The sequence below is a fragment of the Lacrimispora struthionigena genome (assembly GCF_048627165.1).
In the GTDB taxonomy this organism is placed as follows: Bacteria; Bacillota; Clostridia; order Lachnospirales; family Lachnospiraceae; genus Lacrimispora.
The window spans coordinates 1,037,439-1,095,109 of sequence record NZ_JBMBWP010000001.1 but is presented as its reverse complement, the minus strand read 5'-3'; the positions used below and the strand labels follow the sequence as shown (position 1 = coordinate 1,095,109).

39 protein-coding genes and 1 tRNA gene (2 of these 40 cut by a window edge) are annotated in these 57,671 nt (G+C 41.5%); 6 read left to right on the top strand and 34 right to left on the bottom strand.

The window, feature by feature from the left end:
• Positions 1 to 785 carry the 3' portion of an AraC family transcriptional regulator gene (locus ACOAOT_RS04980; RefSeq protein WP_420215964.1) on the top strand. 25 nt of this gene lie to the left of the window's left edge, so the window shows 785 of its 810 coding nt (coding positions 26-810); its start codon lies beyond the left edge, outside the window; it ends in the stop codon at positions 783 to 785.
• 61 nt (positions 786 to 846) lie between these two features.
• Here the strand turns inward: ACOAOT_RS04980 and ACOAOT_RS04975 are convergent, their stop codons facing one another.
• Together ACOAOT_RS04975 and ACOAOT_RS04970 are read right to left on the bottom strand one after the other, a co-directional pair.
• Positions 847 to 4,596 (bottom strand): phosphoribosylformylglycinamidine synthase, encoded by a 3,750-nt coding sequence (locus ACOAOT_RS04975; protein WP_420215963.1) that lies wholly within the window; start codon positions 4,594 to 4,596, stop codon positions 847 to 849.
• 176 nt (positions 4,597 to 4,772) lie between these two features.
• Positions 4,773 to 6,017, bottom strand: a complete 1,245-nt coding sequence (locus ACOAOT_RS04970) for a 6-phosphofructokinase (RefSeq protein ID WP_420215962.1) — start codon at positions 6,015 to 6,017, stop codon at positions 4,773 to 4,775.
• Between the two features lie 275 nt (positions 6,018 to 6,292).
• Here ACOAOT_RS04970 and ACOAOT_RS04965 point away from each other — a divergent pair, with 275 nt between their 5' ends.
• A complete protein-coding gene (locus tag ACOAOT_RS04965; protein WP_420215961.1) occupies positions 6,293 to 6,610 on the top strand; it encodes a hypothetical protein in 318 nt (105 codons plus the stop codon).
• Between the two features lie 48 nt (positions 6,611 to 6,658).
• On the opposite strand, the gene ACOAOT_RS04960 is transcribed toward ACOAOT_RS04965, so the two are convergent.
• Positions 6,659 to 7,276 carry a histidine phosphatase family protein gene (locus ACOAOT_RS04960; protein WP_420215960.1) on the bottom strand — a complete coding sequence of 206 codons (618 nt, stop codon included), beginning with the start codon at positions 7,274 to 7,276 and terminating at the stop codon, positions 6,659 to 6,661.
• A gap of 15 nt (positions 7,277 to 7,291) precedes the next feature.
• A complete protein-coding gene (locus ACOAOT_RS04955; protein ID WP_420215959.1) occupies positions 7,292 to 7,891 on the bottom strand; it encodes a sigma-70 domain-containing protein in 600 nt (199 codons plus the stop codon).
• 137 nt (positions 7,892 to 8,028) lie between these two features.
• Here ACOAOT_RS04955 and ACOAOT_RS04950 point away from each other — a divergent pair, with 137 nt between their 5' ends.
• Positions 8,029 to 8,904, top strand: coding sequence for a LysR family transcriptional regulator (locus ACOAOT_RS04950; protein ID WP_420216657.1), 876 nt, complete (start codon positions 8,029 to 8,031; stop codon positions 8,902 to 8,904).
• Positions 8,905 to 8,954: 50 nt separating this feature from the next.
• Here ACOAOT_RS04950 and ACOAOT_RS04945 read toward each other — a convergent pair whose 3' ends face one another.
• The 3 genes from ACOAOT_RS04945 to ACOAOT_RS04935 form a co-directional block, all read right to left on the bottom strand.
• Positions 8,955 to 9,464, bottom strand: a complete 510-nt coding sequence (locus tag ACOAOT_RS04945; RefSeq protein ID WP_420215958.1) for a GNAT family N-acetyltransferase — start codon at positions 9,462 to 9,464, stop codon at positions 8,955 to 8,957.
• Positions 9,448 to 11,844: an ATP-dependent DNA helicase gene (locus ACOAOT_RS04940; protein WP_420215957.1), complete on the bottom strand. Its 2,397-nt coding sequence runs from the start codon at positions 11,842 to 11,844 to the stop codon at positions 9,448 to 9,450. Before ACOAOT_RS04940 ends, ACOAOT_RS04945 begins: the two co-directional genes overlap by 17 nt.
• Before the next feature lie 102 nt (positions 11,845 to 11,946).
• Positions 11,947 to 12,189 (bottom strand): HPr family phosphocarrier protein, encoded by a 243-nt coding sequence (locus tag ACOAOT_RS04935; RefSeq protein ID WP_104436834.1) that lies wholly within the window; start codon positions 12,187 to 12,189, stop codon positions 11,947 to 11,949.
• Between the two features lie 416 nt (positions 12,190 to 12,605).
• On the opposite strand from ACOAOT_RS04935, the gene ACOAOT_RS04930 reads away from it, so the two are divergent.
• Positions 12,606 to 12,676: transfer RNA gene (locus tag ACOAOT_RS04930), tRNA-Trp, on the top strand.
• An 84-nt stretch (positions 12,677 to 12,760) separates the two neighbouring features.
• Here the strand turns inward: ACOAOT_RS04930 and aroF are convergent.
• The 9 genes from aroF to ACOAOT_RS04885 are packed head-to-tail and all read right to left on the bottom strand — an operon-like array spanning position 12,761 to position 31,684.
• On the bottom strand, positions 12,761 to 13,591 hold the full coding sequence (aroF, locus tag ACOAOT_RS04925) for a 3-deoxy-7-phosphoheptulonate synthase (RefSeq protein ID WP_420215956.1): 831 nt from the start codon (positions 13,589 to 13,591) through the stop codon (positions 12,761 to 12,763).
• A gap of 29 nt (positions 13,592 to 13,620) precedes the next feature.
• A complete protein-coding gene (locus ACOAOT_RS04920) occupies positions 13,621 to 15,108 on the bottom strand; it encodes an acyl-CoA carboxylase subunit beta (RefSeq protein WP_420215955.1) in 1,488 nt (495 codons plus the stop codon).
• 16 nt (positions 15,109 to 15,124) lie between these two features.
• A complete protein-coding gene (locus ACOAOT_RS04915) occupies positions 15,125 to 16,465 on the bottom strand; it encodes an MATE family efflux transporter (RefSeq protein ID WP_420215954.1) in 1,341 nt (446 codons plus the stop codon).
• A gap of 45 nt (positions 16,466 to 16,510) precedes the next feature.
• Positions 16,511 to 17,539, bottom strand: coding sequence for a methyltransferase (locus ACOAOT_RS04910; RefSeq protein ID WP_420215953.1), 1,029 nt, complete (start codon positions 17,537 to 17,539; stop codon positions 16,511 to 16,513).
• Positions 17,540 to 17,541: 2 nt separating this feature from the next.
• A complete protein-coding gene (locus tag ACOAOT_RS04905; protein WP_420215952.1) occupies positions 17,542 to 19,290 on the bottom strand; it encodes a B12-binding domain-containing radical SAM protein in 1,749 nt (582 codons plus the stop codon).
• Positions 19,291 to 20,388, bottom strand: a complete 1,098-nt coding sequence (locus tag ACOAOT_RS04900; protein WP_420215951.1) for a U32 family peptidase — start codon at positions 20,386 to 20,388, stop codon at positions 19,291 to 19,293.
• 5 nt (positions 20,389 to 20,393) lie between these two features.
• On the bottom strand, positions 20,394 to 22,538 hold the full coding sequence (locus ACOAOT_RS04895; RefSeq protein WP_420215950.1) for a hypothetical protein: 2,145 nt from the start codon (positions 22,536 to 22,538) through the stop codon (positions 20,394 to 20,396).
• Between the two features lie 21 nt (positions 22,539 to 22,559).
• Positions 22,560 to 24,332: a carbamoyltransferase family protein gene (locus ACOAOT_RS04890; protein ID WP_420215949.1), complete on the bottom strand. Its 1,773-nt coding sequence runs from the start codon at positions 24,330 to 24,332 to the stop codon at positions 22,560 to 22,562.
• Positions 24,333 to 24,370: 38 nt separating this feature from the next.
• Positions 24,371 to 31,684, bottom strand: a complete 7,314-nt coding sequence (locus tag ACOAOT_RS04885; protein ID WP_420215948.1) for an amino acid adenylation domain-containing protein — start codon at positions 31,682 to 31,684, stop codon at positions 24,371 to 24,373.
• 333 nt (positions 31,685 to 32,017) lie between these two features.
• On the opposite strand from ACOAOT_RS04885, the gene ACOAOT_RS04880 reads away from it, so the two are divergent.
• Together ACOAOT_RS04880 and ACOAOT_RS04875 are read left to right on the top strand one after the other, a co-directional pair.
• On the top strand, positions 32,018 to 33,826 hold the full coding sequence (locus ACOAOT_RS04880; protein WP_420215947.1) for a sensor histidine kinase: 1,809 nt from the start codon (positions 32,018 to 32,020) through the stop codon (positions 33,824 to 33,826).
• Between the two features lie 3 nt (positions 33,827 to 33,829).
• Complete coding sequence (locus ACOAOT_RS04875) at positions 33,830 to 35,392, top strand: response regulator (RefSeq protein WP_420215946.1); 1,563 nt, start codon at positions 33,830 to 33,832, stop codon at positions 35,390 to 35,392.
• A 24-nt stretch (positions 35,393 to 35,416) separates the two neighbouring features.
• On the opposite strand, the gene ACOAOT_RS04870 is transcribed toward ACOAOT_RS04875, so the two are convergent.
• From ACOAOT_RS04870 to ACOAOT_RS04785, 18 genes are all read right to left on the bottom strand, one after another.
• Positions 35,417 to 37,174 (bottom strand): extracellular solute-binding protein, encoded by a 1,758-nt coding sequence (locus ACOAOT_RS04870; protein WP_420215945.1) that lies wholly within the window; start codon positions 37,172 to 37,174, stop codon positions 35,417 to 35,419.
• 14 nt (positions 37,175 to 37,188) lie between these two features.
• Positions 37,189 to 38,037, bottom strand: coding sequence for a carbohydrate ABC transporter permease (locus ACOAOT_RS04865; protein WP_420216656.1), 849 nt, complete (start codon positions 38,035 to 38,037; stop codon positions 37,189 to 37,191).
• A 54-nt stretch (positions 38,038 to 38,091) separates the two neighbouring features.
• Complete coding sequence (locus tag ACOAOT_RS04860; RefSeq protein ID WP_420215944.1) at positions 38,092 to 39,024, bottom strand: ABC transporter permease subunit; 933 nt, start codon at positions 39,022 to 39,024, stop codon at positions 38,092 to 38,094.
• A 178-nt stretch (positions 39,025 to 39,202) separates the two neighbouring features.
• On the bottom strand, positions 39,203 to 39,403 hold the full coding sequence (locus ACOAOT_RS04855; protein WP_420215943.1) for a UDP-N-acetylmuramoyl-tripeptide--D-alanyl-D-alanine ligase: 201 nt from the start codon (positions 39,401 to 39,403) through the stop codon (positions 39,203 to 39,205).
• 292 nt (positions 39,404 to 39,695) lie between these two features.
• Positions 39,696 to 40,811, bottom strand: a complete 1,116-nt coding sequence (locus tag ACOAOT_RS04850) for a glucuronyl esterase domain-containing protein (RefSeq protein WP_420215942.1) — start codon at positions 40,809 to 40,811, stop codon at positions 39,696 to 39,698.
• Between the two features lie 23 nt (positions 40,812 to 40,834).
• Positions 40,835 to 41,608: a response regulator transcription factor gene (locus ACOAOT_RS04845; protein ID WP_420215941.1), complete on the bottom strand. Its 774-nt coding sequence runs from the start codon at positions 41,606 to 41,608 to the stop codon at positions 40,835 to 40,837.
• Positions 41,609 to 41,627: 19 nt separating this feature from the next.
• On the bottom strand, positions 41,628 to 43,364 hold the full coding sequence (locus ACOAOT_RS04840; protein ID WP_420215940.1) for a sensor histidine kinase: 1,737 nt from the start codon (positions 43,362 to 43,364) through the stop codon (positions 41,628 to 41,630).
• Between the two features lie 81 nt (positions 43,365 to 43,445).
• Positions 43,446 to 44,270, bottom strand: a complete 825-nt coding sequence (locus ACOAOT_RS04835) for a carbohydrate ABC transporter permease (RefSeq protein ID WP_420215939.1) — start codon at positions 44,268 to 44,270, stop codon at positions 43,446 to 43,448.
• Complete coding sequence (locus tag ACOAOT_RS04830; protein WP_420215938.1) at positions 44,270 to 45,124, bottom strand: carbohydrate ABC transporter permease; 855 nt, start codon at positions 45,122 to 45,124, stop codon at positions 44,270 to 44,272. Before ACOAOT_RS04830 ends, ACOAOT_RS04835 begins: the two co-directional genes overlap by 1 nt.
• Before the next feature lie 96 nt (positions 45,125 to 45,220).
• Positions 45,221 to 46,579 (bottom strand): ABC transporter substrate-binding protein, encoded by a 1,359-nt coding sequence (locus tag ACOAOT_RS04825; protein WP_420215937.1) that lies wholly within the window; start codon positions 46,577 to 46,579, stop codon positions 45,221 to 45,223.
• A 199-nt stretch (positions 46,580 to 46,778) separates the two neighbouring features.
• Complete coding sequence (gene radA / locus ACOAOT_RS04820; protein WP_420215936.1) at positions 46,779 to 48,170, bottom strand: DNA repair protein RadA; 1,392 nt, start codon at positions 48,168 to 48,170, stop codon at positions 46,779 to 46,781.
• Positions 48,171 to 48,247: 77 nt separating this feature from the next.
• Positions 48,248 to 48,661, bottom strand: a complete 414-nt coding sequence (locus ACOAOT_RS04815) for an endosialidase (protein WP_170822959.1) — start codon at positions 48,659 to 48,661, stop codon at positions 48,248 to 48,250.
• A gap of 96 nt (positions 48,662 to 48,757) precedes the next feature.
• Positions 48,758 to 51,211, bottom strand: coding sequence for an ATP-dependent Clp protease ATP-binding subunit (locus ACOAOT_RS04810; protein WP_420215935.1), 2,454 nt, complete (start codon positions 51,209 to 51,211; stop codon positions 48,758 to 48,760).
• Positions 51,212 to 51,227: 16 nt separating this feature from the next.
• On the bottom strand, positions 51,228 to 52,262 hold the full coding sequence (locus ACOAOT_RS04805; protein WP_420216655.1) for an ATP--guanido phosphotransferase: 1,035 nt from the start codon (positions 52,260 to 52,262) through the stop codon (positions 51,228 to 51,230).
• On the bottom strand, positions 52,255 to 52,815 hold the full coding sequence (locus tag ACOAOT_RS04800; RefSeq protein WP_420215934.1) for a UvrB/UvrC motif-containing protein: 561 nt from the start codon (positions 52,813 to 52,815) through the stop codon (positions 52,255 to 52,257). Before ACOAOT_RS04800 ends, ACOAOT_RS04805 begins: the two co-directional genes overlap by 8 nt.
• Positions 52,816 to 52,843: 28 nt before the next feature.
• Positions 52,844 to 53,224: a GntR family transcriptional regulator gene (locus ACOAOT_RS04795; protein WP_104437099.1), complete on the bottom strand. Its 381-nt coding sequence runs from the start codon at positions 53,222 to 53,224 to the stop codon at positions 52,844 to 52,846.
• 291 nt (positions 53,225 to 53,515) lie between these two features.
• Positions 53,516 to 55,324: a cadherin-like beta sandwich domain-containing protein gene (locus tag ACOAOT_RS04790; protein ID WP_420215932.1), complete on the bottom strand. Its 1,809-nt coding sequence runs from the start codon at positions 55,322 to 55,324 to the stop codon at positions 53,516 to 53,518.
• 21 nt (positions 55,325 to 55,345) lie between these two features.
• Positions 55,346 to 57,671, bottom strand: partial view of a dockerin type I domain-containing protein gene (locus tag ACOAOT_RS04785; RefSeq protein WP_420215931.1) — the 3' portion only. Its footprint extends 32 nt past the window's final position; 2,326 of the gene's 2,358 nt are visible here — the last part of the coding sequence; the start codon falls outside the window, past its right edge; its stop codon occupies positions 55,346 to 55,348.

Sequence of the window (57,671 nt, the reverse complement as noted above, 5' to 3'; positions counted from 1 at the left end):
ATCTGATACCGGAACTTCATTACTACATTCACAGAAAACCTACTCCCGGCTGGAAGATTGAGCCCTGTATTACATCCTTTATTGATATCACCTATGTAATGGATGGGAAAGCCGAATATACGATTAATGATCAGACCTATATTGTGAATAAAGGCGATTTAATCTGCATTCCTCAAAACAGCTACCGGGCAGCCACCAGTATCCCCGATGATCTGATTGAGTGCTATGCCACAAACTTTCGTCTCCGCAACCAGACAGGAGAGTATGTTTCGCTGCCTCTGCCATTTATCAGCCACATCGGAAGCAATCCACAGCTGATCGCTCTTTATAATGAGATGCACAGTGAATGGCTGCAGCAGAATTTCGGTTATATGCTAAAGGTAAGAGCCATTCTGTGCATGATCCTTCACCTGATATTAGACCAGCTGCTAAACAAAAATAGCGCCAGTCAGGATGACCCGCGCATTAAAAGCAGTATCCACTATATGAGTGCTCATTACTGGGAGAACTTAACCACAGAAGAGATGGCAAAAAGATATCATCTTCACCCGGCATACTACGGGAATCTCTTTCAAAAAGTTACTGGAATGACCTTTAAACAGTATCTTATTTCAATACGATTGAACTATGCGGAAAACTTATTAAAAAGCGGGGAATACAGTGTGGGGGAAGTGGCTCTGCAATGCGGATTTTCTGATATTTTTTATTTCAGTAAGCTGTTTAAGGCGAAAAAGGGAATTCCACCCTCTGCCTGTTTCCTGGAAGAAAAGAAGCCATTAAAATAAACAAAAAATCAGCCTGAACTGCGGGTTCAATTCGCAGACCAGGCTGATTTTTCTGTCTCATTTATTTAAAATATTTTACTCCGGATTCAAAAACTAACATATCCTGTTCCCCGTAGATATTCATGGCAACGCCGTCACCGCGACGCTCGGAATGAGCCATTTTGCCAAGGATTCTTCCATCAGGACTTGTAATACCTTCAATCGCCATATAAGAGCCGTTTGGATTCCAGTCCTCAACCATGGTTGGGCAGCCAGATGCATCTACATACTGAGTTGCCACCTGCCCGTTTTGAATCAGCTTCTCCAGCCATTCCTCATTGGCAACAAACCGTCCCTCACCATGAGAAGCGGGATTGCAGTAAACGCCGCCTAATTGTGCGCCGGAAAGCCATGGAGATTTGTTGGAAACCACTTTTGTATAAACCATCTTGGAAATATGGCGTCCGATGGTATTCATGGCAAGAGTGGGGGAATCCTCTCTCTGTTTTGTAACAGCGCCTTCCGGTACCAGCCCCAGCTTAATCAGTGCCTGGAAACCATTACAGATACCTAACATCAGTCCGTCTCTTTCTTCCATAAGCTTGGTAATTTCCTCTTTGATTGCCTCATTTCTAAACACGGCTGCGAAGAATTTGGCAGAACCGTCGGGCTCATCACCTGCGGAAAATCCACCTGGAAACATCACGATCTGGGATTTACTGATCTGTGATTTGTAACACTCAATCGATTCCCGGATGTCACTGGCAGTTAAGTTTCTAAATACACGGGTAACCACATTGGCACCGGCTTTTTCAAAGGCTTTTGTGCTGTCGTATTCGCAGTTGGTTCCCGGAAATACCGGAATAAATACAGTCGGCTTAGCAACTTTGTTCTTGCAGACATAGACATTTGATGTCTCATATAATTTCTCAGCTGCCGTTTCCTCTTTTGCACCGGAATTGGTAGGGAATACATCCTCAAGAGTCTTTGTCCATGCGTGAATTGCCTCCTCTACGGAGATTGCAACTGTTCCATATTCAAACACTCCCTGATCCGTTACAGTACCGATTACAGTGTGAGGAATTAAAAGCTCTGCCAACTTATCAGCCGGAATTTCACAGACCAGATTTCCCCAGCCTGCCTCAAAAAGCTGTTCTGGCTTCACAGTCTCTTCCAGCTTAACACCAAGCTTGTTTCCAAATGCCATCTTGCTCACTGCTTCGCAGATACCATTGCTTTCCACTGCATAGGCTGAAATTACCCGTTTAGCCTTAATATCTTCAAATAATTTTCCGTAAAGGTCCATCACCTGCTCATATACCGGAAGATCATATTCATCCTTTTGAATTTCAATCAGGACAAGACTGCTTCCCGGCTGTTTCAGTTCAGGCGTAATAATGTGCTTATGACTGGCAATATCCACTGCAAAGGAAACAAGAGTTGGAGGAACATCCACATCCTGGAATGTACCTGACATACTGTCCTTTCCACCAATAGACGGCAAACCAAAGCCCATCTGAGCATGGTAAGCGCCTAAAAGAGCTGCAAATGGCTGACTCCAGCGTGCAGGATCTTCTGACATGCGGCGGAAATATTCCTGGAAGGTGAAACGGATCTTTTTGTAATCACCGCCTGCTGCCGCAATTTTTGCTACTGATGACAAAACTGCATAGATTGCACCGTGATAAGGACTCCAGCTGGATAAATAGGGGTCAAAGCCATAGCTCATCATGGTAACCGTATCGGTGGTTCCCTGTTCCACAGGAAGTTTGGCTACCATGGACTGTGTCTCAGTCAGCTGGTATCTTCCTCCATAAGGCATAAAGACACTTCCTGCACCAATGGAACCGTCAAACATCTCCACCAGTCCCTTCTGGGAACATACATTTAAACCGGAAAGCAGGTTAAGCCAGGTACTCTTTACATCTTCCACTTCCTTCTTACCAAATGCACTGCCTTCCTTTGACGGAACTTCCACGACAACCGACGCTTCCTGATGAGCTCCGTTGGTATCTAGAAATCCACGGCTGATATCAACAATAGTTTTCCCTCTCCAGCTCATTACCAGCCTTGGTTCCTCGGTTACAACCGCAACTGCTACCGCCTCTAAGTTCTCCTCAGCTGCATAGGAAAGGAACTGATCCACTTCTTTTGGATCAATCACCACTGCCATACGCTCCTGGGACTCAGAAATAGCGATTTCTGTGCCGTCAAGTCCGGCATACTTTTTAGGAACCTTGTCCAGATCGATTTTAAGTCCCTCTGCCAGCTCTCCGATTGCAACTGAAACACCACCTGCACCAAAATCGTTGCACTTTTTAATGATGCGGCTGACTTCTGCCCTGCGGAATAATCTCTGGATCTTTCTTTCTGTGGGAGCATTTCCCTTCTGAACTTCTGCACCGCAGGTTTCAATGGAATCCTCTGTATGAACCTTGGAGGAACCGGTCGCACCTCCGCAGCCGTCACGTCCTGTTCTTCCGCCAAGCAGGATAATAATATCTCCCGGATCGGAAGTTTCCCGGATCACATTTTTTCTGGGAGCTGCGCCCATAACCGCTCCGATTTCCATTCTCTTTGCCACATAATTGGGGTGATAAATTTCCTTTACATAACCGGTTGCAAGACCGATCTGATTTCCATAAGAGCTGTATCCTCTGGCTGCTCCTGTCACGATCTTTCTCTGGGGCAGCTTTCCCTTTAATGTTTCCTTTAAGGATCTTGTGGGATCAGCAGCGCCGGTTACGCGCATGGCCTGATATACGTAGGTACGTCCGGAAAGGGGATCCCTGATGGCACCGCCAAGACAGGTTGCCGCTCCTCCGAAAGGCTCGATTTCGGTGGGATGGTTGTGAGTCTCATTTTTGAAGTTTACCAGCCACTCTTCTTCTTTACCGTCAATCTCCACCGGAACTACAATGCTGCATGCATTGATTTCATCCGATACTTCCAGATCCTCAAGCTTTCCTTCCAGACGCAGCTTTTTCATAGCCATCAAAGCCAGATCCATGAGACAGACAAACTTTCCGCTCTTTCCCTTTAAAACTTCCTCCCGGTCAGAAAGATAGCGCTGGTAGGTCTCTTCCATGGGCTTTCTATAGTCCCCGTCCGTAAATTCCACGTCCTTTAACTCGGTCTGGAACGTGGTATGGCGGCAATGATCGGACCAGTAAGTATCAAGTACCCGGATTTCCGTCATGGTTGGATCTCTGTGCTCTTCATCCCTGTAATAATTCTGAATGTGGAGGAAATCCTGAAATGTCATGGCAAGGTTCAACGATTGATATAATTCCTTCAGCTTTGACTCTTCCAGACTTTTAAATCCGTCAAAAACAATGACATCCTCTGGTATGTCAAATACAGTAACCAGCGTCTTTGGTTTTGTCTCTTCTGCCTGCCTGGAATCCACTGGATTAATACAAAAGGATTTCACTTCCTCAGTCTGAGCGTTAGTAAGAGCGCCGGAAATGACATAAGTAACAGCCGATTTAATTACCGGCTCCTCATCTTCTTTGAGAATTTTTACACACTGCTCTGCAGAATCCGCTCTCTGGTCAAACTGTCCGGGAAGATATTCTACCGTAAAAACGGTATCTCCTTCTTTAACCGGAACTTCCTCTTCAAAAACCAGGTCAAGCGCAGGTTCTGAAAAAACGGTAGTGAGAGCCAGTTTATAGGTCTCCTCCGAAATATTTTCCACATCATACCGAATCAGAACCCGCACATCCGTTACTGTGCCGATTCCCAGATAATTTGCGATTTCCTCTTTCAGTTCTCCTGCTTTTACGGCATAAGCTGCTTTTTTCTCAACGTATACTCTTCTTACACTCATAATTTCCTCCTTGTAAAGAATCCTTATGATCTATCAGGTCAGACTTCCCTGTTATTATCGTACAAATATCATACCATAAAACATATCAATTAGAGAAATTAATATATCTTATGTCATTGATCACTTTTATTAATAAAACGGTGCCCTAACCATCTGGTTTCGGCACCGTTTCATTATCACTTCTTATTATTTTTGCAATACAGATGCCTTGGCAGGCCATCAGTCATAATAGGAGTCAGTTCTGCCTGAATCAAAGGCCGGAGATAGTTTAAAAATTCTTCTGTCACATAATCACCTGCTTCATTGATCCACTCTCTTGGAACCTTTTTCTCAATGTTTGCAACCTTATGGACATCGTAAATATCAGTCACACAGATATAAGGATCATCTGAGATCCGTTTTAAAATTACCATTTTACCTGTCTCACCTTCAAACGCCGCTTTCACAGCTGCTCCGCCTACCTGATAGGCCTCTGTAATATCCACTCTGGATACCATATGGGAAGCACATCGCTGCAGGGAACTGAATTCAATGGCTCTGGTCTTACAGCCGGTATCCCTTGCAATACGGCTTGCAAGATATCTGGCTGTTCCGGTAAGCTGCCGGTGTCCAAACGCATCTACATAATCCACGTTATCTGTCAGTTCACAGACATATCTGCCGGATTCCACCCGGATTCCTTCGGAAATGGCAACTACCACTGATTTTTTCTGTTTGTGAAGTTCTGCTATCTTCTTCATAAAATCTTCGATATCAAAAGGTATCTCTGGAAGGAAAATCATATCCGGTCCCTCACAGTCCTCGCACTTAGCCAGTGCCGCTGCACCGGTAAGCCATCCTGCATTCCGCCCCATTATTTCAATCAGGGTCACATTCTGCTGGTCATATACCAGGCCATCCCGGATTACTTCCTTTGTAATGGAACCGATATACTTCGCGGCGCTTCCATATCCAGGCGTATGATCGGTGGCTGCCAGATCATTGTCAATGGTTTTTGGAACTCCCATAAAACGGATCCGGCTGCCATTTAAAATAGCGTAATCGGACAGCTTCTTAATGGTATCCATGGAATCATTCCCACCTATGTAGAAGAAATATTCAATCTCCATGTCATCAAGATTGCGAAATATCTTTTTGTAAATCTCCTGGTCTTCATGGATCTCCGGCAGTTTAAATCTACAGGAACCAAGATAAGAGGATGGCGTCCGCTTTAACAATTCAATATCAAGATCACTTTTTATATGTTCAGACAAGTCCACTACCCGGTCTTCAAGCAATCCCTGGATTCCATGAAGCATTCCATATACAATCTTCGCCCCTCTGTCCCTGGCCGTTTTGTAGACTCCCACAAGGCTGGAATTAATCACTGCGGTGGGTCCTCCCGACTGACCGACAATTACATTACCCCTGATTTCCTTCATTATTAACAGATTCCTCCCTGATGCTCTTTTTTGTAAGTACTTACATTTTTCTCATAATCATATCATAATATAGAGGCATGATTAAATCAACCTAAGATAAATGATTCACAATTTTTCATTGTCTTACAACAGGAACAAAATCTTCCATATCTTTTCGCAGAATTACAAAACGACATATTTCGACAATTATTGTCATTTTTCATAATACCGCTTGAAAAAAAACAGTTTTTACAATATAGTAGTAAAGGATTTTTTTACGAAGGAGCGTTAATTGAATGGAACTTGATCAGCAGTTAAAAGATTTATCTCAGAAATACTTATTTGAAAGCACTCAGTATCAGACCGATGGACAGAGTCCTAATCTGGAAGTTTGCTTACAGCTTAGGGAAAGCCACATTGATACCTTTATCCAGAAGGCTGGACAGCTTAATTCTATTGTAGAATCCTGCGCCAATATGGTTGGTATCTTTGATACCGCCGCAGCGAAAGAGGAAATGCTTAAGACATCGATCCGTTGCAGCGGACATGACAAGCTTTTTATCCGCACTACCCCTTCCATGATGAAAATTCTGGTTGAAACATTGTTTGATTAAAGATCAGGGAAAGCTTTAAAAGGCTTCCCCTTTTTTTATAGGCAGATTCTATGATGACATTAAATGAGAAATATCATTCTTTTCCAGCACAGTAAAAATTTCAGTGAGAGGACTGTAATGAACGGTGGTGATGCTGGCATTTTCCACTATAATGCTCTCATCCTCTTCATCCGGCCCCAGCATGACAGAAACCAGACAGGCAAGAGTGGCCCCATGGGAAACCACTGCAATATCCTCTCTTCCACCGGTTTGTCTGATGATCTCGCTGATTGCTGACTTACATCGCCCGTAGATTTCTTTCTGGCTTTCTCCTCCGGGGGGTGCCGCGTGAGAAGGATCCATGACCCAGTGTCTGTATTCGTCTGGATAGCTTTCCTCAATCTCTTTCCATGTCAGGCCTTCCCATACACCAAACTCCACTTCCACAAGCCGGGGCATGGGGATGATTTCTGCTTCCTGTTTGCCAGCAAGAGCCTCTGCCGTTGCCATGGCACGTTTCAGCGTACTGGAAAATATTTTTTTAACCGGTCTGGATTCCATACCCACTGCCAGTAACTCTGCCTGCATCAGTCCTGTTTCATTGAGAGGGATGTCATGGCTTCCCTGAATCTTCCCCTGTATATTCCAATCTGTCTGCCCATGGCGTATCAGATATATCCTCATCATTATTCTCCTGGTATATTAAACTTCGTAGTCGTAGTCTTCTGAGTCGGTAATTTCCATCTCACTCATCTCTGCCAATGCCTCTAAATCTGCATTTTCCGCATTCAGACTCACTGCATCCATTGCCATCTTCATAATTCCCCGAATCTCATCCACGCTCATCTTCATCTTGTCCGCCAGCTCCTCTACCGTTGCTTCACGTCCAAGCTCTGCTGCAAGAGTCTGGGCGATTTGCTGAAGTACATTGACTCTGGCCGCCAGTTCCTCTCCAGTCTGATCTGCAGACACTTCTTCTTCTACAGCCAGTTCCAGAGCCTTCTTTATCTTTTCGGCCACATAGCTGTCAAATCCGTTCTCTCCGCCTGCCTTTGCATATTCTTCCACTGCCATTAAAAGTGCCATATTGGCTTCCTGAACAAGATCTGATAACAGCACGCCTTTTCCGTCATATTCCTTGGCATACTCCAGAGCGGTTCTTAAATTTCCTTCTATCAGTCTCTTTTTCGCTTCCTGATTTCCTTCTCTTAAATCTGAAATCAGCTTTAACTGTTCTTCTCCGGTACAGGGAGTGATCTCTCCCATCTCGTCTAAATACATCTGGTAAAAATTATCATGCATTTTTTTCACTCCTTTATTTATCATCACTTGAATCCTGTGCCCGTTACTATACCGCAGTCCAATTAATTTGTCAATTTCCTTTACAAATCATTCAATATTGTGATAGAATATCCTTATATTTATAAGGAGGGCTAATGATGGATATTAATTATGAACTGTACAAGGTTTTTTATCATGTTGCCGCTACACTTAGCTTTTCTGAAGCCTCCAAACAGCTCTTTATTTCCCAGTCTGCAGTCAGCCAGTCAGTCAAGGTACTGGAGAAGAAATTAAACCAGACACTCTTTATCAGAAGCACCAAGAAGGTTCAGCTCACTCCCGAAGGAGAGATTCTTTTAAAGCACATCGAACCTGCCATTAATCTGATCCAAAAGGGAGAAAATCAGCTATTGGAAGCCAATACCTTAAACGGAGGCCAGCTGCGCATCGGAGCCAGTGATACCATCTGCCGTTACTTTCTGGTTCCCTATTTAAACAGATTCCACAAAGCTTACCCCAATGTGCACATTAAGGTTACCAACCAGACATCCATTGAATGCGCTCATCTGCTGGCCAATGGTCAGGTAGATTTCATCATCACCAATTATCCCAACTCCGGACTTCTCAGTTCCCAGAAATTCCGGGTGATCAATGAATTTTCAGATGTATTTGTGGCAAATCAGGAATACTTTCCATTAAAAGGGGAGACGGTCAATCTTCAGAAACTTCAGACCTTTCCCATTCTTATGCTGGACCGGAAAAGCACCACAAGTGAATTTCTCCACCATATGTTCCAGAAGGAACAGCTGGATTTAGTTCCTGAAATTGAATTAAGCAGCAACGATCTTTTAATTGATCTGGCTCGGATCGGACTTGGAATCGCTTTTGTTCCTGATTTCTGCATTCCTAATAATGACAGGGACTTATTTCAGGTAAGGCTGACAGAAAAACTGCCTACACGCCAGATGGTTGTTGCCTATAATGAAAATATACCCGTTTCTCAGGCTTCCAGACAATTTATGGACATGCTCTGATACAAAACACAGCTGCCGGCTGATCCTTACGGCAGCTTTTTATTTTCATTTTATTTATCATAAACCATCAGGTAGATTCCCCATTTTTCCTCTTCAAAGGCAAAATCTTCTTTTTTAAACTGCTCTTCGTAAAATCCTACATTCTCATAGCATCGTTTTGCTCCCGGATTGCAGTCAAATACATTTAGGGTGATTCGCTCCATTCCCAGAAATTCTTTGGCATAACCCTTTGCAAGAGAAACCATCTGTCCTCCCAGTCCCTGCCCACGCAGACTCTGGTCAATGACGATGAAACCAAGGTGAACACTCTTCTTTTCATAATCCACTCTGGACATGCGGAAACTCCCCACCGGAATTCCCTTTTCATTTAACGCGGTAAAAGCAAAGGAACGGGAATCCTTTTCCAGTTCCTTGTAATACCGCTCCAGCTGATCAGCTGACAGTGGAAATGAAAAATGATCTCTGCACCACATTCCAAGCATACGGCGGTCTGTGAGCCAGTTTATCAGATACGTTCCATCCTCTTTTTTATACGGTCTTAATCTAAGTGTGTTTTTCATCCTCTTTCTCCTCCACTAACCGGCTGTCCCAGAACTGACTGGCAACCTCTTTTGCATTCTTTAATTTCACTTCATAAAAGCTGTCCCATTCCCGGGGAAACAACGCCTGATATTCAGGCCGGGTAAAACGTTCGTCTAAAAGAGCAATGATCCCCTCATCCCTGGCTGTACGGATTACTCTTCCGGCAGCCTGCATGACCTTGTTCATGCCAGGATACTGATAAGCATAATCAAAACCTTTCGACGACTTTTCTTCAAAATAATTTTTCAAAATCTCCTGTTCCGTACAGACCATAGGTAGTCCGGTCCCCACGATGATCACACCAATCAGTCTCTCCTCCTTTAAATCAATTCCTTCAGAGAAGACACCTCCCATCACACACAGGCCGACAAAGGAATCATCCCGCTCTCTGGAAAATTCCATTAAGAATGACTCTCTTTCCTGCTCGTTCATATGAGATGCCTGTGCATAACAGGTAACAGAGTCCCCATCACAGATCCGTTCCGGCAAAATAGTTTCTATTTCTTTTAAATACTGATAAGATGGAAGAAAAACCATATAATTTCCTTTTCTCGCAGATACGATCTTACTGATGTAATCTGCCACCTTTCGGTATTCGCTCTTGTTTCTTCTTGTGTAACGGCTGCTCACATCTGTTCCTACCATCAAAAGACGCTTATCCTGATCAAAGGGTGAATGGGCATAAACAGCATATTCCTCCTGATCTCCGCTTAGCAGTTCCTTATAATAGGAAACCGGAAGAAGGGTTGCTGAAAAAAATACGGTACTGTTTCCTTTTTTCAGACACTCCTGGAGATTCTTAGACGGGTTTACGCAGAAAAACCTTAGCATAAAACGCCCGTCGGACATGAGTTCTGTATAAATCCTGTAATTCTCATCAAGCCGGTCATAAATATTAAGAAGCTTCCTCAAATCAAAGAAGAAATCAAGTACCAGATCCCTGTCTCCAAATTCGGAATTTTTCTCCATAAACAGTTCCATTTCCCCAAATAAACTCATGACACTGGTAATAAAGAAACGGACGTCTTCCAAAATGCGATAACCCTCACACTGGCGTTTCATTTCCAGGAGTTCTTTGTTGCACCGGTCTAGCAAACGGCCTATTTTTTCGTTCATGGGCTTTATTATCTTTTTAATAAGAAGAAAGTCCTCTTTCCAGACGGCTGCACTGTACATTTCCCTGGCTCTTGGGACCAGGTTATGGGCCTCATCCACCAAAAATATATACTCTCCTGTAATCCCTTCTGAGAAATATCGTTTCAACCGCACATCAGGGTCAAAAACATAATTATAATCACAGATTACCCCATCCACCCAGTTACTGATATCCAGACACAATTCAAAAGGGCAGACACGAAATTCTGTAGCATACCGCAATATTACATCTCTGGTAATTCCAAACTCGTTGTGAATGATATCATAGACACAATCACCTACCCGGTCAAAATGTCCCTTGGCATAGGGGCAGGCATCGGGATTGCAGTCCGGCTTATCCAGAAAACAGAGTTTTTCCTTGGCTGTAATGGTGACTGTACTGAAATAAAGGCCTTTTTTCCTAAGAATATCAAAGGATTCTTCCGCAACTCCCCTTGTAATGGTTTTTGCTGTTAAATAAAAGAGCTTATCCCCCAGCCCCTCTCCAATGGACTTTACAGCCGGAAAAACCGTGGAAAGAGTCTTCCCGATTCCGGTGGGAGCCTGAATGAATAAATTCCGTTTTCTTTGAATACTGCGAAATACCGATACCGCCAATTCCCGCTGCCCCTGGCGGTAGGGATATGGAAACTCCAGTTCCCGGATTGACTCATCTCTTCTGATTCCATGAATATATAAATACCTGGCCCATTTCACATATTCATGGATCAGTCCCAAAAACCAGGCCTCCAACTCCTCAAAGGACTTCTCGGTCTGGAAACGGCGGATCTCTTCTGTCTCTATATTGCAGTAGGTCACCTGCATGACTGCCCCATCCCTCTGCTTATCAAAGCAGTAAAAGTATCCGTAACACATGACCTGAGCCAGATGAACGGGAAAGGGCTCCTCCAGATAAGACAAATCCATATAGATTCCTTTGATTTCATCTATGATCAGCTCGTCCGGTTTATCAATGATCCCATCCGCTCTTCCTTCCACCAGAATCTGAAACTGATCTTCCTCTACCACATGTTTTAACGTTACCTCGGCTTTATAATCCGCTCCCATTCGGCGCTGAATCTTTCTGTGAATCCGGCCGCCTTCCTGCATGGCATTCTTCTCCGCAGCAAAATTATGGCGGTTATCCAGATCTCCGGAACGCAGCACAAATTCCACCAGATTCCTGACGGATATGCTTAAGATCTTTTTTTCTTCCTGCTCCATTCCGGTTCCTCCTTCTTACAATTGATCTCCCCCGTCCACCGATAAAAAAAGGGAACTGCATACCATATGGCTGCAATTCCCTCTTTCACGTTGCTTTATCGTTTATGCTGCTGAGCTGTTTTCCGGAGCTAATTTTTTTAAGTATTTTTCAAATTCTGCATCTGCTCCGTTTAACTGGACAGTAAGAATCTGGGATAAATCCAAGCTTAAAACACCTAATATAGACTTTGCGTCAATAATCACTCGATTGTAAAATACGTCTATGTCGAAATTACACCTGGAAGCAGCAGCAACAAACATTTTGGCCTCAGCAACTGTTGGCAATATAATCTTAAACTGTTTCATGAGCAGACTCCCTTTTCTATAAAAGCTATGAAGTACTTATAACATGTTTGACGTCATTTGTCAAATTCTGTTTCATATAAGATTATATTGCATGTTTTTGTGCATTATTTGTAATTCCCACAAAAAAGGCCTATGAGAATTAAGCATTTTTTTACTAAGACAAATTATTTAGAAGGAGTTTTCTTTGCATAGCCCTTTTTTCATAATTCAATTTCACTATTTTTATGATAAATTTTTATCAAAATCGCCAAACATACCGCCTGGCATATATGCGCATTTATAAATTCATTTTACCACAAACAATTATTTATGAACAGTAGAATAAATTTTTTATTTTTTTCAAAAAACTGTTGCAATTTAAAATGTTCTATGCTATACTTTCAAAGTGCTCGGGTGAGCAAACATTTTAACCATATAGGGGAATAGTTCAATGGTAGAGCAACGGTCTCCAAAACCGTAAATGGGGGTTCGAGCCCCTCTTCCCCTGCTAATTTTAAGGGAGTGCTGCAAATGATTTGAGATCTTTATGATTTCACTTCATAAGCAGCGCTCCTGTTTTTTTAGTATACACTTATTTACTCTGTGATGCATACATATCCTTATATAATCCATTCAGTCTTGTTGCTTTTTCAACTACACTTTTAAATTCACGGGGCAATAAAGCCTGATCACCGTCACTTAGTGCCGTATCAGGTGCATCATGGACTTCTATCATAATTCCATCTCCTCCAGCCATTATGCTGCTAAGACACATTTTTTCAATTAATTCCCGTTTCCCCGTTCCATGTGACGGGTCTACAATCACAGGCAGATAAGATAAGGTTTTTATTGCGGCTACTGCGCTTAAGTCCAGTGTATTTCTGGTATAGTTCTCTGTAGTACGGATTCCCCTTTCACACAAAATCACTTTTCTGTTACCGCCATTTAAAATATATTCTGCACTGCACAGCCATTCGTGTATTGTGGTATTGATACCATTTTTCAATATTACCGGAATATCTGTTTTACCCAATTCTTGCAGTAGACTATAACACTGTGAATTACGAGCCCCGACCTGTATAATATCGACATATTTAATTGCTTCTTCCAAATCCCGGACATCCAGAACTTCAGATATTACAGGTAAACCTGTAATATCTCCTGCCTCCTTTAAGTACTTTAAGCCCTCCAGTCCAAGGCCCTGAAATGAATAAGGGGATGTACGGGGTTTAAATGCCCCTCCTCTGATTACATTTCCACCAAATTCTTTTATCAGAAGTCCAATTCTTATTATTTGCTCTTCTGATTCAATACTGCATGGTCCCCCAATAATAATGAAGTCCCTTCCAACTTCCAGTTTTTTAATTTTATATGCCTCCGGAGTACTGCAATTCTCTTTTAGCATGCATTTTACATCTTTCATGCCGTTCCTCCATATAAAGTATTATTGTGTTATAAAGGAATATTATTGTGTTTTTTAGGGAGACATCGCAGTAAGCTTTTATTACGAAAGGCAATTAGTGTATTGAATATAATACTCCTGGTATCATCTGGTTCAATCACTCCATCAATATAACCTTCTTTTAATGCCGCTCTAGGGTTAATATACTTAAATCTGTACTCTTCACATCTATTTTTTATATAATCTTCCTTTTCTTTTCCTGTTATTTCTGCGATCTGCTTATGAAATAATATTTCAACTGCACACTCTTCCCCCATCACTGCCACTTCAGCATTCGGCCAGCAGTAAACCATGTCTGCTTTTAGATGTCTGCTTCCCATTGCAATATATGCCCCTCCATATGCCTTTCGTATAATAATGGTCACCTTTACTGCAGTTGCCTCAGAATATGCAAACAGCATCTTCGCACCATGTCTTATAATACCCTTTTCTTCTTCCTTAACACTAGGCATAAACCCAGGAGCATCAACCAATGTAACAATGGGTATATGAAAGCAATCACAGAACCTGATAAAACGTGCAGCTTTATCACTGGCATCACAATCCAATACACCGGCTGCAGATGCCGGGTTATTTGCAACAATTCCAATCGTTATATCTGAAAGCCGGGCAAATCCAACAATTATATTCGCTGCAAAATATTGATGCACTTCCATGAAACTTTGTTCATCAATGATCATATCTATAATGTTGTGCATATCATAAGCTTTTTTTGAATCATCAGGAACTATCTGAGAAATATTCTTAATCCGGCTTTTTTTAGGTATGTATTTGGTATTCATAGACTGATGATCTTCACAATTCGCCGGAAGCAGAGAGATCAGACTGCGAACAGACTCAAAGCTCTCCTTCTCAGAATCATGTATAAAATGCGCCACCCCTGACCTGGAATGTACGTCTGCACCCCCCAGATTCTCAGCGGAGCATTTCATTCCGGTCACATGCTCAAGTACTTTAGGTCCTGTTACATACATTGTACCTATCTTTCTGGTAATAAAAATAAAGTCAGTAATTCCCGGCGAATACACTGCACCTCCTGCGCAAGGTCCAGATATAATAGAAATTTGCGGTATATACCCGGAGGCTAATGTATTACTATAAAATATTTTTCCATAGCCGGCTAAAGCATTCACCCCTTCTTGTATTCTCGCACCCCCTGAATCATTAATGCCGATAACCGGAGCTTTGTTTTCTATTGCCAGTTCAATTATTTTTACTATTTTTTCCGCATGCTTCAACCCAACCGTACCCCCGCAGATGGTAAAATCCTGGGCATAAACAAAGACTAATTGTTTCTTTATATAGCCATAACCTGTAATCACACCATCATAGGGAAGCTCTGAATTACTATATGTTCCCCCAAGTTCTGCTACTTCTTTTCCTATCTCACAAAAACTTCCTTTATCCAGCAGCAGATTTAACCGTTCTATGGCATGCAGCTTAAATCTTGCATGCTGCTTCAAAATATTATAAGCCATTCTACCACATCTTCCTTTAGACCTGTCTTTCCTTTGTCCTGGTTTTAATAAAAATGTAAAGCAAACATATCAATAATGTCAGTAGCTCTGCAATGGGAATCGACAGGAACACTTTCTCATCCATAAATATAGAATTCAATATCAAAATGAACAGTATGGGTAATAATAATGACCGTAGCGCAGAGAAGATAAATGATAATCCTGGTTTTAAGGTACTTGTAAAATACCCCGTAATAACTATGTTCAATCCACTGACTAAGAAAGCAGGCCATAACATCCCAATATAGGTAACTGCAAGCTCACTGATATGAGCCGCTTTGTTCTTTAAAAAAATACTGACCCATAAATCATCAAAGAAATATAATGCAGCAGCAATTAACGCTCCCATTATCAGATTAAACAAAATAGAAACTTTTAGGAATCCATTTACTCTTTTTGAATTTTTGGCACCAAAGTTAATACTAATGGGACCATTCATGGAAGCTACTACACCATAACTGACAAGGCATCCACTATACAAAAAAAAGTTAATCGTCGTAAAGGCCGCTACCCCATCCACGCCGGACTGGCTCATTAGAACATGATTGAATACAAATGCCACAATTCCACTTGAAGTTTCATTTAGAAATTCTGAAATACCATTAAAAATTGAGAACAAAATATCCTTTGTGAATCTTATAGGTTTTACCAGCTTAAGAGCACTGTTTTTATTAAAAAATGTAGGTAATAGAATAAAAAATGTCATGGATTGTGATAAACCAGTAGCAAATGCAGCGCCTCTTATTCCAAGACCTAATAAAACCACAAATATAAAATCAAGAAACACATTCATTACTGCACTTAACAGCAATGCAAAGGAAGTTAAGCCGGGTCTGCCATTGACTCTTGAAAAAAAGCTGAGACCGATTCCCATAAGCTGAAATGGTAAAAAATAAGTATAATTTATTAAATATGTAACAGTATTTTCAGCAACACTGCTATCCGCACCAAGCAGATAAGCAATATGATACGGGAATATTAAAACGATTACCCAGGGGATCAGTATCAACAGTAACATGATCTGAATAAATTTTGAAAATGTTCTGGAAGCATCTTCAGTTTTTTTCTCACCCATAAGTTTGCCGCAAAGAACGCAACCCCCAGATCCCAGCATAGTTATAACACCTAATAGCAAAGATACATATGGAACAATTAAATTAATAACAGCCAATGCGTTAGAACCAATAAAGCGTCCTACAAATATACCATCTACGATGGATGCTGATGAAATTGCCACCATTCCAAGTATTGTAGGTATGGCATATCTGATAAATATCTTTATAATACTACCTGATGTTACATCTAAATCGTTTTCCACCTTGATTTTCCTCCAACTTTTCAATATCTGTATTTTAATTAAACTCTATTTTTTATATGCAAGTACTGCCGAAAATGGTCCGTCCAGATGAATGATGTCAAACCGTTTAAATCCGGCTTCTGCACACCAGTCTTTCAGTTCGTGAACTGTAAAATCAAATGCTTCGCCAAATTCTAACAGCATATTTAACGATTGCAGAAATCCTGCGCAGCATTCTCTTCGCTCATCATCAATCATCATCTCTGTGACAATAAAAACACCATGATCTGGCATTGCATTGTATGCAGCCTGAATTAAGTACTTCTTTTTCTCTAAGTTCCAATTATGCAGTATCATTCCCATACTGATAATTTCTGCTTTGGGCAGAGAATCTTTGAAAAAGTCGCCCGAAGCTACCTTTATTTGATTTTCCAGACCAAATTTTTTCACATTATTGAAAGCAATGGATTCCATGGCCGGCAAATCAAAATTAGTGCAGCTTATATTGGGGTGTTTTTTACAAACATAAATTGAAAACAATGCAGTAGAACCGCCTATATCACTTAACGTATTATAATTTGAAAAATCAAACTTTTCAGATAACAGTCTATAGTTCTCACCAGATGCCCCTGCCATGGCATTGGCGAATTCTTCCGTAAGTTTTAAATCTGAATAAATGGTATCATAATATGTTTTACCCTTAGCCAGGGTCTCATTGTGCAGTCTTCCATTTTTTAAAGCCTCTTCTAAATTCCCCCATACTTCGTATAGTCTGGAGTTGGCTAGTTCAAGTATTCCTCCTGCATAATAAGGACTGTCTCTGTTTAAATACCGCTTTGCTTCATCCGAATTGCTGTAAACAGCATCAGCCCCAACCCCATCACGGATCAGAAAGCCCATACAAAGCAGGCAATCCAGGAAATCCCATAGTCCACGGGGGTGTATATCAAGTTTCTTTCTTATCTGTTCTCCTGTCATACCGTCATTTCCTAATATGGTAAACAGGTCAAATTTCAAAGCTGCTAATAATACTTTTGCCTGCTGAAAAGCAAAACCAGTATCAATCACTTTCCGCAATCCACTTCCTATTTCCATCATCATACCTCCAATATTGTTTCATCTGAAACAGGTAAATATGGCAAATGGCTTCTTGAAAAAACATTTTTAGTCAGTAATTTTATAATAGGCCTCTTTTTTGTTTCTTTTACAAGCTGTACCAGCTCTTCACCATATAATCCTGAATTGCAGGAGTAATCATACCATACACCCAAATCCTCTTCCTCTTTATTATCTTCCCAATTAACCATCACCCCATATTCAGAAGTATTATTAAAAATAGGCGTGTTTTTGATCAGTGTGAATCGGTCATATGCAATATAGTGGATCTCACGATAGTGTTCCTCAATGAACTTAATTGTTTCCATTGCCTCTTCTTTCGTTTCGGTTGGAAATCCCAAAAAGAACATTAAAAAAGTTTTTATACCGGATTTCCTGCAGTTTTGAATAATTTCCGGTATAATATCCGGATTTGTATTCTTTTTCATCTTATCTAAAACTCTAATTACAATTGATTCAAATCCAAAACTCAGCATCAGACAGCCCCCCTCTTTCATATCCCTAAGAACATCAAGAGTATACATCTTTTCCAGCCGGGTATCGCCAAACCAGTGGAACGGCAGTTTCTGACCTGATATTTCCCTTGCTAAGCGTCTGGCAACAGACGGTGCGATAGCCTCATCTACAAAATAAAAATCCTGGACATCATATAAAGAATTTAACATCTTCAAATCCGCCAATATTCTGTCAGCATTTTTTTCTTTATACTGGCAATTGGTTATTAATACCGAACTGCAGAACACACACTTTGCCCAGAAACAGCCCAGATTGGTTTTGTATGGAAGAATTTTACAGGGCGATAAGTACAGATCCAATGGAAAGTCTGAAAAATCCGGCAGACAGGAACCAAAAGCTGACTGGGAGTCATTTAATTCCATATCCTGTGCTTTCCCATTTTGAAAGGTTACAGTACCTGGAATTTTTTGAACTTCTGCATTATGTTCCAGAGCTTCAATTAATTGTAGGAAAGGCTTCTCCCCCTCGCCAGGAATAATCAGATCTATTAATTCACTAAATGGATTAAAAACCTGCAAATTGTTTATGTATAGCGTAAAATAGGTCCCGCCAACCGCAATTTTGATATCTTTATTGTTTTTTTTCAATAATGAGATCAAAGTGAGCGCAGGAATCAGCTGTTCAAAATAACAGATCGAAATACCGATTAGGCCTGCTTTTTTCTCTAAGATCTCCGGCATCTTATATTGGTAATATTCAATAAAAGGATTCTGTTTTTTATCATAGACAGCCTTTAAAACTTCTTTCGTTTGAAAGATAGAATATTTAAAAGTAAACTGATGCTCGATACTCCAGGAGGTGGGATAAACGGATGCCGAAACATAATTCTGAGCCTGCCTGAAAAAATCCGTCAGCTTATAATACCCGTCAAGGTCTTGATAAGTAGAGCTTTTTTTTAGCAATTCAACGTTAGAATCTATGTTATTTATTAAAACATCCCCATTGGAAACAGCATCTGATAAGACAGCCAGTTCCTTTCTCTCTTCCTCATCCAAATCCTCTTTCCCTTTCAGTATATCATACCTGGATTTTATGATTGTATATTTTTCAGTAAAATATTGACTGTTTAGAAAATAATAATGGGCTTCCACATTTAAGTCTAAATTTTCCACATCCTTATTTCCCAATTGTTTTAAATACCCCGCTATTGTTGCAATTCCCAAAGGAGGATGCACAGCATCTACCATGGGAGGAAAAATCAATAATGTTTTCATCTAATCCTTCTCCTTTGCTAAATCCTCACTGAATTTATCATATCTGGCTGAATTAACATAATCCCTAAATTTACTGGCATGGCTTAAATCCATTGCTTTCGTTACAAAACTATCGCAGTATTTACACTGGTCACACATATTTTTACAAAAATTATCAATCTCAATAAATGGCCGGATAAAACCACCCAGTTTCTTATTATCAATGAAAACTGAAGGAATAAAGTTTTTGTCAAAAAGCATGATCAGCTCCCATAAGTTTCCGTCAAAATCCTCCTTAAAATAGTATTCTACAGCTTTTGCAGGATTAGCAGTCTGTATCACATCACGCCCCTGAATCTTAAAATGATGAATTCCTATTTTTTCATATTCACAGATATCTTCTGGTCTTATCCAGCTGTTTTTAAGAAAGATACTTGGATCATTCAACATTCTCTGGCTGCATCTGGTTATATAATATTTGTAACTAGATCCATATTCCACAGAATCAAAAATATAGCTGTTATAATGAAACGGCCGATAGATACAGTTTTTATAACATACCACATTGGTAATTACTTCTACTTTATCTCCAAAGCTTTCAACAATATTTTTCAATGTTTTAAAATCTCTGTTTACTGCTTCTTCTGCAACAATTCTGTCTGCACCCATTTTTTTATAAGCCAATGCTTTATTGGGTGTATTGACCGATGAAATAGCTGACACTTTTACCTTTATTTCCGGATTTAATGTTTTTATTATTTCAATTAATGACGGCAGGCTGACTGTCATGGAGTCTATTCCAATATCACAGAGTATTTTAAGAAATTCTTTGATTTTTAAGAGGCCACCGCTGGTTATTTCCATGTTTTTAAGTGAAGGGGCATTTAATGTATAATCAAATTTAATCCCGTGATCCATGGAATATTTGACATAATGCCTCAGTCTGTCTTGATTCAGCTGGGGTAGCGTATCGGCGGATCTGCCGGATCCATATATATTTCCTAATGTGATATTCCCATAGGTTTCCTGTACTCTGGATTCTTTATATCTTTTATTTAAATCAGCGTATTTGTCGATGGTTTCTGTTTTAAAATCAGCTGGAAGACTATAATATTTCATATTTTTCACACCTTTCGCACGATCAGTGAATGAATTTCTCCCAAAACAGGGAAAAAATCAACCTTTAGCCCCTTATAATATCTCTCAGCCAGCTGTGATATTCTTTGTGATTCATTTTGATCAATAATCGGCCATTCAATAGCAAGCCGGTTAAATCCTTTATTTAGCATTTCAGCCGGAATATCAATGTGCTGATTCGTCCACTTTGGCTGCCCAGTTACCGATTTAATCTCCTGGTCATTGATGAGAATTCTAACGGGATCATGATTCTGATCCGGTGTTTCAACAGGTAATCGGCATGTTAGATCCAGTGATAAATCGTGTTCTCCATCTGCAATTAAGGTAAAGAATGAGCGTGGCCACCATGATTGATAATACGGTAATCTTCTTCGTGTTCCGTTCTCTGAATCCATAGACATCTTCAGATGAGAATTTAACCATTCAATATATGCCGGTTCAGTTAAATCAACCCCGTTCTCCAGGGCCTGTATGTAAGGCTTCTGATAATCATTTAATAAACCGTTTCCATCCCACCCGTTATTTTCTAAAGTGTTGCATATGGCTTCCACAGTTAAAGCATCAGCGCCTGGAGCTTCCTGGGCAACAGGAAAATCTAAAGGTGAATTCATAAGTGCAAAGAGCTTCTGCCCTGCTTTACTTAACGTAAATCCTGAACCTTTTTCACAGCTTCTCCCCATTATATATAGTTTCATAATTTCCAGTACTGATCTGTCACTGTCAACTGCCTTTTGAAATAGTCCGCTATACCAGTCTACGTCTGATTTATCAGATATTGGTCTGTTTAAATGAGTATTATATAAAGCTGTACAGAAATATGAGACCGCCAATTGTGACTGATTTGTTTTGAGAGGAGCCGTACGTTTCACTAAGGATATCCAATCCTCCCTGGTGTTTTTCTCATTGGATAAAATTAAGTTTGCTACAGGCGCCATCACGATGTGGAAACCTTCCGGATTTAAATGACAATAATCTACGAATACTTCTTTTCCTAATACCTTGGTGCCAAAATATTCTTCCAGAACCTGTTCAAAATCCAAAAACCTTATATGAGGACAAATCCCATTGTTCTCCTCATATTTCTTCCTCACATATGAGGGAACAGCTGGAAATGATGTTATTTCATCAAATATAAGTGAATTATCACATTCTGAGACGCAATACTCATAAGCAAGTTTGTCTTTTCCCAAAGCAATACAGCAATCCGCTAATATTCTGGATGATGCAGAGTTACTCCCGTTATCAATTTCAATCATTTTCTTTCCATAATCAAACGCTTCCTGATACTCTTTTTTATCCAGTGCTTTTGATGCTAGTTTATAATATTCATACCATTTTATGGTTTTTTCGTTATTCAGCCAATGCAATGGAACCCTTCTTACCCAGTCTGAATAGTTTAGTGCCGGAATTGCAAAAATAAATTCTGCCGGGCTTTTAGATGCCAGTTTGTCTATCTGAGACATAACACGATCTGCAAGTTTTCCAGCGCTTTCCTGGTAGGCAGTAATAACACCTTCCACACCGTTTTTTTCCAAAGACATCACATACTTTCTGCGGCGTGATAATGGTCCGTTATGCTCAACCATTATATCCGAGAACCAGTTGTTTCCTGCAATGATAACGATGTAATCCGGTTCTAATTGAAGAGCATGCTCACAGGTTTCAATCAATGCTCCTGCATTCATGCAGTTTCTTGTCAGGTCAATCACTTCCCACGAATAATTCCCATCCGTCTTTAAATAATTATTTAATGCTTTGGCAGGCGTTATGTATGGGGTGAAAAACATTCCGGCAGCAGCTGATTCTCCAATTAAGCAAACCCGTTTATCACCATCTTTTTTTCTCAGACGGAACTGATCGCATGTACTCTCCCAAAATACAGAATCCATCTGTTCCTTTCTTTTAAATATAACCTCATCGTTCTGTCTCACCGGGTGCCAGGTCCCTATTGCATGAAATCCCTCCTCATCAGCATCTGATTTTGGAATATTACTAATCATATTGTCCTGTTCATCTCTATCAAATCGTCCAAAAAGGTGGAGCTGCAGAAGCCTTAACAACTCTAACCCGGATTCATCCTCTACCTGTAACGCTTGGGTAAGTTTTGCAATACTTGAATTTTCAGTTCTCATTTGATTCACTCCTTTTTTCCATCAGATAAAAGTATAAATGGCTTCTATTTTTCTTCCATTAAATAAGTCTTCCGGCGGTTTAATAAATTCAAAATCATGTTTTGCCATTTCAATAAAATTCTCCGACAGCATAGTTCTGTCAATGATAAAATCTCCTAATACCAGAACATCTATTCCAGAATTGCCAAAGCATCTTAACGCATCTATGGGACTGCATACAATGGGCTCTCCACGGACATTAAAGGAGGTATTAACCAGAATTGGACAGCCGGTCCGCTGGTAAAAGGATGTAATCAGTGCGTGGAACCTAGGGTTTGTTTCAGCAGAAACTGTCTGGGGACGGCAGGAACTGTCTACATGTGTAATTGCCGGTAAATCAATATCTGACTGCACCTGGCAAGTCTCCAGCATAAAAGGGGAAGTCATCTTCATGTCGATATGCTGTGAGGCATATTCTTCCAGTATGGCTGGGGCAAATGGCCGAAAGCTCTCACGTTTCTTAACCAGATCATTTAGCCTGGTACGCATAACCGGATCACGGGGATCTGCCAGTATGCTTCTTGCTCCCAGTGCTCTGGGTCCAAATTCCATACGTCCCTGGAACCAGCCAATGACCTTACCGTCAACCAGTCGATTGACTACTTCTTCATTTAATTTTTTACTGTTATTTCTGCAATCAACTGCTTCCATTTCCATTGCACTCAGGATATTATAAATATACTCCTGATTATATTGAGGTCCTAAGTAAACATGTTTTAATGGCTCACATCCATGTTCATATCCATTCGTTTCAACATAAGCCAGTGCCGCGGCTCCAAGGGCAGAGCCTGAATCCCCTGCTGCCGGCTGGACAAATATATGATCAAATATGCGGGCCTCCCGAATTGCATGTGTTGCCACACAATTCAGCGCAACACCACCAGAAAGGCATAAATTAGAAGAATTGACTTTTTCTTTTAGTTCCCTCACCTGCTTTAAAAGAATTTCTTCCAACACAACCTGTAAGCTTTTTGCCAGATCCTTATGTTCCTGCTTTAAATCAGATTCAGGTACACGGGGTTTGATGCCCAGATAATCAATCAATGCATCCGTATACATTCTTTCTATTTGTCCGAAGTCAAAGTAATTCATATTAAGCTTAAAATCCAATTCCCCGGGCATGGAATATAGGGTCCGGAGTTTTTCTGCATACACCGGTTTTCCGTATGGCGCCAGACCCATCACTTTATATTCACCGCTTAATACCTTAAATCCAAGATAATTGGTCATTGCACTATAGAACAGCCCAACAGAATTGGGATATTTGATACCCCCGTGAAGCTTTATATTAAGGCCATGGGCTTCTCCAAAGGTTGTTGAATCCCATTCCCCCACTGCGTCTGTGGTTAATATTGCGGCATCTTGAAAGCCCGAAAAAAGATAACTTCCTGCAGCATGTGAAAGATGATGCTCATAATATTTTATCTCTCCTTCGTAACCTAAAATCTCCCTGATTTCACGGAAAGGTCTGTGACAATCGATCCAGTTAAGTTCTTTATCGTTGGATTGATTGAAATTGTATTCCATCTGACGAGAAAGCTTTTTATATGGGTCCTCATAATATGCAACACAGTCAACGTCTGTAATATTAATATTACCAGCTTCCAGACAGTATCGAAACGCTCTGACCGGAAGTCTGGAATCGTTTTTAAAACGGGAAAAACGCTCCTCTGATACTGCGCAAATAATTTTCCCATCTTGAATTAATGCACATGAAGAATCATGGAAATACGCTGAAATTCCTATAATATTCATATAGTTTCCTTCTTTCTGACATAATATCGCGTTTTACTTTAGTTACTCTTTAAGTACTTCTTCAGAAGTTTCGCCACTTTTTGAACATTTGGTTCAAAAATCATGGACATGTGATCCCCATCTGTTTCAAGCAGTTCGACTTTTCCATTGGTAAAGTTCTCCCAGCCAATTTGAATCGAGGCATGGGGATGTAAAAGAACAATGTCGCTGTTTACGTTCCCACCTTTATAGGAATTAAGCATCTCTACATTTTTAGTACAAGTGTCAACTAATTCCCTTAATTCAATAACTTCTGTATCCACAGGTAGTGCACCACTGGTTTTTAACTCTTTTAGTGCAATTTCATACAATCCATCAGCATCCATTGGGCTGATCTGACTGAAATCCAGCTGCGGTTTCACTCCATACTGCGCCATGGCTTCTTCCAGGCACCGTTTTAATATTGCGCGCATATCAAGTTCCGCCTGATATTTCCCTGGAGCAGCACTATCAAACAGAATAATTTTATCTACAATGTGTCCCTTATTTTCCAGCTGTCTGGCCATTTCAAATGATATTAATCCGCCCATAGACCAGCCGCCCAGAAGATAGGGCTCTTTATTTGGTACAGCATGAATATTATCAAGATAATAAGAAGCCAGTTCCTCTATTGAATTTATTTTATTGTCTTTTATCTGGTTATTGCCTAATTGCTGCAAACCAAATACAGGATTGTCAACTAGCATCGAAAACTGATTGTAACAAATAGAACTTCCGCTCAGAGGATGAACCAAAAACAAAGGGCGATCAGCCGTTTCTTTCTTGCCATTAAAAGATATAAGAGCCATACTTCCAGCAGCTTTGCTCTTCTTTCTTATTATGGTGGCCAGCTCCTCAATTGTTCCATGGTCAAACAGCAGCTCTATAGGCAGCTGAACGGAAAACTCCTTCTCAATTAAAGATAAAAATCGAATTGCTTTTAACGAATCTCCACCTGATTCAAAAAAATCACATTGGATATCCGGAGCCTTTGATCCTGTTACTCTCTCCCATATTCCTGCTAACTTTATCTCCTCTATGTCCCTGGGATACCTGACCGTATTTCGTATATTACTCTCTGAGATATCAATCTCATCTAATTTTTTTCTGTCTATTTTTCCATTTTTATTGGTCGGCAGTGAGGTTAAAATCTGAATGACAGATGGCAGCATATAGTATGGCAGCCTGCTCTGAAGATGTTTTTTTACAGCATCTGCAGAAGTTTCCCCATAACCACTTTTTAAAGAAATGTATGCTATCAGCCGGTAATCATCCTGACAATTCCCCTTTACCACTACGGCCGCTGTATTAACAGCCACATGTTCCCGAATCGCATTTTCAATCTCTCCAATTTCAATCCTGAATCCGCGGATTTTAATCTGGTGGTCTTTTCTTCCCTTAGAAATCAAATTGCCATCTTCATTATATTGAACCAGATCTCCGGACCTATAGATACGGCTGAACTTTTCATCATGCCCGAATGGATTATGTATAAAATTTCTTTCTGTCAGATCAGGTCTATGATGATATCCATCAGATACGCCTGCTCCGCCAATGAACAATTCTCCTGTCACACCCGCCGGCAGTACCTTCATTTTAGAATTCAATACATAAAATTGTGTATTTGATATGGGTCTGCCTATTGGAACAGTAAGCGCATTCTCCGGTAAATCATGCACCTCATAAAAGGCGGAGGAGCAGGTTACCTCTGTTGGTCCCAATGCATTTATGAAATTTTGAGGCGGATCGTTCTTCAAAACAGCTCTCGCCCTGGTTGGATCCAAAGCTTCACCGCCAACTATCAGAAACCTCATTTTGCGAAAGGCAGCCGGAAATTCAATACTAATCGCGTGAAATAGTGCAGTCGGCAGATATGCCATTGTTATTTCATTCTTATCCACAAACTCTGCAAATTCCAATGGCTTTAATTTTATGTCATCTGGCATTATCACCATAGTGGCTCCATAAATCAAGGGGGTCCATATTTCCCATGTGGATATATCAAATGCAAAATTATTTATTTTTAGAAACCGGTCAGATTCTTCCGGCTGCATGTGATTTGTATTGCACAAAAGAGCCGCCACATTGTAATGCATGGTTCTTACTGCCTTGGGAGTTCCCGTAGAACCTGATGTATAAATCATGTAAATAATCTGATCTGATGAGACTGACAAATTCAGATTTTCCCCGTTTTCTTTTTCAACCTCTTCCCACTGTGTATCAAGGCAGATTGTATTCTTATCTTTTAACAGTGATTGAGTGAACTCCGCCTGGGTAACAACTATTTTTGAGTCCGTCTCATCTAACATAAACCGGACACGATTTTGGGGTAAAACAGGATCAATCGGGACATATGCAGCACCTGCTTTTACGATCCCCAGAATTCCTACTATCATTTCAATGGATGTTCTGGCGCATATCCCTACAAACGAACCTTTTTGTATGCCGTTTCTGTTAAGATAGCGGGCAAGCTTATTTGCCCTGGCATTCAGTTCCCCGTAGGTAAGACTGTTTCCATTAAAACAAACCGCGGTTTTATCCGGGACTCTCTGTGCCTGCTGTTCAAACATTACATGCATACAGGTTTCTCTTGGAAATGATGCATAAGTATCATTCCAGATCCTGCAGAGTAAGTCTTTTTCTTCTTCGTCTACCAGTTCTGCTTGATCAACACATTGCTCTGGTGATGTGATTATAAATGTCAGCATTTTAATAAAATATCTGATTATACGCTCAATTGTTTTTTCGTTATAAAGGCTTTCCTTATACTCCACGTATCCCTCCAGCCTGTCATGTACTTCAAACATTGCCATACTTAAATCAAACCGTGCATTTGCAGGGTCCATGGGGATTTTATGGTTCTCTAATCCCCAGAGATTCAGCATCTCCTCTTTCCCGTTAAAAAGAGAGAAAAAAATATTAAAAAGTGGATTTTTATATTTATCTCTATTTGGCTTTAAGGACGATACAACTTCTTCAAAAGGAATATCCGAGTTATCTAAGGCTTTGAGCGTTTTATTTTTCATCTGCTCCACAAGCATCTGGACTGTAGAATCCTCTTTAAAAATACACCTTAGAACTACAACATTTGCGAAATTACCAATAACATGATTAATCCGGGAGTTTTTACGTCCTGCAACTACAGTCCCCAGACAAATATCATCCAGTCCGCTAAGAATATGGGCTAATGATGCAAAAGCAGTTACCAGTACATGATAATTGCTGATGTTATATTTGGCAGAATATACTTTGAGTAAATCATAGATGGGATCTGGTATCTTAAATACTGCTCTGTGACCCCTTAAATCATGCTGATCTAACCCGGGTTCCCTCCCCAATGTCATATCCACTTCAGAGGGCGCATCCTTTAATTCCTCCAGCCAGTAATCTTTCTGTTTTTCAAGTCTTTGAGATGTATCAGTTTCTTTCCTCCATTTTAAATAATCAATTGGCTGCATCTCTATTTCTGGCAGGACAGGTTCCCTGTTTTCACATCTGGCTTTATAAAGTTCATTTAATTCCCTGGTGAACACTTGCGCTGATGACCAGCCATCGGCAATAATGTGATGAAAATTCCAAAAGAAAACGAATTCGTTATGATTCAGCTTAAATAATTTAGCAGTAAACAAAGGTGCGGTATCCAGTTTTTTGGGACGTGAGGCTTCTGTTTCCAGTAATTGAATTAGTTTTTCTTCCTGTCTGCTTTCTTCCTTAGAAAGATCTGCAACAGGCAGCTCATATTTTATTTCTGGAACAACCAGCTGGAATGGCTCTCCTTCCTCTTCCCCAAACAAAGTCCTCAATGCCTCGTGACGGTTTATAATCTGATTCAATGACCACTCCAGAAATCCCACATTTAGTTTTCCATTCAGCCGTACCGCTTCCGGGCAGTTATATGCAGGTGAATCTTCATTCATTTTATATAGATACCAATAATTTTTCTGAGTACCGGCCAGCACTTCCTTTTTATATGGAGCAGCTGATTTCTGCATGCCAGTTATCCTTTGACAAAGCCCTTTTATGGTTGGATTCTCATAAAAATCAATTACATCTATTTCAACTGAGTATAATTCCCATATGCGGGTAAGCAGCTGAATTACCATTAATGAATTTCCGCCCATTTCAAAAAAGTCAGCGGACTCATCCAGTACCGGGATATCTAATAATTCTTTCCAGATTCCAGCTATTGTGTCTGGTATATGATTTTCAGTTTTATTAATAACCATGCTCTCATTTATTTCCGGCGCAGCCAGATCAGGCAGTAAATTAACATTTATCTTTCCCGTTGATGTGACCGGAAATTTCTTTATCTGAATAAACTTAGAAGGAATCATCGTCTTCGGAAGGTATTCAGAAGCAAAATCCCGAAGATCATTTTCATTAATAATGGAATCATTCTCCGAGGTATAATATGCTGCTAAAACCTTATTATTTTTTACTTTTCTGACAACTGCTTTCACCTGCCCCATTCCAGGAAATCTTCCCAGCGTAGTTTCTATTTCACCTGCCTCTATGCGCACTCCGTTTATTTTTATCTGATCATCCATACGGTATAAAAACTGTATTTTTCCTGATGGTGTCCGTTTGACAATATCACCGGTTTTATACATTACAGTTTCCGAATTATCTGGAAGAATGGTTTTGAGAAAACTCTTTTCTGTCAGAGCAATATCATTGATATAGTCCTGCCCTATCTCTCCGCTTATATAAAGTTCTCCAGGAGTATTATCGGGAACAGCACTGCCCCCTTCATCGAGGATATATACCTGTTTATTAGAGAACGGAAGCCCTATTTCTCCCATGAAATAATCTTTTTCAGATAAAGGTTTGCAATAACAAGTATCAATGACTGCTTCTGTAGGTCCATATAAATGAATCAGTTCTACGCCTGGCAGTTTGCTTCTAAACTGTTCTTTTATAGTGTCTGGCAATACTTCCCCTCCGGAAAAAACACATTTTAACTTATGTACTGTATTGGGAGTTAAGTTATCTAAAAGCAGTCCCAGCTGCGTGGGTGTAGCCTGTATATGAGTCACCTCAAATTTTGTAATTAAGTCAATAATTTTCCGAGGCTCCCAGCAAAATACTTTTTCGTTACTTAAAACAATGGAACAGCCATATACAAAGGGGCTTAATGTTTCCCACAGGGCAATATCGAAATTAGGAGCCACCGAATGCAGGATTCTGTCACTGTTTTTTATCTCCACGCTCTCAGATCTGGCTGATATCTGGCTCAGGATAGCTTTATGATTCACCCTAACTCCCTTGGGTTCCCCTGTTGACCCTGACGTGAAACCTATATAAGCAATTGCAAAAGGCTCAGCCATATCTGGAAATTCTTCTGATTCAATTTCTTCCGATACCAGATTCCTATCAGCACACAGTACATGTATTGATTCTTCAGGTACAAGATGTCTCGCAGTTTCTGTTGTTATAGCAAGTTTTACATTTGCTTTATGAAACATTAACTGGCTGCGCTCTTTGGGATCCTGCACATTTATCATCAAAATGGCTGCTCCGCTTTTTAATACAGCTAACATACTGATGATAAGCGCTGCTGACCGGTCCATGGCTATTGCTACAACATCGCCCGGCATTACTCCATTTTCTTTTAAAATGAAACACATTCTGTTTACCTTGTTATTCAGCTCTTTATAAGAAATCACATGCTCCGGGTCTATAATGGCGTCAGCTTCTCCATGACTTACCACATGTTTCTGGAATGAATCAATAATCGTATTGTCATTATTCTTGTCATTGATTGAGGAATCGGGGCATACAGGAGAACATTTCAGAAAATCATCCATGTAAATTCTGTTATGCGGCATTGTCTCCTCAATCGTCCCTATACTGTCATCGTAGTATTTTCTGTATTTGTCAAAATGGGCTGATTCAATAGAAACATTATAAATATCGCACCGTACTTCACATAATATCTGTGCCGTTTTATTTCTTATCCAGTCAATTGCAACGGTTACATTTTCAATTTTCTTTTTATCTGCCTGGCATATAAGCGCTGCTTCCAAAAAACTCCACATGCCTGCCTTACCAATTGCATAATATAAGACGCCCCTCATTTCTTTCTTGATATCTTTTTCTTTGATCAGCTTTTTTAACTGATTTATGTTTTCTGTCAGACTGTCGTACACTTCTGTTACCTGCATATCGTCCCGCAGATACCTCATTAATTTTGAATTTGTCAATGCCAATGTTACTCCCAATTTCATTAACAGCGGCTCTGTAGGACCTTCTCCAATTCTGAAAAACCTGGTATCACATAAAATCCGGGCAACCAGGTTCTTTTCATCCAGCCCTCTGGCCCCCAGCAGCTGCACTGATTTATCCGCAGTTTCCCAGGCAAGCTCAGACGATAATACCTTACAGGCAATTGCAAAATCTTCTGGTATCTCCTGATTGTTGTCTATTTTTTCAGCAATAAATGAATCCATTGCCTCTATGCTTGTCACTGCTATATCAATCTCTCTCAATCTGGCAGCTGTTACCGGACTATCCAGTAACAACCCTGAACCAATGTTTCTCTTTGAGGCATAGCGACTCATAAACTGGCTGCATCGTTTCATGATTCCTGTGCAGACAGGACCTGTAAATAATCGTCCAAATAGCAATCCGCTTTCCGCTGCAATCATGCCTTTTCCCAATTCACCAATCAGATATTCCTCACCTATCTCCACATCCTTAAAGACAATCGTCCGTAATCCAACTCCATTAATACTTAACATATTTAGAGAATTCTGTATCTCAATACCCGGCGTCGTTTTGGGAACTGCAAAACAACTGATTCCTTTATAACCGGATTCTTCATCATGACGTCCGAAAACAAGATACATATCTGCTGTAGCTGCGCCCGTGATCCAGCATTTCGTTCCGTTGATCTTCCATTTACCTCTTTCTGCGGGCATTATACTTGTATTTATTTTTCTTGGATTTGAACCTGCGTCAGGCTCACTGAGAGCAAAACACCCCAAACATCTTCCAGAAGCAAACTGGGGTAAATAGAAATCACGGAATAGTGGTTTTGCGTATAATAAGATAGGATAACAGAATGTATGCTGGACTATAAGAAATGTAGCTATGTTAACATCAATAGCTGAAATCTGGTCAATTATTTTCACTGTTTCAGACATTGGTAATTCCAGACCGCCATAAATTCGTGGGATTCTGATACCAAACAGCCCTCTATCGCCTGCTGCATGTAAAAAATCATGGGGCATCTTCTTATCATGAAGCATTTCTCCGATATCAAAATTAGTACTGCAATAATCCCTCAACCACCTGATTATTCCGTTTACCACCTCTTTGTTGTTCTCATCCATTGTTTCTACCTCCTCATTTATATCAATGCGAATATTTGGATTTTTGATAATTTTTTATCACTTTCACTATAGTACTACCTATAACCAAAATATAAAACGTTTTTAAATCGCATTATTCGACTCCTATTATTGATATTTTATATAAAAAAACAATTTAAAATTATTGGCAAAAGCATGCTCCTTAGCTGGTATACCTGGCTTGTACAAGAAATCTCAGTCTGTTTGCTGATGTAATAAATTTGCTATTTTAGTCGTAATTCTTTCCTTTCCATTCAAAAGGCGGTATGATATAAATAATAGAGACAAGGGGCAACGGTTAAAGGGTGGGTATGTATGAGTAAGAAACGGTTCATGGATATTTTTACTAAGATCCGGGTGCAGAAGCAATTGTACCTGTTCTTTTTTATTGCCATTTTTATTCCTATCACAACGGTAGGCAGTTATCTCATCTATCATACCCGAACCCAATTATTTGACCACTATTCCAAACAGACTTATTCCGATAATCTCCGGGTAAAATCTCTGATTCTGGATTTAACAGAAAACGTCTATAACAAATCCCAGATCCTGGTCTCTGACCAGAATTTAATTATACTTTTAAACACCAAATACTCTGCCGTCAGCGAAAGCAAATCAGCCATAAGCACTTATAAGGGGATTGATACACTTCTTTCCGGTGATGCCTCCCTCCATGACATTGCTGTGTATACCTTTAATTCCACCATTACAGACAGCCCCCACATCCATCCCATTACAAACAATCTCCAGAACCAACCCTGGTTTAAACGCGCTTCCTCGTCTATCACCCCATTCTGGACAGTGGAGTTGGAGAAAAACCAACGATACAACACCGAAACGCGCAACCTTTGCCTGTATACCCGCATCTTCCTGCCCCAGGTTCACAGCTATGCCATCTTAAAGCTTACCGTCAGCAATAACCACATACGAAACCGCATTGAAAACAGCTCCATGCATACAGTCATATGGCTCAATGACAGCAGCATATTTTATACCAGTGACAGACAGGTGAAAACCCCAGGACTGGAAAGATACGCGGGTTGGGGCAAAAGCAGCTGTACAGGCACTTATAAAGGAAAAATAGCGTTAGAAAACGGAACTGTTATCGGTTGTGTCTCCTCCCTCTCTCCAGCCTACTGCGAAGACAGCTTTTACATGGCCTCCCTAAGCTATGACGGATTCCCATATTTAAACCGGATCAGCAGTAATTATCTGGCTATCCTGGCATTAGTGCTGATTATTACCAGCATGTTTATCTGCGTATTTTCCCATTACTTCAGTCTCCGTATCATTACTCTTCGAGAATGCATGCACAGGGCCAGTCAGGGTAATTATGAAATTGCGGACAACTTTCACGGCGAAGATGAAATTTCTGATGTATTTTTTGATTTAAAGCTGATGATCCATGAAATTCTTAATAAAGAAACTTCCGTCTATCAGGCACAGCTTAAAACCCAGGATTTAATCAATAAACAACAACAGATGGAATTTAAGATGCTTTCCAGTCAGATCAATCCTCACTTTCTCTACAATACACTGGAGACCATACGTATGCGTTCATTAAAAGCTGGCAACTTAGAAGTGGCGAATGGAATAAAGCTCTTAGGCAAATCTATGCGCTATGTACTGGAAAACACTTCCACTTCAGTAACCTCCCTCTCCCGGGAATTGGACTATATTGAAACCTACTTAAGTATTCAAAAGTTAAGATTTCACGATCGCGTCAATTATTCCCTGAAAATCAGCCCTCAGCTAGATCCTATGGATTACCAGATTATGCCCCTGCTCTTACAGCCCATTGTTGAAAATGCGCTCCTCCACGGCCTGGAGGAGGTAGAACAAAACGGAAAAATCATCCTGAAAATCATCCTGATGAACGAAACACTCTGCATTCATATATTTGATAACGGCTGCGGTATGACACCTGAGGAGCTAAAGCGGTTAAACCAGTCAATTTACCGTCCCCCCAATAATTCCTACCACGGAATCGGACTTTATAATATCACCCAGAGAATCCAACTATACTATGGATTTGAATACGGTCTTACTATCAGAAGTAAAAAATCGATGGGAACCCTGGTAACCATGGTGATTCCTGCAAAAAAACATACAGGAGGTAATTAAAACGTGAAGCTCTTAATCGCTGATGATGAAATAGATGTTAGAGAAGGCATCCGATATCTGCTAAACTGGTCTTCTCTTGACTATACCATCTGTGGAGAATGCAAAAACGGTCAGGATACTCTGGACCAGATCATAGGATTACAGCCTGACGTTGTTCTGATTGATATACGTATGCCCCACTTAAACGGACTGGAGGTAGTAAAACTTGCCAGAGAAAATGGCTTTGCCGGTGTATTCATCATTCTTAGTGGACTTTCTGACTTTTCTTTTGCTCAGGAAGCCATGCGTTTCGGGGTTACCTGCTATCTCACGAAGCCGATTGATGAGCAGGAACTGGAAAAAGCGGTCCTGGATGCCAGACTCCTGATTTTAGAAGAACAGGGAAAACAAAAAAGGATGATACAGTACCGGGATCGGGCAAGAGAATCTATTCTATATGATATTCTTCTCAATCAGGCCGGTTATTCCTTGCTGGACTGCCATGATCTGCAGTTAGATGCCGAAGTTTATCAGGTTGTACTTTATACCAGCTACAATCAGGAGGCTTTTCAGGCAACCTGGGATTTTGCCGGAATCCTGCGTCTGGCTAACCACAACCACAATTCCCTGGACCATATCCGGATCGGAAACCACAACGTCATTATTTTAAAAGGCGATTTTGCTATTAAACGCTTTGAAGAGCTTGCAGACCATTATATAAGCCAGCCACAAAAAGGTTCACCTCTGGACGGTTTATTTCTTACTTACGGTCACCCGGTCTGTTCCATCGAACAGATTCATAAATCATACAACGATGCAAAGAGGCTTATGGAACGGCGCTTCTTTTGCAGTTTTAACCAGCATGTGCTGTGTTACAAAGATATGCCGTTGGAATTTCAGCCACAGGAAACGGATTTTGTCATCGAAAATACATATTCACAGCAACTGTCGGATTATATTCAGTCTGGAAACCGTCATATGATTCTTGATCTTTTAGAACAGCTTCGACAGACTCTCTACTGTTCCCGTCTGGAGATTTCAAAAATCAGACATTACCTGGCGGATATCATGATCCAGGTAAAATCCAGTATTATTTATGGTTATGGCAATCTTGATACTCTGTTTCCCAATAATGCAGCTATTATTTATACAATAGAAGAGAAATATTATCTCTACGAAATTCTGGACTTTTTCAATCTTCAGTTTGAGATGTGTATGAATGCCATCGGCTCTCCCACCCGTTCCAGTGTATTGGATAACATCCTTCAGTACATCCGTCACAATTATCAGGAAGATTTAAAGCTTGGTACGATTGCAGAGCTGTTTGGCTATAACAGCTCCTACCTTGGAAAAGTTTTTACCAAAACCACAGGAAAGAATTTTAATGTCTACTTAGATGAAGTGCGGATCGAAAACTCCAGACGTCTCTTAATGAACGATCATTATAAAGTCTATGAAATAGCACAAATGGTGGGATATGGAAATGTGGACTATTTTCATAAAAAGTTCAGGAAATATACCGGTATCAGCCCGGCAGAATACCGGAGATCCCGCGCCGGAGCGGACATGAAAATGTCCGCTCCGTAAGCCACACAGCTCTTTGTAATTATCTTATTTGTGGCGGCGGGCATATTCATCCATTGCCGTTTTTCTGGTTGCAGCCCGGTCTTTTGCATTCTTTAAATCCACTTCCAGCACCCGGTCATAGCCAAGACCATGCACGGTATCCTGCATATGCTGCAATGACGAATCAAACTCAGCCTCATCTGCTGCAAAAATCATTTTCCAGGAATCATCCACAATGACTGCCTTGCATTGTCCCCGCAGCGTTGTGATATCGGAGTCTTCCTTCGGCTGAATATAGGAAGTACCTGGCGCTACCGAAAGAGCCCCTTTCTTTTCCAGTAATTCGATGGTTGTTTTCGCTCCCTGCGCATACTTCTGCCAGTCAGTATCCAGCGGTGTATGATTCATCTCAAGCACGGAACTCCACATCGTGGTTAAATAAGGCTCATTGGTTACAGGGTCCGTATCCACCATTGCTAACGGTTTATAATTCAAAGCGCTTACTCCATCCTTCCAGCTGCCGCCGCCCCACTCCTCCGGTACTGGCACATCATTGTTAGGAAGAGCCTTCCAGCCATAATCCGTATAAACTGCCTTATTGTCTTTCATCTCCCAGGTCAGTCCCATAGGACCCGCTGCACCATTGGCCTGACTTACCAGTTCCATTCCTTCCGGAGAATACATCCAGTCGATAAAAGCTGCAAGACGCTCCGGTTCTTTTGCCTGACTGCCAATTGCGATAACGGCCTTACCATTCCCCATGGAATAACAGCCATCGGTATAGGGTGCCATATCTTCAATGAAAGCAGGCATGATCCCTTTTCCCTCTTCTTTTCGTTCCCGTGTATTATAGTAGCTCTGCCCCTGCCAGGACCATAATGATGTAAGCACCTGCCCATCACGGTATTTATCCGATAAAATATCATAGTTCTGAGTTGTAGATTCCGGATCGATCAGCCCTTCCTGATTGGCATTAAAGAGAAAATGCAGCGCTTTTACATAATAACTGTCTGAATCAACGATATTCTGGAAGTCACTGCCATCGTATTTTTCCATTACAAACCCTATTTCCTGATAACCATATAAAGAAGCATAATTCTTGGCAATCATCATCATGCTGTCATCCCAATCCTTAAACAGAGAAAGGGCATACGTTTTTTTACCGGAATCACTCTTAGGGATCTGCTCCTGCAGCTGCTTCATCACGGGTATCATGTCTTCCAGTGTTTTCATTTCGGGATAACCGATTGCCTTGTATCCGTCCCAACGAAGATAGGGGGCTACCAGAGGCTCGATTCCATCTGCAGATACGTTGGGGGATTGACTGGAAATTTCACTGGGAATCGCATAAACACCCTCCTTTACCAATCCCTTATTCATATTTAAAATTGCATCTTCATAATTTTTATATACATTTTTATCTTTTAAAAGCGGGGCCATATCCATTAAAAGTCCGGCTTTTACCATATTTTCAAAACGGCCGCTCTCGGTTTTTGTAATTATTAAATCTCCTAAATTCCCAGCTGCAGAGCGTGTCTGGAACAATGTATCTCCGCCGCCTGCCACATTAGGAGCAATGATATTTAATTCCATATTGAATTTATCTTTTACAACTTTTGCAAACCATCCGCTCTGGATTCCCTGATAATTAGCCAGAGTATCAAATACATCCACCGTAATTAATTTATCATAGCTGCTGTTGCCTGTCATATTTTCTACAGACGCCTCTTTTTTGCATCCGGCTAAAACAGCGGTGACAGCCAGAACTGCACACAAAATCACACTGATCTGTTTCTTTCTCATCTTACCTCTCCTCCTTAACCTTTTATAGAACCAATCATAATTCCTTTTACAAAAAATCTCTGGAATATGGGATAAATAAATAAAATCGGAAGCACGACTATTACCGAAACCGTCATTCGTATGGAGGATGGTGTCTGCCTGCTGGCAAGAACTGCCCCGCTTATTGCACCTGTCCCTCCGCTTCTCACCATTGCTGCCAGGGAGCTGGCCTGATTAATGTATGTATATAACAGATACTGCAGAGAATACAGTCTTTGATCCGTTACATAGATTAAGGTATCCTGAAATGAATTCCATTGGGTAACCGCTGCAAAAATCGCCACGGTCGCCATAATTGGCTGAGCTGCGGGCAAAATGATTCTTGCAAATACAGTAAGAATTCCAGCCCCGTCAATTTCCGCTGCTTCCTGCAGTGATTTTGGAATTGACTCAATATAAGTTTTTACCAGTATAATATAAAACGGCTGTATGATGGTGGGGATCACATACACCCAGAATGAATTGGTCAGATGCAGTGTCTTCATGGTAATGAACATGGGAATCAGACCTGCATTAAAGTACATGGTAATCACAAAAAAACGATACCAGAATTTCCGGTGCCACATTTTCTCCTGTGTAAACAGAAAGCCTAAATAAGCCGAGGCAAACACGGTACATGCAGTTCCTAAAATCGTCCTGGCAACAGAAACCACAGCAGCTGCAGAAAGTCCACGCAGCCCCAGCACCTGTTTGTAGTTTTCCAGATGGAATCCTTTTGGGAGGAAGTTAATGAATCCGTTGGCACTTAAATCATTGGCGCTGATAGTATTGATAATCATGTAATAAAACGGATATGCACAAATCAGTGTGATGATTGCGAACATCAGATAATTGACGATATGAAAGATTCTTTCCCTTACTGTCACGGTTCTTCCCTCCTAAATAATGGCTTCACCTCTGGTTTTTTTGGAAACAAAATTCACAGTAAGTAACAGGGTGACACTGACCAGACTCTTAAGCATACTGATAGCAGTTGCCAGTGATAAGCTGCTGCCTGTCATGCCCACGTTATATACGTAAAGATCCAGTACCTGGATATGGGTCTTATTAAAAGAATTCTGAAATACGTAATACTGGTCCATACCGTTATTTAAAAAATTGGCAATTGACAGCATTAACAGTACAAAAAACGTAGGAAGCAGACATGGAACCGTAATGCGTTTCATCAGCTGGAACCGATTGGCGCCATCCACACGGGCCGCATCGTAAAGCTCCTGATCAATCCCTGCAATTGCAGCCAGATACATGATGGCTCCCCAGCCAAGGCCTTTCCAGAGATTCCACATGGTCATCCACAGATACGTATGTGCATCACTATCAAGAAATTTAACCGGTGCCTGTATCATACCGTGATTAAACAAAAAGTTGTTAATCATTCCGCTGTCAGTAAACAGGCAAAACGCCACCGAGTATACCAGTACCCAGCTGATGAAATTCGGCAGAGTCGTAAGCGTCTGCACCAGATTTTTAAACCACCTGCATTGTATTTCGTTTAAAAAAACAGCAAATCCCATTGGCAGAATAGAAGTTGCAATGCCAAGAAGACTCATTGCAAAGGTATTCTTCATAACCTGGATCATCTGTCCGATCTGCGTCTTGTTAGCAAACAGGGTTTTAAACCATTTCCAGCCGACAAAATCGCACTGGGAAAGCTTTAACGGAGGCTTGTAGTCAAAAAATGCGTAAATCCAGCCATATAGCGGGAAATAAGAAAATAGAAAACAAAGAATGATAAATGGCAGAATGCAATAGAACAATCTGCGGCTCTGGACCGTGCTTCTTGGAGTTTTTCCGGCTGATAATGATCTCATAGTCCACATTTCCTCCTGCTTCTTACTTTAATAATACTATTATAGTAGAAAGGAGTCTTTGGGTTAACCATCAAAATCAGAGCAAAACTGCCCCACTTATTAGAGATTTTACCGTGGGGCATAATCCGCATTACAAAAAACAGCCTCCTGCTGAAGCAGAAAGCCATTGCCGTAAAAACTATTTAACCTCTTTAAGCGTTTTTTTATCATATTTTTTTTTAACTCGATGAAATAGTGAATAGATAAGTATAAACTCATAATAATCCTCTGTTTCTGATCGTTTAACTTTAGGTCTGCCATTTTTTATATCACAAACTTTAACAGGTAAAACATTTTCCCCTATAATTGTTACTGCACCACTTTTTCCTTTATATTTCATATTTCCTCCATTAAGGCAACTTTATCCCCCGATCAACTACACAATATAACCATTTCAATTAATAATTCACAATACAGTGTTAGTATATTTAATATTTTTATAATTTTCAACCCATGAGCCAATATTATACACTTTGAGCTCCAGAATTGACGCATTTGTGTTATACTTATAATATCGTTTTACCCAATCTAATTTATGAGTTTTTTATCATCCACAAAACAGGGTGAAAATCCTTAAAAGCAAATTTTCACCCTGTTTTGTATGTAATAAGTATTTTAATATCTGTTATTTATTAAAGATGAATATCCGCATAATTCAAATAACAATTCCAGTCATATTCATCCATATCATGATTTCCTGTCTTATAATGATGCCCGATCCTTCCCTGATAAAGCGGCTGCTCCGGTAAAGGCTTTTCATTAGTCTCCAGTCCCTCAATTCCAAACAGGCGATATACCGGGTCTGCCTGTACCAGAGATTCAAACTGCCCCTCCGGGTCCGCCCATTTATCAAAGGTCTTGGAAGAGGTATAGATCAGCCTTGGCACGATTAATCCCAGCAGCATATGCTGGTCAAAGGGAAGCGTTTCTTCCTTATCTATATACTTTTGATAATTCTTGCAAAACCAGTATGGAAAGCGGGTTAAAATATCTTTAATTCTCTCCCCCTTTGCTCCTCTGGACAGCGCATCTCCGCTGTTTCCTGCACAGCTGCTGACAGCCATGGCAAAACGTTCGTCTTGTGCAGCTCCCCAAAGAGCCGTTTTTCCGCCTCTGGAGTGTCCTACCAGTGCAACTCTTCTCTCATCGATCAAAGGCTCTGTCTCAAAGTAATCCATAATCCGGCTTGCCGCCCAGGACCAGGCGGTAATTGCTCCCCATGCATCGTCAGGCCTGTTGGTTACATACTCAGGAAACAGCCTTGAAAATCCAGTTGTAAAGCCTTCCTCATAATCAGGGGATACCTCCTGGGTACGAAAGGCAGCACAGGCATATCCTCTGGAAATTATAGTTTCAACCGGATAAAAGGGACTTAAAAAATGCCTTGCAGGGTCGCTGTCCTTGATCCCGCGATTGCATACGGTCACAAATGCAGGCACTGGCTTTATGGCACCTGTAGGAATGAATACAACGAAACAGAAGCTAAAATGAATTCCCTTGCGGACAGCTAAAACCTCGACGGTTTTTCTCACCGCTCTCCCCTGAAGAATCTCCTCAGACTGTCTGGAATCAGCCACCCGGATATGAAGTTCCATATCGCTTAAATCCGGCAAACGACCGTATTCCTCTTTCTTAAACAGCTCAAGCAGCTCTGGTCTGCGTTTTGTCATCCATATTTCCCAATCTGTCACCTCTGTTCCATCCAGGCAAGTCAGAACAGAAGGTATATTTCTTTTATTATCAGGCATTTTCATTGGCATCTCCTTTTTTCTCACTTACTGTAAAGTTTGATATCACTTGGTGCGTAGCCGAATTGTTTTTTAAACACCTGGAAAAAGTAGGAGTAATCACGGTATCCCAGCATATGTGCCACCTCATTCACCCGGTTCTGTGGGTTCTTAAGAAGAATTCTGGCATTTTCCATTTTTACCATGGTGACGTAATTAACAAATCCAACCCCTGTCTCTTTCTTAAAACACTTGCTGAAATAGGAGGTTGATATTAACAGCTCCCGGCAAATATTTCCCAGAGAAATATTATGATTAATATGCTTATCAACGTAATCCAGTGCCTCTGAAACTGCCGTTGAATACTCCTGACTTTTCTGTCTGATAAAGCGGATCCGCTCCTCCAGAGTATCCGGCGTCTTTTCAACTGCAAACCGTTCTTTCTTCATAAGGGTACCCACCGCCTTTTCCAGTGCCTGTTCCATTTCTTCCGTCATAACAGGCTTTAAGAGAAAATCGCTGGCTCCATACCGGATTGCCCTCTGTGCATACTCAAACTGATTGTATCCGGATATAATAATAAACTGCATGTCCTGTCTTTGCTGCTTGATCTTTTCTATAATATCCAGCCCGTTAAATCCCGGCATCTGTATGTCGATGATTACAATATCCGGATTCTTTTTATGAATCAGCTCCAGACCTGCAATCCCGTCATAAGCCACTCCCGTCACCTGGCAATGAAACGATTCCCAGTTGGTGGCTTTCACAATTGCTGTCACTGCTATTTTATTATCATCTATCACTACTACCGAGTACATAACGTTCCCCCTCCCCTTACTATACCAAAGGAATTTCCAGTCTGACTTCTGTATAATGAAGATACTCTGATTCGATCCATAAACCGTAATCAGGTCCGTACATCAGCTGAATCCGATCCTTTACATTCTTAATTCCAATCCGTTTTTTTTCTTCATTGTTCTCAAACAGTGTTACAAGCTTTTCCGGAGGAATGCCAAGCCCGTTATCCCATACTTTTATGACAAGTCTTTCTTCCTCACTATAGATGGAAATACGGATAGTACAAAGTCCTATTTTGGGCTCCATCCCATGAACAAGTGAATTTTCTACAATCGGCTGTAAAATACAACTGGGCACCATCATATCAAGAAGTAAATCATCTACCTCCCACTCCACTTCCAGCCTGTCCGGATAAATATTTTTATAAAGCTCTGTATAATTTTTTATGTATTCCATCTCTGCGTTTAGCGTGCAGGTATTCTTGCTTCGCTCTATGTTTCTTCTGAAAAATCTCGCCAGCAGACCGATCAGCCTGCTTACCTGCTTATCTCCGTTAATCTGAGCGATTCCATGAATGGACTGAAGTATATTAAATAAAAAATGAGGATTGATCTGAGCCTGCAGCTCATGATATTGAAACTCCAGCAGCTTATATTCATTCTGCTGCTGAATCTCCTTTGCACTGCTGATCTGAGCCATCAAAGACTGTATGTTACCTGCCATCTGACTGATATGTTCTGAGATAAGGTCCATCTGATCGCCTTTTGAAAACGATGTGGGTTCCAGTTCAAAGTCACCTCTTGATACGCGTGTAATGTTGCTTAGCAGAATCCGGAGATTGCCTGCCATATTACCAAACATCAGCCACAAAAAGATGATAATCAGTACAAAGATAAAGAGTCCGATGAAGGATACAAAATAAAGCAAATCGGAAAACCGGCTGTTCTTTGCCTTTAGATCTACCTCATGGGCAATCTTGATTCTTCCACGGCTGACCTGATATTCGGCATATAAATAATTTTCCTTTTTTTCTCTATGATCTGCTCCTGTTTTTAAATAATCTTTTTCATTGGTGGTAAACAAAAGATTTCCGTTTATATCATAGAGTGCAAAATTTCCCACTTTACTGCTGTCTATATCCTGGAAAATCTCTTTTAAAACAGTGTTTTTAAGCTCTGCAATCACACAGCCGCTGAATCTCATGGTAGTCTCATCGAATAAATAACGCATTAAGACAATTCCATCATCATTGACACTCCTGGTCCATATGGTATTGCCCGGGCGATGAGACACATCCTCTTTGTTATCATAATACAGCTTCAGCACAGATTCTTCGCTGGGTCTTCCCTCCCTGGGTCTGCTGTCCCGGCATGCCAGATAAACGGTATCGGAACGATCGATTACAGACACCCAGTTGATGTCGTAATTGGTACTAAGCATTTCTTCCAGCTGTTTTCTTAATCTGGGTTTTAAAAACGGGTCATCTGATTTATCCGGTCCTGTAACCGTCCGAAGCATGGGAGTCAGACGCTGATTGGTTGCCGTTAAAGGAATGGTACCCTCCATTAGTTCTGTCAAAGAGATGTCAACATTCCTGCAAATTTGTTCCGTTAATGTGTCGGACTGGTAGGTCAGTTCTGTCTTAAACCATTTGCATGTCACATTGTAAATACATATGAGAGCAGCCAGAAATGTAAGTCCCAGCAGTGCCGTCACTGCAATCATTTTAAAGTAAAGCGTCTTCTTAAACCGGATGCGTTCTTCTGCAGATTCCATAATATAACCCCCTCGTCTTTTCCAACTATAGCAACTTGGCAAAAGAATGTCAACGCCGGATCATGGACAGCTTTTCCCAGATTAACCTTTTACCGCACCCTGGGTAATGCCCCCGATAATATATTTTTGCAGCGTTAGATACAACGCTAATATCGGTATGACTGAAAGAATAAAGAGAGCAAATGCCAGCCCCAGTTCAATGCTGTTCTCACCAAAGAAGAAATACTGGGTCAGGGGGATGTTGCGTACCTGTTTCTGCTGAAGTAACGTCAAAGACATCTGAAAATCATTCCATACATTCAGTGCATTTAATACGATAGATGTTAAAACTATGGGTTTCATCAGAGGAAATACAATCTGAAAGAAGACTGAATACATGCCTGCACCGTCAATAGAAGCAGCTTCCTCTAATTCCTTTGGAATACTTTTTACAAAACCTGATACCAGCAGCACCGTAAATGCAATCTGAAAACCGATCTTTGCAAAAATAAAGCCGTGAAGCGTATTTAACAGCTTCCATCTGGTCATATCAATGTAGAGCGGGGTCATAATTGACTGAAACGGAATAATCATGGCGCCTACAAAAAGATAATAGATCAGATTATAAAAACGGTTATTTTTTCTGGCAATGATATAAGAAGCCATGGTACAGATCAGTGTTATAAATATAACTGCCAGTACAGTTGTAACCAGACTGTTTTTCAGTGCCAGGCCAAAATTAGAAGTTTCAATGGCTCTGGTAAAATTGTCCCAGTGGATGGTTTTTGGAAATGCCAGACGGTCCGTCACCATCTCCTGCTTGGATTTTACAGAATAGATCAACGCAATATAAAATGGGCAGATCACAAGCAGTGTCATTGCCAGTTTTACAATGACAGACAAAAAGTTCAATTGTTTTTTATTCATCAGATCTCCACCTCCCTGGCTCTTAAGGTTTTTGAAACCAGCGTGCTGACTACAAATATGGATATGGTAAATACCACCGCAATCGCCTGTCCGTAGCCTGCTTTAAAGTATGTAAACAAGTTGTTGTAAATTAACATTGCCACCGTTTCCGACGCTCTCCCGGGGCCGCCTGCCGTTGCTGCCATGGGATAATCAAATACCTTCATTCCCCATGCAAGTAAAAGAGTAAAATTAGCAGTGACTGCCGGAGCAATCATAGGGAACGTGATTGCTTTGAATTTCTGCCAGGATGTGGCTCCCTCTAACTCTGCCGCCTCATAATAATCTTTCGATACTCCCTGAATTGCTGCAATGTAAACCACCATACAGTATCCTGCATCCCGCCATACAGATATCACTGCAAGACCGATCATAACCCACGTTGTACTTCCAAGAGGGCTGGCAATTCCAAATTTGTCATAAAACACATCACTATACACATACCGCCAGATATAAGAGGAAAGCACAAGACTGAGGCAGTAAGGCATAAAGATACAGGTTCTCAAAACATTATTCAGTTTTGATTTCTTTGATATCATCAGGGCAAACAGCAGACCGAGCAGATTGGAAAAAACCATTGTAACCGCCGTAAACAGCAATGTATTCTTAACGGCATTCATTACATTTCCATCCTGAAAAATTCTGATGTAATTTTTAAGTCCAACATATGCCTTGTTTGGACTCATTCCATCCCATTTGGTAAAAGAAATGGGAAAACCCTGCAGGAACGGATATGCTACAAAGATTGCAAACATAACCAGGGCTGGCATAATAAAAGTAAACTCCTGAAGCTGTTTTTTCATTTTTCGGTTCATACTGCCTCCAACTTGGATATAGAAAAGTCAGGGAGTCATATAGCTCCCGCTACACTGCCACCCTGACTTTCTGATTTTATGTCATCACTTCAAAAACTATTGTCGAATGGATGCGATCTCATAATCAATGTCCTGGAGTAACTTGGTAACATCACGCTTACTGTCATCTAATGTGACAAATTCCTGAAGTTTGGTGCGGAACGCGGTGCTGTACTCAGATGTATAATCCGGAACCTGACTCTTAGATACTATCATATCGTTATCGATATAAGATTTGATTTCCTTAATGAATGCATCGGAATCATCCGTTGACACATTTACGTTGCTTGTCATAAGCTTTGCTGTTTCCATCCAGATCTTGGAAGACTGCTCATTGGCGAAGAAGCTGAGTAACGCCATTACTTCTTCCTTATGCTCTGTCTGGGAAGATACAACGAATACATCGTCAATACCAACCCAGAGTTTATTATCCTCTGGTTTATCAGACCATGGAGTCGGGAACATACCAAATTCTCCGTCAGGGCTTGCAGCCATTACATCACCCATGAGCCATCCACCGTTCATGTACATCGGTCTCTGACCTGCTGCGAAGTTCTGAATTCCCTGTGTCTGGTCAACAGCGGTATCTCCCGCATCTTTATAGGATGCAAACTTGGAGAACATCTCCATTGCGTCTTTCACAACTGCATTATCAGATAATTCTTTGGTTCCCTCCTGGGAATCTTTCCAGACTGTCTTATTATCGGTACCAACAGCCATAGAAGTAAAGAAGGAATCTAACTCATGAAATACTCCATGAATGAAATTGTATGGATGAATAAAGGGGTTAATTCCTTTTTCTTTAAAAGTATCAGCAACCTTAAAGAATTCTTCTCTGGTCTTGGGAACCTCAACACCCGCTTCTTTAAACATCTTTTTATTATAGAAGCATGCCTTTACCTGTGCATCCAGAGGGAAGCCGTAAACGCCACCGTTTACAGTACATTCATCTTTTAACATAGGAAGTACATTTTTCATGCACTCTTCATTGGAAAGGTCCATGAAATATCCACCATCTACGAATTCTTTCATGGTCTGTGGTTTTCCAAACATGATGTCAGGAGCTTCTCCTGCTGCTATGTAGTTTTTATAAGTTGCAACGTAGGAAGAGGAGGCAACTACCTCTACTTCAACATTGATGCTTGGATATTCTGCTTTAAATGCTTCCAGCATGGCATCCAGTGCATCTCGTTTGGACTGCTCTCCCATATAATGTACCAGTCGCAGTGTTACGGCATCCCCTCCCGCAGCCTGCTTGCTCTGGCTTTCTGATTCCTTTACCTCCGCTTTTGTGGTCTCCTCTGTGGCAGCCACGGTGGTTTCATCCTTACTGCCTTTTGAACATCCGGTGGCAGTTGCAGCCATCAGACCAGCGAGTAAAAGAGCAGAAACCCGCTTCAAATACATTTTTCTCATAATACATCCTCCTTGTAGACTATCATTTTTAATGTTGCATGATAGTTATATTTTAGCAGACCAAAGCGTCTGGTTATATATGAATATTTGGCTGTATTATTATATTTTTTGTCATTTTCTGTTATTATGTGACAAAAAAGGGCAGATTTTAGTAACTGCAATGCAGATACAAACCGCTGCCCTTAACGCCTTTTTCTTCTTAATTTGAAATTCCAGCAATCGCTTCTCTTACATTATCTACGCCGATCAGCTTAATCCCATCAACAGCTCCCATCTTATCCAGGGAAATCCTTGGCAGGATACAGGTATGAAATCCCAGTTTCTTTGCTTCATTTACCCTCTGCTGTGCCATGGAAACGGCTCTTACTTCTCCGGATAATCCCACTTCACCAAATATGATGGTTTTGGAATCAATGGCCCGGTCCTTCATACTGGAGACAATCGCCATAAGAATTGCCAGATCCAGAGCAGGTTCATTCATTCGGAGTCCGCCGGTGATATTGACGTAAGCATCAAAATGAGACAGATCATAGTGTCCCCTCTTCTCCAAAACTGCCATCAGAAGATTCACCCGGTTATAATCTGTGCCTGCAGCTGTTCGTCTTGGCATACCGAAAGCTGTTGGAGTAATCAGAGCCTGTACCTCAATCATAATTGGCCTGGTTCCTTCCATGGAACAGGCCACCACTGCTCCAGAAGCATCCTCCGGTCTTCCGCTTAACATGAATTCAGAGGGATTTTTTACTTCCGCAAGTCCGCTTTCTATCATTTCAAACACACCGATTTCATTGGTAGAGCCAAACCGGTTTTTAACTCCCCGTATAATACGGTAGGATGCACTTCTCTCTCCTTCAAAATAAAGAACGGTATCTACCATGTGTTCCAGCACTCTTGGACCTGCAACAACTCCTTCTTTTGTTACATGTCCAACAATAAATATGGCAATTCCTTTTCCCTTGGCGATCTGCATCAGCAGATTGGTGGATTCCCTTACCTGGCTTACACTGCCTGGAGCAGATGATATCTCTTCCCGAAACATGGTCTGAATGGAGTCAATAATTACTACATCCGGTTGTTCCTCCTGTATGGCAGCTTCTATGAGATCTAAATTCGTCTCACATAAAAACAGCAGATCCCCCTTCACTTCTCCGATGCGGTTTGCCCGCAGTTTAATCTGCTTTAAGGATTCTTCTCCTGATATGTATAAAACTTTCTTCTCTGCAAATGCCAGATTCCTGCATACCTGCAAAAGAAGAGTGGATTTTCCGATTCCCGGGTCTCCTCCAACTAAGACCAGGGACCCTCTTACCACCCCACCGCCCAATACCCGGTCCAGCTCCTCGTATCCCGTCTTCATACGGTCCTGTTCGTCAAGCTGGATTTCAGACAGTCTGGCAGGTTTTATTTTTACCCCTGTCACTCCGCCAGCCCCAGTGCTTGAAATCCCCCGTTTTCCGGAAGCCTCCGCTTTAGCCACGGGTTCCTCCACAAATGTATTCCATTCCCGGCAGCCCGGACACTGGCCAAGCCATTTTGCTGATTCAAAACCACATTCCTTGCAAAAAAATGCTGTTGTTTTTCCTTTTGCCATAGGTTCCTCCTGGTCAGACAAAAAATCCGGATCCGAATCTCTTTTGAAAAAAGAGCCGGACCCGGATTTCAGTTACATTACTTTCTTCTGATCTTTACCTTCACTGGTGTTCCTTCATTCAGTTCCACACTGGCTGACAGCTTCCCGCTCATGTTGGTTCTCATGCCGCCTGCTGCTGCACCATTGACAAACACTTCATATTCGGTATCTTCTGCCAGCTGAACTGTCAGCTGGGCATCCTTATCGCCTTCTACTTCAAATTCCACGCCGTCATCAGATACTGCAAACATCTCCACTGCAGTTCCTGGTACAGATTCGTATACAAACATGCCGTTACGTTCAAGCTTGGTTATCTCATAAAATGTCTTTACTTTATATAAATCACCCTCGTGCTCAAAATCCTGTAATTTTGACTTTGTTTCTAATTTGTAATTACCAAAGCTAATTGTACCGTCCTGTTCTGTGCGGATTAATTCTTCAATTACCGGCATTGGTTTGCCCTCCTAGTATTTTCTTTACTTATCCCTGTTGGCGAAGAAAAAGATCCTTTCGCTTGTAGCTATTATACACGAATTACTGAGAAATGGCTAGCTGTTTATCAGCTCTCCCACAGAAAATTTAAGTCCTTCCTCACCAGCCGTGATCATAACCGTATCACCTGTTTTTACCGTTCCGGAAAGGATTTCTTCCGCAAGCTTATCCTCTAAGCTGCTTTGAATGGTACGCCGTAAGGGTCTTGCACCGTATTTTTCATCGTAACCTTTCTGAATCAGATAGTCTTTCGCAGTCTCATCAATTTCAATTGTAATGCTCATCTGTTCGGAAGTACGTTTCATGATATCCTTCATCATAATCGTTACTATATCTTTCATATGAGTCTTGTTTAATGGATGGAACACAATAATTTCATCAATTCGGTTAATAAACTCCGGTTTAAACAGCTTCTTGACTTCCTCCATAACCCGGTCCTTCATAAGCTTGTAATCTGCCTTTTCATCGGCTGCAGCACCAAAACCCAGACGTTTGGGGGAAATGATATTTTCTGCTCCTGCATTGGAAGTCATAATAATTACGGTATTTTTAAAGTCAATCTTTCTTCCCTGTGCATCCGTGATATGACCGTCATCAAGAACCTGAAGAAGAATATTAAATACATCAGGGTGAGCCTTCTCAATCTCATCAAAGAGAATTACGGAGTAGGGGTTTCTTCTGACCTTTTCACTTAACTGACCGCCTTCGTCATATCCTACGTATCCTGGCGGAGAGCCGATAATCTTGGAGACGCTGTGCTTCTCCATATATTCAGACATATCAACACGGATCAGAGCGCTGTCCATGCCAAACATGGCTTCTGCAAGAGCTTTGGAAAGCTCTGTTTTTCCCACTCCGGTTGGCCCCAGGAACAGGAATGACCCAATGGGGCGTTTGGGATCTTTAAGCCCTACTCTGCCTCTTCTTATGGCTTTTGCCACTGCAGTTACAGCCTCTTCCTGACCGATTACCCGTTCATGAAGAATGGACTCTAAATTTCTCAGACGCTCACTTTCTCCCTCTTCCAGTTTCTTTACCGGAATCTTTGTCCAGGTTGATACAACATCTGCAATCTCCCCTTCATCAACGGTTGGGGTATTAGAGATTTTTTCCTTCTGCCATTTATCACGGATTTTATCGATCTTTTCCCGCTTTTTCTCCTGCTTTTTCTTAATTACACCAGCCTTTTCATAGGCTTCTGACTTAATGGCAGCTTCCTTCTGATCCTCTAAAAGCTCGATCTCTGCCTCCAGTTCCTTGATTTCAGAGGGTTCTGTAAAAGTAGCGAGGCGGACTTTCGAAGAGGCCTCATCAATTACATCAATGGCTTTATCCGGAAGAAAACGGTCATTAATATAGCGGGATGATAATTTTACGGCCGCTTTTATGGCGTCGTCTGTAATCATAACCTTATGATGATCCTCATATCTGCCTTTTAAGCCTCTTAAAATACCTACTGCCGCTTCTTCAGAAGGCTCTTCCACCTTAACTGGCTGAAAACGCCGTTCCAGAGCGGAATCCTTTTCAATATATTTGCGGTATTCTTCAATGGTAGTCGCACCGATTAACTGTAATTCTCCTCTTGCCAGAGACGGTTTTAAAATATTGGAAGCATCAATGGCTCCCTCCGCCCCTCCGGCTCCGATAATGGTATGAATCTCATCGATAAACAGAAGCACTTCGCCGTCTTCTATTACTTCTGCAATTACTTTTTTAATTCTTTCTTCAAATTCCCCGCGGTATTTAGAACCAGCCACCATACCGGATAAATCCAGAGTAAGAAGCCTTTTACCTGCAATTGTCTCCGGAACTTCGCCAGATGAAATCATCTGGGCAAGTCCTTCCACGACTGCAGTCTTTCCAACTCCTGGTTCTCCGATCAGACATGGATTGTTCTTGGTTCTGCGGCTTAATATCTGAATGAGACGTGTTATCTCGGATTCTCTTCCGATTACAGGATCCAATTTTCCTTTTACTGCAAGCTCTGTTAAGTCACGGCTATAGCTGTCCAGAGTGGGAGTACTTCCCTTTCCTTTGGGAGACTTCATAAGCTCTTCTTTGTTGGCAGGTGCATCTTCTCCCATGGCAGCTAATACGTCAATGTACAGCTTCTGAACGCTGACACCGATGGTATTAAGCAGTCTGGAAGCAACGCAGTCATTGTCCCGGATAATTGAAATAAGTAGATGCTCTGTTCCAATTAAATTGGCTTTAAAACGGACTGCTTCCCGGTAGCTGTTTTCCAAAACTCTTCTGGCTCCTGGGGTATAGCCACCGTCTTCCCTCACTCTCACTGCCTGGTCCGGTGCAATCAGCTGACTGATCAGACCAAGAACCTTATCTTCTCTGACGCCGTTTTCAATGAGTACTCTGGCTGCAACACCGCTGCCTTCTTCTAACAGTCCAAGAAGCAGATGCTCTGTTCCCACATAGCTGTGTCCCAGCCGCCCTGCTGCCTGCTCTGCCAGATTAATGGCCGTTCTGGCCTTTGTCGTAAATCTGTCTATCATAAATGCAATCCTCCTGTCAATTTAATTCCGGCAGTTCCTTCCGGATGAATTCAGCCCTTGCCATATCAAGCTCCTCTTTATTCAGAGGACGGTCTGAAATCTTTTGTAAACCCGCCGGCCAGATGCCAAGCATCAGGCGATAAACGTTAAACTCTTCTTTTGTATGAATCAGACCATCCTCCAGCCCTGCCATCATCTGTGACAAAAATATCATGGCATCTCTGGAAGTAAGTCTTCTGGCATATTTTAACACGCCATAAGACTTATAGATCTCATCTTCTCGTTCAACTTTGCGCCGCTGCAGGGATAACTTTCTAATCTGCATCTCCTGATTGGTCAGCTGAATGGCGGCCTTTGTAACAGTATCTATAATTTCCCGTTCTGTCTGTCCCAGTGTTTTCTGGTTGGATACTTCATACAGAGCTCCAAAATTATCTTCTCCTTCTCCGTAAACGCCTCGGACAGCCGCTCCAAAACGGCCCATCTCTCCAATGAGGCTGGAAAATTTCCGTCCCTGGGACAACATGGGAAGATGTACCACGACCGATGCTCTCATCCCGGTTCCCACATTGGTGGGAAACGCTGTCAGATAACCATACCGGTCATCAAATGCATATGGAAAACGTTCATTCAGGTAATCATCAATGCTGCTGGCCTGTTCCCACAGCTCTTCCAGATGAAGACCTGTCTTTAAAGCCTGAATCCGGATATGATCATCTCCGTTAAAAACAATCCCTGTAGCTTCATTTTCTGAAAGCAGGATCCCTACCGGGGTCTTTTTGTCAGCAATGGAAGAATTAATTGCCCTTCTTTCTTTCAGTGCAACCCGGTCCAGTTCGTTTAAATCACCCAGCATGGAAAAAGTAAGGGGGCTTGAAAATTCCTCTCCCAAATCCTTTAAACCGAATTCCAGGCGGTGAATCATCTCGCTGCTCTCCTTTTCATCCAGTTTGGAAGGGAATTTATATTCCTTCCAGTTTCTGACCAGGCGGATCCGGCTGCTTATTACGCCAGATCTGCCGTTGTCAGTCTGTTCATACCATTTAAGCATTGCCTTCATTCCCTTTCCTCAGTTCTTTTATCCGGTCTCTGCAAACTGCTGCAGTCTCGTAATCCTCAAACCGAAGCGCTTCTTTTAACCTGGCATCCAGTTCGTTGAGTTCGTTACTGCTGCTGTCAGATCCGTTTTCCTCTGAATCTTCGTTGTGGCTTTCATAATCCATCCTTTGGAAAGCCGGTGTTTTTCCTGTATGCATCAGACTGCCCTGCAGCTGTTTGATGCTGTCCTCCATTAGCGGGCCAAAGACGCTGTAACAGTCTGCACAACCAAAACGGCTGTCTTTTACAAACTCGCTGTAGCTTGTGCCGCAGTTAGGGCAAGCAATCTGCTGCAGTTTATCCGGTCCTTTTTCGGTATCTTCAATTCCAAGAAGACCTGATAACAGCTTGCCAAGAGGAAACTCCCCGTCAAAAATTGCTGCATACACACCAAAATCCATCTCTTTTGCACATTGGGCACAAAAATGGTGTTCTTTCTTCACACCATTGACCACTTCCGTATATTGAATATTTGCTTCGCGAATCTTACACTTCTCGCACAACATATAGAACCTCCAATCCAGGGAATCACTGTTATCTCTGGCTTTTCATAAATGACTGAAAAATCTCATCAACCAGCTGGTGAACCTCATCACACGAAATATTTTTGCAGATGCCTCTTGCTAATACAACGCTTAAATCCCTGCGCATCTCATCAAGAACCTGTATTTTATCTACATCAAGGGAAACAACCGCTCCTTTCCGGCGGTCCAGTTTCACAAATCCCTCCTGTTTTAAAACAGAGTACGCCTTATTTACCGTATGCATATTAATGCCTATATTATCGGCCATCTGGCGAACGGAAGGCAAGGGGTCTCCTTCTCTTATACTTTCCGTGGCGATTCCTATGATTATCTGGTTCCGAAGCTGAATGTAAATGGCTTCCTCACTGTTAAAATCAATTTGCAATATCATCTTTTCACCATCTTTCGTTATATCTGTTATACACATAATAGCACACGATAATGCATTTTTCAATATATAATATATGCCAGTATCTAAAACTCTGTATTCAAATGGGAAATTTTCTTTTAATCTCAGAAATTAATTATAACAAACCAATTTAGGCTTTTCAATAGAAGAGACTTGACAGGAACCTAGCTTTTTCCCTTTTCTAGAAAAAAATATCTAAAATTTTATGATAAATAAAACGAAAGCACCTGTAAAACATGGCGCTCTCGTTGGTATTTTCATTTATTTTATTATTTAGTCATTAAGATCCATGAACTCAAAGTCATCATCGTCATTTTTATTCACTTCTCTGCTTCTTTTGGTATCGCCTGTGCGTTCCTCTGGCTGGGTCTGATGAACCCTTTTTTTCGGCATTAAGTTCTGCTCCATCTCTTCCAGGCTGGACTCTTCCATAAAGTCATCCTCTTCCTCATAAGCAGGGGTCTTGGGGATGAATGTATCAGGCCTGTCCATATCGTCTTCTTCAAAATCGGAATAAAGACTTCCTGTCCGTTCTTTTTCGTCGAATTCCTCCCGGCTGTAACGCTTTACGTTTGCAGGCGGAGCGGCCTGTGCTCTGCTTTCCCTGCGGCTTACGGGCTCGTCCTTCTTCTTTGTGTCACGGAACGGTTCTCCTGAATCATATGGCCTTACATCCGATCCGCCGCCTCTTTTGATCAGGAAAATGACAATGATCAGTAATGCCAGTGCCAGCACGCTGATTGCGATTAATATATAGAACTGCAAATGATAGTCCTTAAGTAAATCGCTGTAGGTTTTGGCAAGTTCCACATATTTATCATTGGTAACTCCGGAAGCAAAATATCTCTGAACGGTCTTCTCGGAAAGATCATACCGGTAGAAATTCTTTTCTCCATTCCAGTTCATACCATAGAACAGACAGTATTCAGGCTTTGATTCCGAATCGGCAACCCAGCCGGTTACCTTGATTCCATCAATTTCGATCTGCTGTTCTTTAAAGCCTTCCGGAGCTGTAGTGTCTGTATCAAGAGGCATAATTACAACTGCTTTTTCAGTGGTTTTTACCTCAACAAACTGAGACCAGCTGTCTGCTGCTTCATTATAGATAAAGAATCCGCCATTACCGCCTTCATCTTTTAAATACAATAAGAGGATGTCTTTTTCAAGGCCTTTTCCAGCCATCACCTCAGTACCTTTATACTGATAGGTTTTCGCTTCAAATCCCTCTGGCAGTGTGGCTTCGTCAAAGGACGAGGCAATGCTGTACACAACATCATGAATGGTTACGGAAGCGGAGCTAAACTGAGCTTCACCAGTCTCCCCGCCTGTATTGGTTGCAGGAGTGGTTTCTCCCCCTTCCGGCTTGGTGACTTTAATTGTATAATTCTTAATTGTCTGGCCATCTTCTGCTGTTACTTTCACAACAACCTGATTCTCTCCGGCCTTTAATCCCTTTTCACCCTGAAGGGTTACATGGGCTCCTGCATTGGAAGCAACTGCGTTGACTACAAGGTCTGCTGTGTCTTTATCAACCTCTGCGGTATAACTGTCCACTGCTGCAGAAAAAGCAGGAGTTAAGGTTCCGGGTGAAATCTTTAAGGATTTTAATGTGGCATCCTTTGAGGTTGTTGCAGGAGATGTAACCTTTACAGTAGCGCTTCCCTGCTTTGATAATGATATGGCGGCGGAATTTACATCATAAATTTCCTGGGATGTAACACTTATTTTCGCGTTACCCGCCTTTAATGATTTAAATTTCAATGTGAAATTAAAGGCTTTCTGATCAGCAGAATTCATGGTTCCAAGTATCTTAATGGCTCCGGCTCCGCCGTTGGCACTGGTTCCACTTACAAATTCCAGAATTGCCGGATCATAAGAAAGCATGATCTCCGCGGTCCCCAGTGGTGTATCGCTGGTGACTTTCATATTCACAGTTACATCATTCCCAACCATGACGGAAGGGTCAGAAAATGAAATCTTTGCATCCGATGCCAAGGATACCATGCAGCCCCAGGGACTTGCGACTGCCATCATACAAACCAGCATAAGGCTGGTGATCAATCTTTTCAGTTTCCTATTCATATAGTCTCCTATTTCCTAATCTTACATTCCAAGTACTTTCTTCTGCAGCAGAAGAAGATCCTGGGAATTTACTTTTCCGTCACCATTTAAATCCGCTGCTGCTTTTCCAGCATCTGACAGATGTTCCAGACCCAGAAGATATCTTTGCAGCTTTAATACATCCAGACTGTTCACTTTTCCGTCACCGTTTACATCACCACTCCCTTTTGAGGCGGTGTTTGCAGAGGTTGACTGTGTCTGGGTCTGGGCAGGCTGTGTTTGTGCCTGGGTCTGTGCCTGGGTTTGTGCCTGCGTCTGTGCAGGACTTCCCGGTCCCTGTGAAGCCCCGGTAGATGCCTGTACCGATATATTGGAGGATCCTTCGGGTGCTATGGTAATGTTGCTGCCACCGGGTGTTCCTGCATTGGTTTCTGAGGATGAATTAGAAGCTCCTGGTCCCCTGCTGCCGGAAGAACTGTTACTGCCGGAAGAACTGTTGCTGCCGGAAGAGCTGTTGCTGCCGGTAGAACCGGGGTTACTTGGAGTACTGCTTCCGGAATTATAGGTCGGTCCGTTTGCCTGTCTGACTACATGAAGAATATACTCCCTCACATTACCGTTCTGGGCAGTAACGGAAACCTTAATATCATTATTACCATTTTGAAGTGCAATAGTCCCGGTTCCGCTTACGTTAGAAGCGGAATACAGTGCAGAAGCATTCACTTTAATACTGGTCACACCAGAATCCACAATCAGATTATATTCTTTTGTATCCCGGTCAAAGCTTGGTGTCATAACAAATCCATCTACACTAAGACCTGAAAGCTTGTTATTTGGATTACCATCACCAGTTGGCTGGCTGCAGGGATTTTCAGGCATATTGTTGTAAACCGGAATTTTAAATTCCAAAGCGGTCTGTTTCATATCATTATTATAAGCTTTTGAATACACCGCAGCTTCAGATGCTGCACCCTGCACATTGGTCATATACTGATGTTTATACAGATTCGCCCCCTGTACATTAAATTTCTTCAGATAAAATGTATCCTGCCCAACTTTTACGTAGTTATTACCATAATATAATGCGCCGCCTAAAATTGATTTTTCCGGCGAATTCCACGGACGTTCATAATTACCTGCCTGAGACGCCCACCATAATCCTCTTTGCACCGCAGTCATGTTTCCAGACTGATAAGCTTCAATGTTAAAGAAATTGTAAAACCCGGCATAGCCTGATTCTGTGCCGGAAATACTTTTGCCGGTACCTGCAGAACCCTGCTCCTGAATAATCATCGCTGCCAGAACATAAGGATTAACCCCGGACTGCGTGGCTGCATTCATAATCATACTGGCATAAGCACCGCTTCCAGTGGTAGTCCCAGTAGAAGGCGCAGAAGCAGAAGGTCCGGTAAGACTTGCTCCGGGCCCATAATCCATAAGAACATACGCATGGTTGGGTGTGATGGATGCATGGGGTGATTCCTGGCTTACATTGCCGGAAGAAGAACCCTGTGTTTCGGTTTTTCCGCCAGGACCAACATTGGCACCGGGACCTGAGGAATTACCTGAATTCGTAGACGTACCACTCTCTGTCGAGGTGGTTCCGCCTGACTGGGACGTATCTGTATTAACGGTACCTCCTGACAGGAAGGTCCCCTTAACCATGGTATTTAATCCTTCCATTGTATGCTTGTTACTGTCATAGGTATGTGTTAAAAACTGAAATACATTGGTTTCGTCCAGGAAATTCCTGGGATCCATATAATACTTTACAATATCCTCTGATGCAGTAACCCAGCTGCTTCCGTCAAATCCTACCCAGGTACTGTTGTTCCAGTCGTAAGCACCGGTTTCCGTGGATTTCCAGGAAGACATACTGTTTGTATGTACCAGTGTCTTTCCTACCAGACTCTCTTCCTTTACTGCAGTATTCCAGTCTATATTGGTTTTCTGTGCAGTAAACACCCAATTAGGGTACTGGGCATGAAGCGCCCTTAAGCGCGCCTTATAGCTTTCAGGAAACCCCTGCGCAGACAGTCTTGACTCAAAATCAGCACTGCTGGTGTAAACTGCGGCAAATTTTAAATAGCTTTTTGTAACGTAGCCTGACACGGTTTGTCCATTGGAATTGTTAAAGCGTATCTCATACCAGAGGGTTCCATCCGATCCGTTCTTTTCATTGACCACAGTGACAGCTGCACCATTGGTCAGTTTTGTAACGATTGAATAGGAAGTTCCCGGTCCGCTTCTCACATTCAGTGTTGAAGCATTCACCGTCGCCGACTTATTCGTATAAGCATACGTATCTATGTAAGGCGAAATCGGTCCTATAAAAGAATCGATCACCAGAACACTGGCAAGAAGTGCT

Excerpts from the sequence above, each read along its gene's own strand:
- ACOAOT_RS04975 (WP_420215963.1), bottom strand. The coding sequence starts at position 4,596 with ATGAGTGTAAGAAGAGTATACGTTGAGAAAAAAGCAGCTTATGCCGTA.
- ACOAOT_RS04970 (WP_420215962.1), bottom strand. The coding sequence starts at position 6,017 with ATGAAGGAAATCAGGGGTAATGTAATTGTCGGTCAGTCGGGAGGACCC.
- ACOAOT_RS04965 (WP_420215961.1), top strand. The coding sequence starts at position 6,293 with ATGGAACTTGATCAGCAGTTAAAAGATTTATCTCAGAAATACTTATTT.
- ACOAOT_RS04960 (WP_420215960.1), bottom strand. The coding sequence starts at position 7,276 with ATGATGAGGATATATCTGATACGCCATGGGCAGACAGATTGGAATATA.
- ACOAOT_RS04955 (WP_420215959.1), bottom strand. The coding sequence starts at position 7,891 with ATGCATGATAATTTTTACCAGATGTATTTAGACGAGATGGGAGAGATC.
- ACOAOT_RS04950 (WP_420216657.1), top strand. The coding sequence starts at position 8,029 with ATGGATATTAATTATGAACTGTACAAGGTTTTTTATCATGTTGCCGCT.
- ACOAOT_RS04945 (WP_420215958.1), bottom strand. The coding sequence starts at position 9,464 with ATGAAAAACACACTTAGATTAAGACCGTATAAAAAAGAGGATGGAACG.
- ACOAOT_RS04940 (WP_420215957.1), bottom strand. The coding sequence starts at position 11,844 with ATGGAGCAGGAAGAAAAAAAGATCTTAAGCATATCCGTCAGGAATCTG.
- ACOAOT_RS04935 (WP_104436834.1), bottom strand. The coding sequence starts at position 12,189 with ATGAAACAGTTTAAGATTATATTGCCAACAGTTGCTGAGGCCAAAATG.
- aroF (WP_420215956.1), bottom strand. The coding sequence starts at position 13,591 with ATGAAAGATGTAAAATGCATGCTAAAAGAGAATTGCAGTACTCCGGAG.
- ACOAOT_RS04920 (WP_420215955.1), bottom strand. The coding sequence starts at position 15,108 with ATGGCTTATAATATTTTGAAGCAGCATGCAAGATTTAAGCTGCATGCC.
- ACOAOT_RS04910 (WP_420215953.1), bottom strand. The coding sequence starts at position 17,539 with ATGGAAATAGGAAGTGGATTGCGGAAAGTGATTGATACTGGTTTTGCT.
- ACOAOT_RS04905 (WP_420215952.1), bottom strand. The coding sequence starts at position 19,290 with ATGAAAACATTATTGATTTTTCCTCCCATGGTAGATGCTGTGCATCCT.
- ACOAOT_RS04900 (WP_420215951.1), bottom strand. The coding sequence starts at position 20,388 with ATGAAATATTATAGTCTTCCAGCTGATTTTAAAACAGAAACCATCGAC.
- ACOAOT_RS04895 (WP_420215950.1), bottom strand. The coding sequence starts at position 22,538 with ATGAGAACTGAAAATTCAAGTATTGCAAAACTTACCCAAGCGTTACAG.
- ACOAOT_RS04890 (WP_420215949.1), bottom strand. The coding sequence starts at position 24,332 with ATGAATATTATAGGAATTTCAGCGTATTTCCATGATTCTTCATGTGCA.
- ACOAOT_RS04885 (WP_420215948.1), bottom strand. The coding sequence starts at position 31,684 with ATGGATGAGAACAACAAAGAGGTGGTAAACGGAATAATCAGGTGGTTG.
- ACOAOT_RS04880 (WP_420215947.1), top strand. The coding sequence starts at position 32,018 with ATGAGTAAGAAACGGTTCATGGATATTTTTACTAAGATCCGGGTGCAG.
- ACOAOT_RS04870 (WP_420215945.1), bottom strand. The coding sequence starts at position 37,174 with ATGAGAAAGAAACAGATCAGTGTGATTTTGTGTGCAGTTCTGGCTGTC.
- ACOAOT_RS04865 (WP_420216656.1), bottom strand. The coding sequence starts at position 38,037 with ATGTTCGCAATCATCACACTGATTTGTGCATATCCGTTTTATTACATG.
- ACOAOT_RS04860 (WP_420215944.1), bottom strand. The coding sequence starts at position 39,024 with ATGAGATCATTATCAGCCGGAAAAACTCCAAGAAGCACGGTCCAGAGC.
- ACOAOT_RS04855 (WP_420215943.1), bottom strand. The coding sequence starts at position 39,403 with ATGAAATATAAAGGAAAAAGTGGTGCAGTAACAATTATAGGGGAAAAT.
- ACOAOT_RS04850 (WP_420215942.1), bottom strand. The coding sequence starts at position 40,811 with ATGCCTGATAATAAAAGAAATATACCTTCTGTTCTGACTTGCCTGGAT.
- ACOAOT_RS04845 (WP_420215941.1), bottom strand. The coding sequence starts at position 41,608 with ATGTACTCGGTAGTAGTGATAGATGATAATAAAATAGCAGTGACAGCA.
- ACOAOT_RS04840 (WP_420215940.1), bottom strand. The coding sequence starts at position 43,364 with ATGGAATCTGCAGAAGAACGCATCCGGTTTAAGAAGACGCTTTACTTT.
- ACOAOT_RS04835 (WP_420215939.1), bottom strand. The coding sequence starts at position 44,270 with ATGAATAAAAAACAATTGAACTTTTTGTCTGTCATTGTAAAACTGGCA.
- ACOAOT_RS04830 (WP_420215938.1), bottom strand. The coding sequence starts at position 45,124 with ATGAACCGAAAAATGAAAAAACAGCTTCAGGAGTTTACTTTTATTATG.
- ACOAOT_RS04825 (WP_420215937.1), bottom strand. The coding sequence starts at position 46,579 with ATGAGAAAAATGTATTTGAAGCGGGTTTCTGCTCTTTTACTCGCTGGT.
- radA (WP_420215936.1), bottom strand. The coding sequence starts at position 48,170 with ATGGCAAAAGGAAAAACAACAGCATTTTTTTGCAAGGAATGTGGTTTT.
- ACOAOT_RS04815 (WP_170822959.1), bottom strand. The coding sequence starts at position 48,661 with ATGCCGGTAATTGAAGAATTAATCCGCACAGAACAGGACGGTACAATT.
- ACOAOT_RS04810 (WP_420215935.1), bottom strand. The coding sequence starts at position 51,211 with ATGATAGACAGATTTACGACAAAGGCCAGAACGGCCATTAATCTGGCA.
- ACOAOT_RS04805 (WP_420216655.1), bottom strand. The coding sequence starts at position 52,262 with ATGCTTAAATGGTATGAACAGACTGACAACGGCAGATCTGGCGTAATA.
- ACOAOT_RS04800 (WP_420215934.1), bottom strand. The coding sequence starts at position 52,815 with ATGTTGTGCGAGAAGTGTAAGATTCGCGAAGCAAATATTCAATATACG.
- ACOAOT_RS04795 (WP_104437099.1), bottom strand. The coding sequence starts at position 53,224 with ATGATATTGCAAATTGATTTTAACAGTGAGGAAGCCATTTACATTCAG.
- ACOAOT_RS04790 (WP_420215932.1), bottom strand. The coding sequence starts at position 55,324 with ATGAATAGGAAACTGAAAAGATTGATCACCAGCCTTATGCTGGTTTGT.